Consider the following 57,671-nt stretch of genomic DNA (forward strand, 5'->3'; position numbering starts at 1 on the left):
CAGTAATGCAGATTTTAACCGTTGATCTAGGAACGGACATGTTACCAGCATTGGGATTAGGGAGTGAAGTTGTCGATCCGGATGTAATGAAACAAGCACCGCGAAGTCGAGGTGAACACTTACTCAATAAACGGGTTATTGAAAAAGCATTCTTGTGGTATGGACTAATTTCAAGTGTAATTTCAATTGCAGCTTATTTCTTTGTTAACTATCAAAATGGATGGCCTCATATTCCACTGGCTTCAAGTGGTCAAGTTTATTTACGAGCCACAACAATGGTGTTAGGAGCAATTATTTTCACTCAAATTGCTAATGTTTTAAACTGCAGGACTAATAAGATTTCAATCTTTAAGAAAGGGGTATTTAGTAATCCAAGTATTTGGTTTGGTATAGGATTTGAAATTTTCTTATTCTTTATTTTAACTATGACCCCAGTATTACAGCAATTGTTTAATACTACTAGCCTTATGCCAATAGACTGGATTTTTCTATTCTGTCTTCCAATTCCGTTAGTTCTGCTAGATGAACTAAAGAAATTGCTTTTGTATCATCATAAGTAAAGAACTGTTAATAAAACCGCTTATTATTTAGTTAAGCGGTTTTTGTTATGTTAAAATTAAATGTTAAGGAGTATATAAGACAATGAAATGGATTGCAACAATTAATAAAATAGGTAGACAAGCAATTGAGCCGGAAAATGAAATGGTTCTTTTGTTTGGTGATAATGTATCGCCTGATTTAGTTGAAGTATCAGTAATTCAGAAGTTTGATCAACAAATTCCACTTGACAATTTTGTTTTTAACACTGGTGATACAATCACGATTGGTGGTAAAACTTATGTGGCCAATTATGTCGGAGCAATGGTTGAAAATAACATTAAGACATTGGGACATGTTACGTTTTTTTTCACTGCTTTAAATTCCAAGAAACCATTGGCAAACGCAATTTATTTAACTTCAAGTGCGTCTCAGAGACTACCGGTTTTTAAAGTTGATGATCATATTGTTTATGAACATATTTGATTAGGATGGGGTTAATGGACAATTTAAGAAAACATAAAAAAGAAACTGTTTTTCAAAAATGGTTTTTGAATAACCGTTTTAGTATCGCATTGTTAAATATTTTATTATTCTTTTTGGTAATTTGGTTGTTTAACAAGGTGTCTTTCGTATTGAATCCGGCAAGATTGTTTGTAAGTGCGATATTACCTCCGCTACTTCTTGCACTCATTCAATTTTATATTATGAATCCGTTAGTGGATTTGCTTGAACGTAAATTTAAGATCCCTCGAGTTGTCACTATTATTGGCTTGTTTATGTTAGTTGCATTATTATTGGTCTGGACAGTTAACACCTTATTGCCAATTGTTCAAGGACAGATTAACTCCTTAATCAAGCACTGGCCGTATATTTGGAATGATGCGACTAATGCAATACAGAACACTTTAAATGCACCACAGCTTCATAGTGTTAGAAATAATATTAATGATGCTATTACTAGAGCACAGAATACAATTTTTAAATCAGGACAAACTACGATAAATACTACATTAAACAATATTTCTTCTGCAATTAGTATTGTGACGATTATTTTTATGACGGTCTTAACCGCGCCGTTTATTTTGTTTTTTATGCTTAAAGATGCACATAACTTGCGGCCATATCTGACACAATTTGCTCCCAGTCGTTGGCAAAAAGGCTTTGGTCAATTGTTATATGAAATTAACACTGCTTTGGCAGCATATATTCGAGGCCAGATTACCGTTGCTTTTTGGGTTGGAATCATGTTTGGTATTGGTTATAGTATAGTTGGGTTACAATACGGAATTGCACTTGCGGTTTTGAGTGCAGTTTTGAATTTGATCCCATATTTTGGTACCTTCATAGCTTTTATTCCAGCAATTGCAATAGCGATTATGATGTCGGTGCCGATGGTGATTAAAGTTTTGATTGTATTTATCATCGAGCAGACTATCGAATCTCGAATAATTAGCCCACTTGTTATGGGAAACAAAATGGAGATGCATCCCGTAACAACGATTCTGCTTTTAATCGGTTCAAGTTCAGTTTGGGGGCTATGGGGAGTAGTTTTTGGGATTCCGATCTATGCTGTTTTAAAAATTATTACAATGCGGGTATATAACTACTATAGGAAAGTTTCCCAAGTTTTTCGTGAAGATGAAGATAGTTCGCTAGTGACAAAAGATTCTAAGAAAATAAAAAAGTAGTGGAATGTATAGGTATAATCGTTATTATGACTTTTTAAATTGAGGAGATAAAAGATTGACAAATCACGTTGTTTTATTTGAGCCACTAATGCCAGCTAATACTGGTAATATTGCCCGAACTTGTGCTGGATCAAACACGGTGCTTGATCTGATTGAACCACTTGGTTTTCAGATTGATAATAAGAAAATGAAACGGGCTGGATTAGATTATTGGGATAAAGTAGAAGTTCATTTACATGACGATTTGGCGGCTTTCCTTAGTACTTTAGGTTCGCAAGATGAAATGTATTTGATTTCTAAATTTTCGTCAAAAAATTATGCGGAAGTTTCCTATACTGATCCCAATAAAAACTATTATTTTATTTTTGGCAAAGAAACAACTGGCTTACCGGAAACGTTTATGCGAAAATATTATGATCGCAATTTGCGGATCCCAATGTCTGATAATATTCGCTGTTATAATTTGGCTAATTCAGTAGCAATCGTTTTGCTTGAGGCATTGCGCCAACAAGGGTTTCCACTAATGGAAAAAAAGCATCATTATGAAAATGACAAATTAAAAGATAATTATAATCGACCGCAGCGTTATCAGAGAAATTTAGGAGGAGAATAAAATGGATTTTAAAAAAGAGACACCAATTTTAGTTAAGAATTTTCATTATGACATTAATGAAGAACCAAAAACTAAGGACAAGGTAAACTTTGGTTTGAAAAAAGTTGAAAAGCAGAATGAAGATGGAACTACTGATAAGGGTGAGGACGGCAACTACTTTGAGATAACTGTGGTTTTTGATGTTGCCCCCGCACCTGGACAATTTTCTGTCAGTGGAATGATTAGTCAAATTGTTCAGATTAAGGATTATTTTGGTGACGGTAATGACTTGGATAATACTGACTATAAGTTACTTAGCCGGCCACTAGTTGAATATATTGAAACTTTAACTTATGAAGTTACGCAAATTACACTGGAAAAACCAGTTAATTTGAACTTCGAAGCTAACTTTTAATTTTTGATTAGGTGGAAGGTATGCCTAAGAAAAAAAACAAAACGCCTAGAAAAAGTAAGAAGGTGCAAAATACAGGAATCACTTGGGCAATTATCGGTCTTATACAACTTGCTATTGTCTTTTTGGCTTTTGCTAAATTTGGTATATTAGGTAAACAAGTCGCAAATGTTTTTCGGCTGTTTTTTGGTGATTCATATTTATTAGCAGCTGGATTATGTGCAATTTTTGGCTTAGTGATGTTGATCTATAATAAACCGATGCACTTTAACTTTAAACGAAGTATTGGTTTAATGATTGCGATTTTGGGCTTTCTTTTGATTCAAAGTAGCTTATATTTTGAGCGTGAATTAGTTAATAATGCCTTTATGAATGCTTTTTGGTATGAGATGAGTGCTGAATTTAGTCGAGCAGCGATTACAAAGCCGATTGGTGGCGGAGTGATTGGAGCTCTGTGTTACCAGATGTTTTATCCATTACTTGGACATACTGGTTTACGAGTAATTGCGATCTTGTTTATTCCGACTGGTATTTTAATGTTCTTTGACGTTAAATTTGCCGATGTGATTCAAAAGTTTCAGTTGTTTTGTCAACTTTTTATTACAAAGAATCATGAGGCTGGTACTAAGCTCAAAAAAAAGTATGGCATTATGCGAGAAAAACAATCACAAAAAAAAGAACGACAGCAAGCACGTGATTTGTCTGATCCGTTAGATTCAGAATCATCGCTTTTTCCTAATGTTGATGATTTTAAGGTTGAAAATAAAGCAAACCATTCCCAAGAGAAAAAGAACGATTCATCAGAATCGCTTCAGGAAAATTCCAGTTCCATTGAGTCTACTTTAGAGCAAGAACCACAGATTCAATTTTCTGACCAAAATCAAGATGAGTCAATCAAAAATGAGCAACTAGAAAATGAAGAATTACCTAAATCACATTCGTTTGCTGAAGAAGATAAAAAAATACGTCAGGAACTTGAGAATGTAGATCATGATGAACTTAAACAGAACAAAGCGACTAACACGCAATATAAAAAACCACCGTTAAGCTTGCTTGATGCTGTTAAAAGTGCCGATCAAAGTACAGATAAAAATTTGATCATTAAAAATACGCAGACTTTGCAGGCAACATTTAAAAGTTTTGGTGTAAATGTGATTATTAAAAAAGCTATCTTAGGGCCAACGATTACTCGGTATGAAGTTCAACCAGCAGTTGGTGTTAAGGTAAGCCGAATAGTTAACTTAGCTGATGATTTAGCTCTTGCCCTTGCTGCTAAAGATATTAGAATTGAAGCACCAATACCTGGTAAACCTTTTATTGGTATTGAGGTGCCTAATCGTACGACTTCAGTTGTGGCCTTTAAAGATGTGATGCAAAATCAGGATTCAAAGGCTCATAGCGATCCAATGGAAGTTCCCCTTGGAAAGGACGTTAGTGGAAAAACAATTTCAGCTAATTTGGCTAAAATGCCTCATTTGTTAATTGCAGGTTCAACAGGTTCAGGCAAATCAGTTGCAATTAATACAATTTTGACTAGTATTTTAATGAAGGCAAATCCGGATCAGGTTAAGTTGATTTTGATTGATCCTAAAATGGTGGAATTATCTGTTTACAATGGTGTGCCCCACTTATTAATTCCGGTTGTAACAGATTCAAAGTTGGCTGCTAACGCATTAAGCAAGGCAGTGAAAGAAATGGAGCGAAGATATAAACTATTCGCTGCAAGTGGGGCACGGAACATGACTGAATTTAATGAAAAGGTACGGATCAACAATCAGGATAAAACTAAGCCAGTAATGCGTGTTTTACCGTATATTTTGGTTGTTGTTGATGAATTAAGTGATTTGATGATGGTCGGTGGCCATGATGTCGAAGGTGCGATTGTTCGATTAGGGCAGATGGCTCGTGCTGCTGGAATACACATGATTTTAGCAACACAACGCCCTAGCGTTGACGTTATCACGGGATTAATTAAAGCTAATGTGCCTTCAAGAATTTCATTTGCGGTTTCTAGTGGTGTCGATTCAAGGACCATTTTGGATCAAACAGGTGCTGAAAAATTACTTGGACGTGGTGATTTGTTATATATGCCGGTCGGAGCTTCTAAACCAGAAAGAATCCAAGGTGCATATGTTTCTTCCCATGAAGTTGAGAAAGTTATTTCATGGGTAAAAGAACAACAAAAGCCAGACTATGATGAAGGGATGATTCCGCAAAAAAATGATGAGTCAGCAAATTCTACGGATGATGAACCAGAAGATGAATTTTATAATCAAGCCGTTGATCTAGTTAGAAGACAACAAAGTGCAAGTGTGTCCATGTTACAGAGACGCTTTCGAATTGGCTACAATCGAGCAGCACGAATAGTCGATGAAATGGAAAATAGGGGAGTTATTGGACCATCAGAAGGTTCAAAGCCGCGTCAAGTTTTATTACCGCCAAAAAAGGATGAGACAAATAACTAATTTTTAAGAAAGTTTATCATGTCGAAATTTAGCACAATTTCACTTGGAAATAATGTTAGAATTAGTTAAATGTGGGCTTAGATGAAATGGTAGTAATGTTTGAGTGATTACTATATAAGTTATATTTACATTTATGGTTCATAAATAATAAAAAGGAATGTTGTATTTGCAACGAGCAATTGTATTTGGAGCTACTGGTGGGATTGGTCAGGCAATTTGTGTCGAGTTGGCACAGGCTGGTTGGTCTCTTTATATTCATTGCAATCAGAATTGGCAAATAGCCTGTGAAATAAGTCAACGTTTAAGTCATAAATATCCGCGACAAGATTTTATTCCAATTAAGCTTGACTTTTCAGTTGAAAATAGTGATTTAACAGCATTTGTTAATACTTTATTACCAGTTAATGCAGCTGTTTTTGGGCAAGGGATTACAGATTATAACTTTGTCAGTAGTCAAGATTTGAACATAATTGATAGGATCATGCATATTAATTTAACTACTCCAATTAAGCTAACGGGGTTGCTTGAACCACTACTAATTAAAAATGATTTTAGTCGAATAGTTTATTTGGGTTCGGTTTATGGTGGTGATGGCAGTGCAATGGAAGCCGTATACAGTGCCTCTAAGTCTGGAATTTCACGTTTTGCGCAAAGTTACGCACGTGAAGTTGCTTCAGCAAATTTGACTGTAAATGTGCTTGCTCCGGGTGCTGTTGATACTAGTATGAACGCAACGCTTGCTCCTGAAGCTTTGGAAGAAGTAAAAGGAGAAATACCTGTGGGACGAATAGCTGAGGGCGGAGATATCTCCTTTTGGGTTAAAAATTTACTGGATGTTCGTTCAAGCTATTTAACTGGTCAAACAATATATGTTAGTGGTGGATGGCTCATATAATGGTAAAAATAATTAGTAGTATATGTTATACTCAAGATATAAGTTAAAAGAAGTTAAAGAGGTAACTATGGCAGATATCGGAGACAAATTACGTAGTGCCAGAGAGGCGAAAAAACTTTCAATTGAAGATATTGAAAAAGCAACTAAAATTCAAGGTAGATATCTGACAGCAATTGAGCAAAATGATTTTGAAAAACTTCCTGGCGACTTTTATGTGCGGGCTTTCATCAGACAATATGCTCAAGTTGTTGGATTGGATGGTAAGAAGCTTCTTGGTGAGTATCATCAAGAAGTTCCTAAAGCTGAACCAGATGAATACGTTGAAGACTCTATTGATAATAAGAGTGAAGAAGTTCAAAAAACGACTAACAGTAAGAAAAAAATATGGCAAACATACTTGCCACGAATTATTGTTGGTTTAGGAGTTATTGCAATTGTATTGATATGCTACGTAGTTTATGCACATTTTTCATCAACAGGTAATCAAAATAACGATGCTACAAGTGATGTGTCGGTTTCTACGGGTACTAATAAACGTGCTAAACCCAAAAGGGTTATCCAAAATCCGGTAAAAATTAAGGAGCTTGCTGTTAACCAATACCAAGTTACTGGTTTGAAAAATAGGCGTAATTTAGTAGTTAGAGCTGGTGATCAGGCTACAACGGTCACTATTATGATGAATGGTATTAATCAGAGTAGCCAAACTCTAGTAGCTGGTCAAAAACATACGTTGCGGATTCCTGAGACTGTAAAAACATTATCTGTATCGTTTAGCAATGCCCAAGGAACTTCGGTCTCTATTGGAAGGAAAAGGGTACCATATGAGGCTCAAAGTACAACACAAACTCTGACTTTCTATATTGGTAAAAGAAATAGTCTACAATCAAATCAATCCAGAGAAACAAATACTAATCAAAACAATAATACTACAAATAGTAATTCCAATTCGATGCATACTGGCAATCAGCAGTCTCACTCTGAGCAGCAATCCAATGCTACTAATAGCAATGAAACTACTAATAGTCAGCAAAACAATCAAACAAATCAGCAAAGCAACCATAATAACCAAACAAATCATACTGAAAACAATGGCCAAAATGGTGGCTCTAACAATGATGGTAATCAATAATTATCATCCAGGAGGAAAAGTTAAGAATGAATTTACCAAACAAATTAACGGTTTTTAGAATTTTATTAATTCCAGTCTTTATGTTAATCGTCATTTTTGGAGGAGACGCTAGCATTAAAGTTGCCGGAACAACGGTTTACTGGAGATTAGTAATTGCAGCTATCATTTTTGCTGTTGCTTCTGCAACTGATTGGTTTGATGGTCATATTGCAAGATCACGTAACTTGGTTACAAATTTTGGTAAATTTGCTGATCCATTAGCTGATAAAATGTTGACGATGACAGCATTCATTATGTTGGTTTCATTGAAATTAGCTCCAGCATGGATTGTTGCAATTATTGTTTGTCGTGAATTAGCAGTTACGGGGCTACGCTTGATTCTTGCTCAGAATAAAGGTCAAGTAATGGCGGCCGAGATGCCGGGTAAAATTAAAACTACTTGTCAAATGTTGGCAATTATTTTTCTCCTAATTGGCGATTTTTATCGTATTGGGACAATTTTATTGTATCTGGCCTTAATTTTTACTATTTATTCCGGATGGGATTATTTCCACAATTCATGGAGTGTATTTGAAGGTTCAATGTAGTAGTAGCATTTTAAAATACTATAATAATTAAATATAGAATAAAAAAGCGTTGAATATTTTCAACGCTTTTTAACTTTTAAGAACGAAAACATAAAATACTTTAAATTAACAGCATGTAATTCTTTAAAAATTCTCAACTACTGTGTAATAATAGTAAATTTTTGATTAAGTTTTGTTATATTGTTACGATTGAATTATAGGTTTATGAAAAGGGGGATTTTTATGGTCAAGCAATTACCACTGGTTGAGTTTAAAAATGTAACCAAGTTTTACCCTAAAAGTAAAACAGCAGCGGTCGAAGATATAAATTTTAATATAAAAAAAGGTGAATTTTGTTGTATAATCGGCACTTCAGGCTCGGGTAAAACTACCTTGATGAGAATGATTAATCGGATGACTAATATTACTAAAGGTGAGGTTTTGGTCAATGGCAAAAATGTTAAAGCTTTTAATCCGGTTGAATTGCGGCGGCATATTGGATATGTAATTCAAAATAATGGCTTGCTGCCTCATATGACAATTCGTGAAAATTTAATTTTAGTTCCAAAACTATTGAAATGGCCTAAAGAAAAATTGCTAAGCAAGGCAAAAGAATTAATTAAAATGGCGGAGTTGCCAGATAGCTATTTAGATCGTTATCCGACTGAATTGTCTGGTGGTCAACAGCAGAGAGTTGGTGTCATGCGTGCCTTAGCTGCGAATCAAAATCTGATCTTAATGGATGAACCTTTTGGAGCACTTGATCCGATTACACGAGAAAGTTTGCAAAAATTGGTTCAAAACTTACAAAAAAGTTTAGGAAAAACAGTTGTTTTTGTTACTCATGATATGGATGAAGCATTAAAACTTGCAACTAAGATTGTGGTTTTACATAATGGAAAAGTTATTCAAATTGGATCTCCTGATGATATTTTACATAATCCAGTTGATTCATATGTTGAAGCGTTAATTGGTAAAGAACGTCTTGCAGATGCAAAATATGAAACAGTCAAAGTTAAGAATGTTATGTTAACGAATCCCGCTAAAATTAATTTGGGTGCTTCTTTAAACGAAGCTCTTATTATGATGAAAAAGAAACATGTTGATACCTTACTTGTGGTTGATAATTATGATCATTTTAAAGGCTATGTTTCTATTGAAATTCTTCAACGTAATTATCCACAGGTTAATAGTGTAAGCGATATTTTACAAAAACAAGTTTATACTGTAGGACCAGAAGAATATTTACGCGATAATTTCAACCGAATATTGAGCCGAAAGGAGCAATATATTCCTGTAATTGATGCAAATAAAAAATTAGTTGGAATTGTTACTAGATCCAGTTTGGTAAATGTCGTTTATGCTAAAATTTGGGGCAGTACAACCTTAGATAGTTCTGATTCAGTAAAAGAGGCGAAATAAAATGACTTCTTTTTTTGCACAACATGGTTCGGAATTAATTGTTAAAACTTGGCAGCAAATTTATATCTCGGCTAGTGCTTTGATATTAGGAATTATTGTTGCAGTACCGCTCAGTGTAGTTTTATTAAAATTTCCACGTACCGCTAAAGTAGTTATTTCGATTGCAAGTGTTTTGCAGACAATTCCAGCTTTGGCACTTCTCGCAATGATGATTCCCTTTTTAGGAGTTGGACCTATACCTGCAGTTGTTGCATTATTTTTGTATAGTTTGATGCCAATTTTACGCAATACTTATGTTGGGTTAACCAGTGTAAATCAAAACACGATTGATTCTGCACGCGGACTGGGTATGACTAGAATTCAAATTATTACCCAAGTTGATATTCCATTAGCAATGCCAGTTATCATGGCTGGTATTAGATTATCTGCCATATATGTAATCGCTTGGGCAACTTTAGCATCATATATTGGTGCTGGGGGCTTAGGAGACTTTATTTTTAATGGTCTAAGTTTATTTCAGCCGAATTTAATTCTTGGCGGAACTATACCTGTAATTATTTTGGCTTTATTAACTGATTATTTGATTGGCAAGCTTGAACAATTACTTACCCCTAAAGGTATATAGGTGAGCATTATGGGAAAATTTTTAAAGAGATCAATTCTTACAACTATTATTCTTGTAATAATGACTATTGCAAGTGGTTGTGGTTTTCCAGGGTTAGCTGACTCGATGGGGAGTACTAATGTTATTCGTATAACTGCATTAACAACAACAGAATCACAAGTGATGGCTAATATTATTGCAGAATTAATTGAACATGAAACGCCTTATAAAACTACGATTGTTAACAATCTTGGTTCAGCGCCAATGCAGCATCAGGCGTTATACCGGCATGATGCTGATATACAAGCAGTTGCTTATGATGGTGGTGAATTAACTGCTAACTTACTTTTGCCAGCTATTAAAGATTCGAAAAAGGCAAATGATACTGTTCGTCGAGAGGTAAAAAGAAGATGGGATCAAACCTATTTACATACCTATGGCTTTTCAAATAATTACGCCTTTATGGTCGATGGTAAAACTCAAAGAAAGTATAATTTACATCGAATTTCGGATTTAAAAAGGGTGCAAAGCCAACTTTCTTTTGGTGTTTCATCTGAATGGGTTAATGCACCGGGGGTTGGCTATCCTTCGTTTCAAACATCGTATGGTATTACTTTTAGCAAGATGCGGCCAATGAATGCAGGGCTTGTTTATTCTTCTCTAAAAAGTGGCAAGATGAATGTTATTTTGGGTTACTCGACTGATGGTCGAATTGATAGTTATAAACTTCACTTGCTTAAAGATGATAAGCATTTCTTCCCACCATATAATTGCGGTATGTTAATTAATAATTATTTATTGCGTGAACACCCCGAACTTAAGCCAATTCTGGAGCGTTTAGTAGGGCAGATAAGTGTTCATGATATGCGTAAAATGAATTTTCAGGTCGATGATGAATTATTAGAACCTGCAACAGTAGCACATGAATTTTTAGTTAAGCACAACTATTTTAGGGGGCAAGAGTGATGGCAAAGTTATCTTTATGGCAGCAATTTATCTATTATTATCAACATAATGGTGTATATGTACTGCAACAATTCAACCGAACTTTTTTGATATCAATTTATGGGGTTTTACTTGCTGCAATTATTGGAATTCCTATTGGTATTATTATTTCTCGTTATTACTATCTGGGGAATTTTGTACTAGAAATTGCTAATTTTATTCAAACGATTCCTTCACTTGCAATGCTTTCAATTTTAATGATTGGGATGGGTTTGGGAGTGATGACTGTCATTTGCGCAACGACTGTTTATTCTTTGCTACCAATTATTAAAAACACCTACACGGGCATAAAAAATGTCGATAAAAATGTTATTGATTCTGCTCAAGGTATGGGAATGACTAAATTTCAGTTGCTTTATATGGTACGATTACCTTTATCATTATCTGTAATTATTGCTGGATTAAAGAATGCATTGGTAATTGCGATTGGGATAACTTCAATTGGTTCGTTTGTTGGTGCTGGAGGATTAGGTGATATTATTATTCGCGGCACTAACGCAACGAATGGTAGTGCAATTATTTTGGCTGGTGCAGTGCCAACAGCTTTGATGGCAATTTTTTCAGATATTATTTTAAATTTTTTACAAAAATGGTTACAACCTAAAGGATTACAAAAATAATTTTTGAAGAATTTAAGCTATTTAAGCGTATTTAATAATGTAAGCAAATAAACAAAAACATTTGTTCGCTATTTCTTGCAAATAACCATTGATTCAAAGTATAATTAATAAAAATAAATTTGGTCAGTTTAATAAGAGGAGGAAAAGTCTTGCCAAAAGATGAAAAAAAAGCTGCATTAGAAACTGCACTAAAGAAAATCGAAAAAAACTTTGGTAAAGGTGCCGTAATGCGAATGGGCGATAAAGCAGATACAAAGATTTCGACTATTCCATCTGGTTCGCTTGCACTTGATGCAGCACTGGGAGTCGGTGGCTATCCACGTGGTAGAATTGTAGAAGTTTATGGACCAGAATCTTCAGGAAAAACGACTGTTGCTTTGCATGCAGTGGCTGAGGTACAAAAACGTGGTGGTACAGCTGCATATATTGATGCTGAAAATGCAATGGATCCGGCTTATGCAGAAGCCTTAGGAGTTGATGTTGACTCATTAATTTTGTCTCAACCTAATACGGGTGAAGAAGGACTGCAAATTGCAGATACTCTGATTAGTAGTGGAGCGATTGATATTTTGATTGTTGATTCCGTTGCAGCTTTAGTTCCTCAAGCTGAAATTGATGGTGAAATGGGTGACAGTCATGTTGGATTGCAAGCCAGATTAATGAGTCAAGCATTACGTAAACTTTCTGGTAACATTAATAAGACCAAAACCATTGCAATATTTATTAACCAGATTCGTGAAAAAGTTGGGATTATGTTTGGTAATCCGGAAACAACTCCTGGTGGTAGGGCTCTCAAATTTTATGCAACTATTCGTTTAGAAATTAGAAGGGCAGAAAAAATAAAACAGACAGGTGGCGAGATTACTGGTAATCGGGTTAAGATTAAGGTAGTCAAAAACAAAGTTGCTCCACCATTTAAGGTTGCTGAAGTGGACATGATGTATGGTAAAGGTATTTCTCAAAGTGGTGAATTACTTGATATGGCGGCTGAGCATGACATAATTGCTAAAGCAGGTTCTTGGTACTCATATAAGGATGAGCGAATTGGTCAAGGACGTGAAAATGCCAAGAAATATTTAGAAGAGCATCAAGATATTTACGACGAAGTCCAACAGCAGGTGCGCCACGCCTATGGTATTGATGAAGTTTCAATATCAGAAAGAGAAGATCCTGAGAGAGTGAAAAAGGAAAAGGAGGCTTCTGAAGAAAAGGAAGCCGATAGCAAAAGTAGTTAAAATTGAAGAAATCAACCTTGATCTATAAATTTTGATCAAGGTTTTTTTCTAGTTGATTGACATAGGTCACGTGGTTATTTATTATTATCATTGTGTGAATAATCTAAAAAGTAAAAAAGGCGATAGTGATCATGACAAATAATAATTTGATTCCCGTCGCGATTGCTATTATTTCAGTTTTAATTGGCATTGGCATTGGTTATGCAATTAGAAAAAGCATTTGGGAAATGAATACGAAAAATGCTCAAAATGATGCTGACCATATTTTAGCGCAAGCCAATGCTCAAGTGGTTGCTGCAAAAGCTGAGGCCGATGCACAAAAACAAGCAGCAGAAGCTTTTAAGCAAAGTGCTCAAAATACTAAGAAAGAGAAAATTCTTGAAGCTCAAGAAAAAATTCAAGATTACCGGCAAAAGGTTGAGGATGAATTAAATATCAAGCGTGACGCCAATGCGCGTGAAAGTAATCGCTTAAAACAGCGAGAAGATACACTTGATCATAAAAATTCTTTATTAGCTGAAAAGGAAATTGAATTTAACAAAAAAGAAAGTCAACTAGGGAAGCAACAGGATGAATTAAAGCAAAAAATTCAGACTGCAAATGAATTAGTTGATCAAAGTCAACAAAAACTTTATGAAGTTGCTCATTTAGATAAGGAGCAAGCTAAAAAATTAGTTCTAAGTAAATTATCTGATGATCTAGTTAAAGAACGAGCAGAAATGATAAGAAATAGTAATGAAGAAGTTCAAGCTAAGGCTGATCATTATGCACGTAAGGTAATTATTGATGCTATTCAAAGTAGTTCTGCAGATACAGTTGCCGAAACGACGGTATCAGTAGTTGATTTACCAAATGAGGAAATGAAAGGAAGAATTATTGGACGTGAAGGTCGCAATATTCGGTCTTTTGAAGCACTCACGGGAATTGATCTAATAATTGATGATACTCCTAAAGTGGTTACTTTAAGTGGCTTTGATGCTATTAGACGTGAAATTGCTAAACGAGCAATGGAGCGATTAGTAAAAGATGGACGAATTCACCCAGCTAGAATTGAAGAAATAGTTGATAGGGCTCGTAAAGAAGTAAACGACGATATTTATGAGGCAGGTGAAAGTGCGTTAATGGAATTAGGGATTCACCGGATGAATCCTGAACTAGTTAAGATACTTGGTCGCCTAAAATATCGCACATCTTATGGGCAGAATGTTTTAGGACATTCAATTGAAGTTGCTAAATTGGCTGGGACAATGGCAGCTGAGCTTGGTTTAAATGAAAAATTAGCGGTTCGCGCGGGATTATTACACGATATAGGAAAAGCAATCGATCATGATATTGAAGGTTCACATGTTGAAATTGGTGTGGAATTGACAAGAAAATACCATGAATCAGATATAGTAGTTAATGCAATTGCAGCTCATCATGGGGATGTTCCAAAGTTATCATTTATTGCTGAACTAGTTGTTGCAGCAGATACACTTTCTTCGGCACGTCCAGGTGCTAGAAGTGAAAGTTTGGAAAACTATATTCGGCGGTTAACCGAATTAGAGCAAATTGCCAAAAAGTATGATGGTGTTAAACAGGCTTATGCCATTCAGGCTGGACGTGAAGTTCGAGTGATGGTTGAACCAGAAAAAATTTCAGATGATCGGATTACTGTTTTGGCACACGATATCCAGAAACAAGTTGAGAAACAGCTTGATTACCCGGGTAATATTAAAATAACAGTTATTCGTGAAAAACGAGTTGTTGCAGTTGCTAGATAAAGCAGAAGGTTGAATTGGAATTCAACCTTTTTTGTTTGTTCTACAATAAATTTAATGGCGCAATCAGACATAAAATTGCATAAAAAAGCATATTTTCAAAAAAGAAAGGGTATACAATATTAATTAGATAGGGGGACGATGATGAATCAAGCAGTCGTAAAAGATATAAAAGGCTTTTTGCAAGAATTAGGATATCCGTTTGATTCTATTTCAGCTTTGCTAGATTCTGGGATCATTACGCATTATTTTAATTCAAAATGGATTAAAAGTTCGCACTCATTTGCAATATTAGATCAAAAAGCAACTGATAAGCAGTTATTAGCTTGTAGTGATGTAAGCAATTTTTATCAATTTGTTCCTCCTTATTTTGCCGCGCTATCTAGTAAAAACGGGTTGCAGGCAATCAAACGGCTTTCATCATATGAGCAATTAATTGGTCCAATTGAAATTGGCACTTTCAAAGAGGAGGGAAATTTAAGAATTCATATAAGCTATTTGGATAATTCGCGAAAAAATTCCAGGTTTAGTCTATTAGTGGATCAAATATCATTGATTAGTTTGATTAGGACTGGTACAGGTAAGTTAATTAAACCATTATCAATTGGTAGTAAATTTAATTATAGTACAGAAATAACTGAGTATTTGGGAATTAGTGCGCAAAATTGTCGTGATAATTACTTGGTTTTTAGTAAAAATGATCTCTTAACACCATTTTTAACACAAAACGATATTATGTGGAACTTTATGGAACCAGGATTGAAAAAATATATTAATGATTTAAAGGTTGATCCGCCATTCAAGGCAATAGTGCAGGATACCTTGTTTAAATTAATTGCTGGCGGAAATTTTCAATTAAAAGATGTTGCTAATGCGATTGGAATATCATCGCGAACTGTTCAGAGATGGTTAAAAAATGAGGGAACAAATTATAAAGAACAAGTTAATGAAGTCCAAAAAATTTTGGCACTTAATTTGTTGCAGGATACGACACTGAATACAGCTGAAATTAGTTTTTTAGTCGGTTTTAATAATGTGACTACTTTTTACAAAGCATTTAAAAGATGGACGGGAAAGACTGTCCTGAAATACCGACATCAGATGATTATCAATAAAAATAGTATTAATGTCGCTATCTAGGTATATAAAGAAGAGGATACAAAAATGTTTTTGCAAGATAATGATTCATGGAATGCAGTTTATGATGTAGTTGTAGTTGGCTTTGGTGGTGCTGGGGCAACAGCAGCTCGGTTTGCAGCCGATAACGGTGCAAAGGTTCTTTTAATTGATAGTGCACCTGAAGGACATGAAGGTGGCAACACACGTTATTGTGGTCAAATTGTTCAAGCAGGTTATGATTATGATAAATTGAAAAAGTATTACCAACAATTAACTGCCCCTCTTGATTTAGATGAGAAAGTTTTAGATACCTTTATTAAAGGGATGGTTGACTTACCGACTTATTTTAAAAAATATTTGGGTGGAAAGGTCTTTAGCGTTAGGAAAAATCCAGGAAATAAGAATGTAGCGCTTCTGGCGTACATGAGTGCTGAATATCCCGAATTTGAAGGTGCGGAGACTAATGATGATCTTTTAATTCATGACCATATTTTTGATGCTGCTTTATGGAAGAAACTGCGGCAAAATGTACTAGATCGTAGTGATCGGATTTCGGTTTTATATTCAACGCCAGCTAAACACTTAATTCAAAATAAAACTAAAATGATTATCGGTGTTCAAATTAAAAATAATGGTCATTTGTTTAATGTTAAGGCTAAAAATGGTGTAGTACTAGCATTAGGCGGATTTGAAAACAATGATCAGATGATTCAAGATTATTTGGGAGAAACGAAGCTTTTGCCATACGGCACTTTATACAATAAGGGTGACGGAATTAAGATGGCCATAGAAGTTGGTGCTGATTTGTGGCACATGAATAATTATGAACCAGGTGGTACTGTTAACATCGCTGCACCAAAAGGTGAACGTGCCCATAATATCATGGGCTGGGATGCTTTGTTTGAGGGTTCACTAATTTCAGTTGGTGATGATGGTACCCGTTATATTCCTGAGGATGATCCAACTCGTCATGGGCACCGCTATAATCACGGCTTATGGCGAATTCCGCTGGCTCAAATTCATCCGCATTTAATTTTTGATCAAAAGAAATATGATGAATTTTTGTCTGAAGATTTAGATAATTTCCAGCACGAAGTTTTAAATAAAGTGGTAAAGTCTAACACAATTACTGATTTAGCGAATGAAATAGGAGTTAAGGAAAAAACTTTACAAAATACGCTTGAAATATATAATTTTTTTGTTGATCAAGGTGTTGATTATCAATGCGGTAGAAAGCCGGAAACGATGGCTAAACTTTCCTTGTCTGGTCCATTTTATTCTTTGAAGCAGCAGCACACGATGCTTAATACTCAAGGTGGACCTAGACGCAATGAGAAAGCTGAAGTACTCGATACAAATCAGCAGGTATTACCACATTTGTACGCTGCAGGTGAGCTAGGACATATTGGTGCTAACCAATACAATGGTGGCGGAGATATTGCCGATTGTTTAATTTTTGGCAAGATTGCAGGTGAGAATGCTGCAAAAACTAAGGAAAACGACGTTACGACTGGTGCAAGTGCACAAGTAAACGAGCAGGTCGATTCGACCTCTTTTCCAGTTCCTACCACAACTGAAAAAGATTATCCAACTGGTAAAAACCAATACATTGGCAAGTCAAGCAGAGGGATGGGTAATGAAATAGTTGTGCGTGTAACTGTCGATGAGCAGCAAAAACCTTCTAAGATTGAGGTTCTTAAGCAAAGTGAGTCACCTGATTATGGTGGTCAAGCAATTAAGCAACTTCAAAAACAAATGTTAAAAGATAAAACTGCAAGCGTTGATATTGTTTCTGGAGCTACTTCAACTAGTCGAGCATTCAAGGAAGCTGTCAGTGCTGCTTTAAAACAGGCTAAATAAAACTAAAAGAGGCAAAAAATGGCTAATTTAAAAAACGGAATTTATCATGGCAGTGGTTCTGGAAATCGTGGTGAAGTAAAGGTATCTGTAACCGTAAAAGATAATCAGATTAAGGCAGTTCATGTTGATGATCAAAATGAAACTGAAGGTATAAGTACAGCAGCACTTAAAAAGGCGCCGGAATTGATAGTAGCAAAGCAGTCCTACAATATTGATGCTGTAACAGGTGCAACGATTAGTTTTCAAGCTGTCGAAAAAGCGGTTAAGGATGCCTTAATCAAAGCTGGTGATCCTAGTGGCCTTGACCAAAAAGTTGACTTGCGGACTGTTAGAAAAGAAGACAATGTTGATTATCGCTATCTTGATCCGCGCAAGATCCAATTTGAAAAAGAAACAGAAGTTTTAATTATTGGTGCAGGTGCTGCTGGTCTTGCAGCCGCTATTTCTGCACGGCAAAAAGGAAGGGCAGTTATTTGTCTTGAGTATGCGTCAAGCTATATGTTATCGGATATGACCTTATCTGGCGGTTATTATAATGCAGGTGGTGGTACAAGCTTGCAAAAGTCTCAAGGAATTACAGATTCTAAGGAAAATTGGGACAATTACTTAAAGGCAGTTGGTCAAGGATATGAAGATTCCGATATGCGTGAAGTAATCGTTGAACACGGTGCTGAAGATTATGAGTGGTTAGCTAACGATGTGGGAGTTAATTTTCAGGAAGTTCAGCAAATAGGCAATGAGGAAGCAATGAAAAAGTATGCTGTTCCGGTTGCCCGTTCACATTTGACGGTTGAAAAAAGTGGCTACGGGCTCTCCAAGCCTTTGTTCAAGTGCGCTCAAAAATTAGGCACAGAGTTCATTTTTAATATTACAGCAGAAAGTTTAATTACCAATCAAGATAACCAAGTTATTGGCGTGCATACCAATAAGGGCAATTACAGTGCTCAGAGTGTAATTGTTGCCACTGCTGGCTTTTCGCGTAATAAAGAAATGCTCAAAAGTTTTGCCCCAGATTTTGCAGTAGGAGAATCATATGGATCAATTAGGCAAATGGGTGATGGAATTCGGATGGGAGCACAAATAGGTGCTAAGTTAAAAGATATGTGGATGCCGATTGCTAATTCGATAGGAACACAATCTGGCGATAACGTTTGTATTGGACCTTTATGTACGGCTTGGACCAAACCTTATATTTGGGTTGGTACTGATGCTAAAAGACATTTTCGTGAGGATATGTATTTTGAATTTGCTTCTAAAAAAATTGCCAGCATGGATCAAGGTTTTGTGTGGCTACTTTTTGATAAAGGTATGGCAAATGAAATGCCAACAGCCTTTTCGGCACCAGCAGCTTCACCACATTTAAAACGAGAAGTTGAAGATGGTTATTTTAAAAAGGCAGATACAATTGCCGATTTAGCTGAACAGATTGGTTTAGATTCTACCGTTTTGCAGGAAACGATTACTAAATGGAATAATGATGTTCTTAGGGGGAAAGACACCGAATTTGGCCGTGAAAAAGACCTGACAGCCTTTAAACCGCCGTATTATGCTGCTAAATTAGCTCCTTCAACTCCAGATATGGCAGGGGGCTTAAGCATTAATCAGAAAGCTGAAGTCTTGGATAATCAAGATAATCCAATTGCCAACTTATATGCTGCAGGTAGTACCACTGGTGGATGGCGCGGTATGACTTATCCTGGGTGCGGAATGGGAATTACCAACGCAATAGTTTTTGGTCGTATTGCTGGTGCAAGTGCAGCAAATAATGCAACTAAGAATGCTGATTCAAGCTCAGGTGCTTCTCAACATGACTAATAATAAAAGTGGGTTCGTGAAAAAACCCACTTTTAAGTTAATTATTTAGTCGATAAGCTTTTAATCAGCTTTAGTGGGAGTGATTTGTGCATTTTTAGTCAAGCCTGTATAATTAAAGCAACTTATTATGAAAGTAGTCGACTATGTTTAAAATTATTGTTGAATTGTTCTTTTTAGTAATTATTCAAGCAGCAATCACGCCATTTATTAGGCGATTAGCCTTTGTCTTAGGAGCTGTTGATATTCCGAATGCTAGACGCGTTAATAAAAAGCCGATGCCAACACTAGGAGGCTTAGGCATATTTGTTACCTATAATATCGGTACATTTGTTCTTCTCCGAGAACAATTTCCAACACACGAAGCTTTTAGTGTGTTGTTAGCTTCTAGTGTCATTGTTTTGACAGGAATTATAGATGATATTTTAGAACTTAAGCCGCGTCAAAAAATGTTTGGCATTTTAATTGGTGCCTTAATTATTTATTTCTTGGCAGGTATTAAAATGAATGTTCTTAATCTGCCATTTTTGAATAAGCAAATTAATTTAGGTTGGTGGAGTTTACCTATTACCATTTTTTGGATCTTGGCTTTGACTAATGCTGTTGATTTAATTGATGGGCTTGATGGTTTAGCTGACGGAGTTTCATTGATTTCTCTAATAACGATGGGTATCGTTGGATATTTCTTTTTACATACTGATCAACTTTATATTCCAATTTCTTGCTTTATGTTAGCAGCTTGTTTATTAGGATTTTTACCATACAATTTTTATCCTGCTAAAATGTTTCTTGGTGATACAGGGGCATTATATATCGGTTTTATGATTGCGGTTTTCTCACTGAAAGGCTTAAAAAATGTTACTTTTATTTCTCTTTTAGTGCCTGTAACCATACTAGGTGTTCCAATTACGGATACTATTTACGCTATGATAAGACGAAAACTTAATCATCAACCAGTTTCACAAGCAGATAAGCATCATCTTCATCATCAATTAATGAAAATGGGGTTAACACACCGTCAAACTGTTCTTGCAATTTATTCTCTTTCGCTAATCTTTTCATTCATTTCGTTATTATTTTTACTGTCACCAATTTGGGGTATGTGGCTTTTAATCGCAGGATTGGTAGTTGCCTTAGAAATCTTTGTCGAATCAATTGGGCTTTTAGGTGAAAAGTATAAGCCGCTATTATCACTGATTCAAAAAGTAATTAATTCACGTAGTAAGAAAGATCCAACCGTTGAAGTTTGGCATTTAGGTCAAGAAAAACCAGAACAATTAAAAAACAAACATAATCAACATTAAAAAGAATGTTTTCTTGTAATATGAGTCTCGGAAATCAGACAATTTCCGGGACTTATTTTTATAATCAAATTAATTAATAAAGAAAAATTTGGATTTATTAAAGAACTTTAAAACAGCATGACATACCACTAATTCAATGGATAGCTACTTGATAGAGAATTTATTTTGATTGTAAAGTCAGATATATTTTACGGTCAGATTGCTAGCTATCATAATTTTAAAAAATTAAAGTAAGCAGCTGTTTGAGTATATTGGTTATTGCAACAATGACCGAACTAAGAGTAAATTAAAAACCTGATTCCAATCGAATCTTGGAACCAAGCTTTAATTAATTATAAATCTAATAGTTAAACTTTTAAGAGTCATTTTCTCTGGCAAAGAGCCCTTTTTAGTTAAGGCCTCTTTTTTAATGCTCTTTGTTAGTATTGACAGGTATTTCAATATACCGTGTTTTTCCTTTAATAAACTGAACTTGTCCAGCTAATTGATCTGTTAAATTTGTAAGCAGTTCAGCTTGCTCTTTTTCAGAAACAAAAATATGCAAGCACACATCGACGCCATAATCAATTTTAGCAATTGAAATTTTCTTTTTAGATAGATAGTTGTTTATCTTATCAAAATAGGTATAGGCAATGTTAAAGCTAATTTCCTGTTGTTGAATACATTCAACTATTCCAATTTTTTTTGCGGCTTGGGTAACGCTATTTGAATAAGCACGAATTAGGCCACCAGCTCCTAGTTTTATACCGCCAAAGTAACGAGTAACAACAACTATAACATTTTGTAACTTCAATAATTGCAAAGCGTTTAATTCTGGTATTCCTGCAGTCCCAGCTGGTTCACCATTATCGCTGGCTTTTACATGATTATCGACTATATAAGCATAAGTATTGTGTGTAGCATCGCGATATTTTTTGGAAATGGTTGAAATGGCTTTTTCGGCTTCATCGATAGTAGATACACGTACAAATGAAGTAATAAAACGACTCTTTTTAATTATTATTTCATGACTACCGTTTTCTTTAATTGTTAAAAAGTTTTCCTTTTTCATCAAAAAATTTTCCCTCCTTTTAGCGTATTTAATATATGGAGGATGAAAGATGGAGAAGCTCGCATATCTTGCTGGTCGTCAATGGATCAGTCAACAAAAAAATTTTAGCATAACTAAGGGGTTAACAACAATCAAAGCAATTTCGAATCAGCGTTGCAATCGATGTGGGACAACTGTGAAGGAGCGATTGCCTAATGGTAAGACATATTGCCGTGCCTGCATTGGTTTAGGACGCGTTACTGAGGACGACTTTCTTGTGCGTGACGAAAGTGAAGTTTTTTTTCAAAAGAAAAAAGATATTTTAAAGTGGCGAGGACAGTTAACTCCGGCTCAGAAGCAAGTGTCAATAAAGTTAGTAGAAAATTTTAAAAAAAGGCGAGCAACTTTAGTTCATGCAGTTACTGGTGCAGGAAAAACCGAAATGTTATTTGCAGTAATTTCAGAGTGTCTTAGTTTAGGACAACGTTGTTGTATCGCTTCTCCAAGAATTGATGTTATTAATGAACTTTATCCTAGAATTCAAGAAGCATTTCAAGGATTGAAAATTGGAAAGTATCATGGTCGTGAATTCAAAGAACCTGAATTAGAGCAGTTAACTTTATGTACTACGCATCAACTTCTTAAGTTTTACCATGCATTTGATTTGTTAATAATTGATGAAGCAGATTCTTTCCCATATATAGATAATTCTCAGCTTCATTTTGGTGCGAAAAATGCTATTAAAACTAATGGAATTCGTATTTATTTAACTGCGACACCAACACGTGATATTCTTCAAGAAGTTGAGGCTGGTAAAATTAGAGTTCTAAAGTTAAATCGTCGTTTTCATGGGGGCTTGTTGCCGATACCTCGCGAAAAATTATTTTTGCGCCCCTTTTTAAATAAAGGTCATCTGCACCCAAAACTAATAAAAGAAATAATTGGAGTAATAGAATCACAACATCCCTTACTACTATTTGTACCACGAATTGAACAAATTTCGTTGTATTTATCTGCTTTGAAGAAAGTTCCTGAATTACATCAAATTAATATAGAAGGAGTTTATGCTGCAGATAAAAAGCGTTTGAGTAAAGTCCAACAATTTCGTGAGGGTAAAATACAGCTTCTGGTCACAACAACGATCTTAGAACGAGGGGTTACTTTTAAACATGTCTGGGTAATTATTGTCCAGGCAGATGACGCAATATTTACGACCTCAAGTTTAATTCAAATTGCTGGCCGTGTAGGTCGAGCACAAGATGATGTAGGAGGATTAGTTCTTTTTTGTTATCAAAAATATACTCGTAGTATTCAAAGTGCTGTAAAACAAATCAAGGAGCTTAATAAATGAAGTTATGTCTTGTTTGTGGACAACAATTTACGCCACAAATATCATTTTGTCAGATACTTTATTGGAAAAAACAGCCTGAAGAATACCTGTGTAGGTCTTGCAAAGCAAAATTTACTAAATTAAGTCAACCAAGATGTCAGTTTTGTGATCGTGAATTAGATAAAAATATAATTTGCAATGATTGTCAAAAGTGGCGCCACCTTTATGGCGATAACCTAATACATAATCATGCAGTTTATCAGTATAATCAAGCTGCACATGATTTAATGGTAAATTATAAACGTTATGGTGATTTTGTTTTGGCAAAAGTATTGCAGCAATTGTGCTATCTTAACTTGAAAAAAATTCATGCAGATTTTTACGTTCCACTTCCAACTTCACCAGAACATTGTGCTAGTCGTCAGTTTGATACAATAACCAGTATTTTTGATGATTTGGTTTTGTTAACTTCTGTGTTAGATAAACATGGTGGACTGAGCGCACAAGGCGAGAAGAATCGTAGTGAAAGATTGAAAACGCCACAAAGTTTTTTTATAAAGAAAGACTTTAAAGTAAACTTAAACAATAAAAAAATATTACTTTTGGATGATATTTATACTACGGGAAGAACGTTGTATCATGCACGTGATGCAATTATCAAAAGGTATCCGTCTGTTCAAATAAGCAGTTTTACAATTTATAGATAGTTTAATCTTGTTCAGCGCTTTCAAGATTTGTTATAATATAATTAAGTAAAGTTGCATTAACAATTGAAAGGAGAATCTCATATGTTAAAGTATAATATTCGTGGTGAAAATATTGAGGTAACTGATGCTTTGAGAAGTTATGTCGAGAAACGCCTAAAGAAAATGGAGAAATATTTTGATTTGAATCAAGATGTTGTTGCCCACGTTAATCTTAAGGTATATCGTGATCATACGGCTAAAGTTGAAATTACTATCCCACTACCGTACTTAGTATTGAGAGCAGAGGAAACAAGCGATGATATGTATAGAAGCATAGATTTTGTTTCTGAAAAACTGGAACGTCAGATTAGAAAGTACAAGACCAAAATTAATCGAAAAAGTCGGGAAAAGGGAATCAATGATTTCTTAGTTGAAAATTCGGATACAGATACCGGTGACATTGATAATGATGATGGCAGTGGATTCTCTATTGTACGCAATAAACAGATTGGCTTGAAGCCAATGAGTCCTGAAGAAGCAATTTTACAAATGAACATGTTGGAACACGATTTCTTTGTATTCCAAGATGCTGAAACAAATGGAACTAGTATTGTATATCGTAGAAATGATGGTCAATACGGTTTGATTGAAACAAAGTAAAAACAATGCTGTTATCAGCAGAGGACCCCACATTTAATGTGAGGTCTTTGTTTTGTTTATTTTTAATTTTGCACTAATCATGTTAAAATTAATATGTGTTTTTATACTTAACTACATATAAGGATCGATTAAATGGTAAACGTTTTAAAGAAACTATACAATAATGATAAAAGAGAACTAAAAAAATTTGAAAAGCTTGCTAATCAAGTTGAAAATTATGCTGATGAATATGACAAACTTTCAGATGAAGAGTTGAAGGCAAAGACACCTGAATTTCGAGCACGACTAGAAAAGGGCGAGGAATTAGACAAAATATTGCCAGAAGCTTTTGGAGTTGCTCGTGAAGGTGCCAAAAGAGTTTTGGGCTTGTATCCGTTCCATGTTCAAATACTGGGTGGGATTGCTTTGCATTTTGGTAATATTGCCGAAATGATGACTGGTGAAGGAAAGACTTTAACGGCTACAATGCCCGTTTATTTAAATGCATTGACAGGCAAAGGGGTTCACGTTGTGACGGTCAATGAATATCTTTCAAGTCGTGATGCTGAAGAAATGGGTCAATTATATAAGTGGCTTGGGTTAACTGTTGGTTTAAATTTAAATTCAATGTCACCTGATGAAAAGCGTGAAGCATATGATTGTGATGTTACTTATTCAACTAACGCTGAATTAGGCTTTGATTATTTGCGTGATAACATGGTGGTTTATAAAGAACAAATGGTTCAACGCGAATTAAATTACGCTATTATTGATGAAGTCGATTCAATTTTAATTGATGAAGCGAGAACACCGCTCATTATTTCTGGTGAAGCCGAGCAGGCTAATGGCGACTATATCAGAGCTGATCGTTTTGTTAAATCACTTCATGAAGATACTAGTGGAGATGACGCTGATGATGATGAAGACCACGGCGATTATAAAATTGACTGGCCAACTAAATCGATTGCATTGACTAGAACAGGAATTCAAAAAGCTTGTGATCATTTTGGCTTAAAAAATTTGTATGATGTCGAAAATCAAAAATTGGTTCATCACCTAGATCAAGCACTACGTGCCAATTATATTATGCTTAATGATATTGACTATGTGGTTCAAGATGGTGAAGTTCTAATTGTTGATTCATTTACGGGTCGTGTGATGAGTGGTCGGCGTTATTCCGATGGGTTACATCAAGCAATTGAGGCTAAAGAGGGCGTTAAAATTCAGGAAGAATCCAAGACGCAAGCCACAATTACTTACCAAAATTTCTTTAGAATGTATAAAAAATTATCAGGAATGACAGGTACGGCTAAGACAGAAGAAGAAGAATTTCGTGAAATCTATAATATGCAGGTAATCACAATTCCGACGAACCGTCCTAATATTAGGAAAGATCAATCTGATATTTTATATCCAACCCTAAATTCAAAATTTGAGGCTGTTGTAAATGAAATTAAAGAGCGTCATTCAAAAGGACAGCCTGTGTTGGTCGGAACAGTTGCAGTTGAAAGTTCAGAAAGATTAAGCAAGATGCTTAATCAGGCCGGTATTCCGCACGCAGTATTAAACGCTAAGAATCATGCTAAGGAAGCCCAGATTATTATGAATGCAGGTCAACGTGGTGCGGTTACGATAGCTACCAACATGGCTGGTCGTGGGACTGATATTAAATTGGGACCTGGTGTAAAAGAATTGGGTGGTTTAGCTGTGATTGGGACTGAACGCCATGAATCACGCAGAATTGATAATCAGCTTCGTGGTCGTTCTGGTCGCCAGGGAGATCCTGGTGTAACTAGATTTTATCTTTCACTTGAAGATGATCTAATGAAACGCTTTGGTGGTGACCGAGTTAAAGACTTTTTGGATCGGTTATCGGATAATGACGATGATAAGGTAATTGAAAGTCGTTTAATTACAAGACAAGTCGAGTCAGCTCAAAAACGTGTCGAAGGTAATAACTATGATACGCGTAAACAAACATTGCAATATGATGATGTTATGCGAATTCAAAGAGAAATTATCTATGGTGAACGGATGCAAGTTATTGGAGAAGAAACTTCACTTAAAGATGTTTTAATTCCGATGATTCATCGTACAATTAATAGTCAAGTTGATATGTTTACGCAGGGTGATCGTAGCAAGTGGCGACTTGATTCTTTGAGAGATTTCATTAGTTCAAGTTTGACAAATGATGAAGAAGTTGAAAAACTTGACTTTAAGACAATTACAGTTCCTGAATTAAAGCAGAAACTGTATGAATTTGTTGAAGAAAACTATCAACAGAAAAAACAGATTTTGGCCGATCCATCAGATATGTTAGAATTTGAAAAAGTTGTTATTTTACGGGTAGTAGATGACCGTTGGACTGATCATATTGATGCAATGGATCAATTGCGTCAATCAATTAGTTTACGTGGTTATGGTCAGCTTAATCCACTCGTTGAATACCAAGATTCTGGATACAATATGTTTGAAGAAATGATTTCTAATATTGAGTTTGATGTAACTCGTTTATTTATGAAAGCTGAAATCAGACAAAATCTTAGTCGTTAAAAGTTAAGATTGAAGGGAAAGCAGCTGCTTTCCCTTTTTTGGAATTTATTAGGAGTAATTGATCATATGGAAATTAATGAAATTCAAAGTGAATTAGATAGTTTAAGAGCTCGCTTAGATCATTTTAGGGGGTCTCTTTGACTTAGATGCAATTGCTGACAGCATTACAATTAATGAACATAAAATGCAGGATGCAGATTTTTGGAACGACCAAGAACGTGCGCAAAAAATGATCTCGGCAACAAATTTACTAAAAGAAAAGCGAAATTCATTTTTAGATTTACAAGAGAATTATCAAAATGCGTCTACGGCCTTGGAATTACTAATTGAAGAGCCAGATGCAGATCTTCAACAAGAGGTTGAAAATGATTTAAAGCAGCTTCAAGGTAAATTTCATGAATATGAGATGGATTTGCTTTTATCAGGAAAATATGACAATCACAATGCTTTACTGGAAATTCATCCGGGTGCAGGTGGGACCGAAGCTATGGATTGGGCTCAAATGTTGCTAAGAATGTATCAACGTTATTCTGACCAGCGTAATTTTGGATTTGAAATTAATAATTATGAACCAGGTGAAGAGGCAGGTCTTAAGAGTGCTAGTATTAGAGTTACTGGTAAAAATGCTTACGGTTTGCTTAAATCAGAACATGGTGTACATCGCTTAGTTCGAATCTCACCATTTGATTCAGCTAAGCGTCGTCACACTTCGTTTGCCTCAGTTGAAGTTATTCCTGAAATTGACGACAGTATAAAAATTGATATTAATCCCAAAGATTTACGAATTGATGTTTATCGTTCAAGTGGTGCTGGGGGCCAGCATATTAATAAAACTTCCAGTGCTGTGCGAATAACTCATTTGCCAACAGGTTTTGTTACAACGTCACAGGCACAGCGTTCTCAATTGCAAAATCGAGAGACAGCAATGAATGAACTGCGCGCAAAACTTTTTCATTTAGAAGAAGAGAAAAAAAGGCAGCATAAACAAGAACTAAAGGGCGATCAAAAAGAAATCGGTTGGGGTTCACAAATTCGATCATATGTTTTTCATCCTTATAATCTGGTTAAAGATTTGCGGACAGGCTATGAAACTTCCGACACGAGTGGTGTGATGGATGGTAAATTGCAACCATTTGTTTATGCTTATTTACAATGGATACTTAGTCAGGCTAATCCTGAATAGGAAAAAGGTGAAAAAATGAGTTTTTTGGCAATTATTTGTATCGTACTATTAGCAGTAATTATACTAGGTTTTACTTTTGCTGCTTTTCATATTATATTTTTGCTCTTACCTGCAGTTTTAGTAATTGCAGTAATTATTTGGTTAATTAATCATTTTACTAATCATGATAAAACTGATGAAACACCTAACGAAAAAGGAACTTGGCAAAATTGGTCCAATAATGAAAACTCCTATCCCAAACGCAAAAAAGTGCGAGATGCAGAAACTAAAGATGTAGATAAGTAAACTAAGAGGCAATTTAAATGGCAAATGCAGTTAAATTAAAAGATTTGATTCAAGATAATAAAATTGTCCATATTGTCCATGGTAAACAATATATTACCGGTAAAGAGATTGCAGTTTCAGATATATATAGGCCTGGATTGGAATTGACTGGATATTTTGATTTTTATCCTAATCAACGTATTCAACTTCTAGGACGAACGGAAATTTCCTATGCAGCTAGGCTTGATCATGAAAGTTTAGTTTGCGTTTTTAAAAAGCTCTGTACGCCACAAACTCCATGTTTCTTTGTTTCGCGTTCTTTACGTGTTCCACAGGAACTGGTTGTCGCAGCTGAGGCAGCAAAAATACCTATCTTATCAGTTTCTGAATCTACAACGTATATCTCTAGTATTTTGACAGAATATTTACGTGAGCGTTTAGCTGTTCGTGAGACTATTCATGGTGTCATGGTTGAAGTTAAGGGATTAGGAATTTTGCTGACTGGAGATTCTGGAGTTGGTAAGTCGGAAACGGCACTTGGTTTAATTAGGCGCGGGCACCGGTTAATTGCAGATGACCGGGTAGATGCTTATCAACAGGATACTGAAACTGTGATGGGTGAGCCACCCCAAATTTTGAAACATATTATGGAAATTAGAGGTATCGGAATTATTAATGTAATGGAATTATTTGGCGTAGGAGCAGTTAAAAATCGTGGCCCTATCCAATTAGTGATAAAACTTGTTAATTGGGATAATAATGCTAATTATGATCGACTCGGTTTTGAAGAAAGCAGTCGGGATATTTGCAATGTTGAAGTTCCGCAAATTACAATTCCGGTCAAAGTAGGACGTAATATGGAGGATATTATTGAAGTGGCAGCAATGAACTTTCGGGCAAAAAAGATGGGGTATAATGCAACCAAAACATTTGATGATAATTTAACTGCTTTGATTGCTCAAAATTCTAAAAAGGATAAATAGATGTGGTTAACTATTAGCCCAGTTGCATTTGCGCTAGGTAGTTTAAATGTTAAGTGGTATGGTGTCATTATGGCACTGGCAATTATTATGGCGGTCTCAATGGCAATTGTCGAAGGTCAAAAGCGGCAAATCGCAAGCGATGACTTTATAGATCTGTTGCTATGGGCGGTTCCTTTAGGATATATAGGGGCACGGATTTATTATGTTGTGTTTGAATGGAATTATTATGCTCAGCACCCCGATCAAATTATTGCAATATGGAATGGTGGAATCGCAATTTATGGAGGCCTGTTAGCTGGCCTTATAGTGTTGCTTGTGTTTTGTTATAAAAGAATGCTGCTACCATTTTTAATGCTTGATATTATTGCACCAGGAGTAATGGCCGCACAAATATTGGGACGCTGGGGTAACTTTTTTAATCAAGAAGCTCATGGCGGACCGACAACTTTAGAGTTTTTACAGAAGATGCATTTGCCTACATTTGTTATTGCCCAAATGAAGATTAATGGTGTATATTATCAGCCTACATTTTTATATGAATCTGTTTTCAATCTTCTAGGCTTAATTCTAATTTTGCTTTTGCGTCACCGGCAATATTTATTCAAACAAGGCGAAGTCTTCATGCTATACTTAGCTTGGTATTCCGTTGTTCGTTTTTTTGTTGAAGGGTTACGAACAGATAGCTTATATTTAGCCGGGACAATCCGTGTTTCGCAATTGTTAAGTTTAATTCTATTTATTGTGACTATTGGGTTATTTATATATCGGAGAAAAGTAATCAAACCGAAATGGTATTTAGATGGTAGCGGACTTAAGTATCCGTATACAAGAGCTTGAGATAAGCTATATTAATTTATACAGAAAGTCTGGAGAAAAAGATGGCAAAAATTGCAGTTCTAGGTGCTGGTTCATGGGGAACCGTTTTAGGCTCATTACTTGCAGATAACGGTAACGAAGTTATACTGTATGGAAATAATGTACAGGTAAACCAAGAAATTAATGATAATCACACCAATGAACATTATATGAAGAATTGGTATGTGAATGAAACTGTACGAGCAACGGATGATTTGAAACTAGCACTGAATGAGGCAGATATTATTCTCTTCGTTTTACCAACTCAAGCAATTCGCGAAGTTGCTAAAAAAGTAAACCAAGTTTTAACAGCAAGTAAAAGTAAGCCTTTGTTAGTTACTGCAACTAAAGGAATTGAACCAGGCTCCAAGAAATTGATTTCTGAAATTTTAACTGAAGAAATTTATCCTAATGATACTGATAAAATTGTTGCTATTTCTGGACCAAGTCATGCTGAAAGTGTTGCGCAAAAAGATTTAACTGCAATCACATGTGCCTCGGATAATGCTGATAATGCTCAAAAAGTTCAAGAACTTTTTACTAATGGATATTTAAGATTGTATACAAATACCGATTTAATTGGTGTAGAAGTGGCTGGTGCAGTTAAAAACGTAATTGCAATTGCGGCTGGTATCTTGGTAGGTAAGAATTATGGTGATAATGCTAAAGCAGCGTTAATGACTCGTGGACTTGCTGAAATTACCCGCCTAGGAGTTAATTATTTTGGGGCAAAACCAATGACTTTTAGTGGGTTAGCTGGAATTGGTGATCTAATTGTAACTTGTACTTCAGTTAATTCACGTAATTGGCGTTGTGGTAAGCAAATAGGTGAAGGCAAAAGTCTAGACTATGTACTTAAAAATATGGGACAAGTGGTTGAAGGGGCAACAACTGTTAAAGCTGTTCATGAATTGTGCCAAGAAAAGCAAATAGATATGCCGATTAGTGAAGCAATTTATCGTGTTTTGTACCAAAATGCTAATGTTGATAATGAAATTACAAAGATGATGGGTAGGATTCCAAAGCCAGAAATTAGACTTTAAAAGATTTATATTGTAAAATTTACTTACTAAAAATAAGAAAGTTGCTGAGGTAAAAATATGACCCAAAAATATGATGTGATCATTATCGGTGCTGGTCCTGGAGGTTTAACGGCGGCTTTATATGCGTCACGTGCAAATCTTTCTGTTTTAATTCTTGATCGTGGACCTTATGGCGGTCAAATGAATAACACAGATGCGATTGATAATTATCCTGGATTTAGTGAAATAAAAGGTCCCGAATTGGGCGAAAAAATGTACAATTCGGTAATGAAGTTTGGTGCTAAGTTTGAATATGGGGATGTGCAAACAGTTACTGTTGAAAGAAACACTAAACTAGTAAAAACAGATACTGGCGAGTACAGTGCGCCAGTGTTAATCATTGCGACTGGAGCTGATCATCGCCATTTAGATGTACCGGGTGAAGATGAGTATTCTGGAAAAGGTGTTTCGTATTGTGCCGTTTGTGATGCAGCCTTTTTCAAAGATGAAGACTTAGCCGTAATTGGTGGCGGCGATTCCGCAATTGAAGAGGGGATTTACTTGACTCAAAATGCTAAGTCAGTAACCGTAGTTCACCGTCGTGATCAATTGCGAGCTCAACCAACATTACAAAAGCGTGCATTTGCGAATGAAAAAATGCATTTTATTTGGGATGCGGAAACAGAGTCAATCGAAGGCGATGGGAACCGAGTAACCGGAATAACTTATAAAGATAAAAAAACCGCTGAATTGAAACATTTATCAGTACATGGTGTATTTATTTATGTTGGTGTTATTCCTCAAACTACAGCTTTTAAAAACTTGGATATTCTTGATCAAAACGGTTGGATTCCTACGGATGAACATATGAAGACCAAGCACGACGGAGTGTTTGCAATTGGTGATGTACGTGCAAAGGATTTGCGTCAAATTGCTAATGCTGTCGGTGATGGAAGTATTGCAGGCCAAGAAGCCTATAATTATTTGCAAGCTTTAAACGACTAATAAAAAATTGCTTGATACTAAGTCTTGAAAGTAAATTACTTTTAAGGCTTTTTTTATGCGCAAGCTATCGGGAAGACTATGTTATTCTTTAATTTGTTTAAGTAAAAAATTTAAATAGTACCATGAATTCTTTCTTAAGTTTAACAATACTTATGAAAAGAAATGCTAGAATAAGACTATAAAAATTAATTTATTATAGAAAAAGAGGATTAATATTACAATGAATGCGGAAGAGACTTTTAACGCATGGAAAACTTCACCTGTTATGCCCGATTATCTGCAAAAGCAATTAATAGAATTAGGCAAGGATTCTAATTGGATTAATGATGCTTTTGGCCAAGATATTAATTTTGGAACGGCTGGAATGCGTGGCTTGCTTGAACCAGGCACAAATCGAATCAACTTGTTCACAATTGGTCGAGTTACTGAAGGCTTAGCTCGATTAATTGCTGAGAAAGGTGAAATAGCCAAAAAACAGGGTGTAGTAATTTCGTTTGATTCACGATATCATTCCCGTGAATTTGCCGAATATGCAGCTCGGGTTTTAGGTGAACATGGTATTCATGTTTATTTATTTGATGATTTACGTCCGACACCAGAATTATCATATGCAGTGCGGCATTTACATGCTTTTGCTGGAATCAATATAACTGCTTCTCACAATGCCAAACAATATAATGGATATAAGGTCTACGGCGCTGATGGTGCCCAAATGGGGCCCGAAGATGCTAGTCAAGTTTTTCATTATGCACAAAAGGTAGAAAATATTTTTAACGTTAATGCAGCTGATATTAAAAAACTGCGAGCAAAGAATATCCTTGAATTAATTGGAGAGGATTTAGATCAAGCTTATCTTAGAGAACTTAAAAAAATCAATGTTAATACTACATTGATTAAAGAAAATGGTGCTAAATTAACATTAATTTATACACCTCTACATGGAACTGGTAAGATGCTGTATGATCGTGCTTTTCGCCAAAATGGTTTTATGAATGTTATTCCAGTTCCAAGTCAATCAGTAATTGATCCAGAATTTCCGACTACCAAAAAGCCTAATCCCGAATATCGAGATGTATTTGATGAAGGGATTAAGCTGGCTAATAAAAAAAATGCCGATCTAATCATTGCTACTGATCCTGATGCTGATAGGATGGGTGCATGTGTTCGGAAAAAAGACGGGAATTTTCAAGTTTTGACGGGTAATCAAATTGCCACTTTAATGAGTTACTATTTATTAACTAATTTAAAGAATAATGGACAATTGCAAAGCGATTATGAATTAGTTACTTCCATTGTTTCTAGCAATATGCCTTTAAAGATTGCGCAAGATTTTGGCATTAAAACAAAATCAGTACTAACTGGATTTAAGTTTATTGGTGAAGAAATTGATCGAATGAATAAACAACATGACGGTCACTTTTTAATGGGCTTTGAAGAAAGTTATGGTTATCTGTTTCAACCGTTTGCTCGTGATAAAGATGCAATGCAGGGAGCGTTAATGTTTGCAGAAGTAGCTACTTATTATGCCTCACGAAAAATGACTGTTCTTGAAGGCCTTGAAGAAATCTGGCAAAAATATGGTACTTCTTATGAAATTACGCGTGCGATTGAAATGCCAGGGATTAGCGGACAAAAATTAATGAATGAGTTAATGGTAAAATTGCGAAAAGAGCAGTTAAACCAAATTAATGGGGTTAAAGTTATTAAAGTACAAGACTTTTTAATGCAAAAGGAAAGTTCTACTGGTAAGGCGCCAGTAAAAATGGCGGATCTACCCAAATCAAATGTTTTAAAATACTTTCTAGCTGATGAAACTTGGCTTGCCCTTCGTCCTTCGGGTACAGAACCAGTGATTAAAGTCTATGTTGGGGTTAATCAGCCTAATATCAGCTTGGCTCAGAAGGTGGCCGAAAATTATCAAACAGCTTTAGCAGCTTTATTAAAATAAGCAAAAAGCGTGCGAAAATATGTTCGGAAGCGTAAAATGGCAAATATAAAGTAAAAGTTGGGCTTATTGTGTCCAACTTTTTTACAAGGAGTCTTTCTATGATTAAACGACAAGAAAAACGTCAATTTGAACTTGTATCGAAGTTTAAGCCGGCTGGTGATCAAGGGCAAGCAATTACTAAACTGACAACTGGTTTTAAAAAGGGATATAAAGAACAGATTCTTGAAGGCGCAACGGGAACAGGGAAAACTTTTACCATGGCGAATATCATTGCGCAATTAAATAAGCCAACATTAGTTATTTCACATAATAAGACTTTAGTTGGGCAACTTTATGGTGAATTTAAGGAATTTTTCCCGCATAATGCAGTTGACTACTTCGTTTCTTATTATGATTATTATCAACCAGAAGCATATGTACCTCAGTCTGATACATACATTGAGAAAGATTCGGCAATTAACGATGAAATCGATCAACTGCGCCATCAAGCCACAAGTGATTTAATGGAACGAAATGATGTCATTGTGGTAGCTTCTGTTTCATGTATTTACGGCTTGGGAGATCCGCATGAATATGCTGCAAGTGTAATTACCGTTCATGAGGGAGATGATTACGGTAGAAATACCTTGTTGCGTGATTTAGTTAATATTCAGTATGACCGTAACGATATTGATTTTCAGCGTGGTCGCTTTCGAGTACGTGGGGATGTTGTTGAAGTTTTCCCTGCTGGCAACTCAAACCATGCATATCGAATTGAATTTTTTGGTGATGAAATTGATCGTATTGTCGAAATTGACTCGTTAACGGGTGAAATTATTGGTGAGCGAAAAAGCATTTCACTGTTTCCTGCTACACATTTTATGACAAATGAAGAGCAGCTAAAACGAGCACTTCAAGCAATTTCACAAGAAATGGACTTACAAGTAAAAGATTTTGAAGGACAAGGCAAACTGCTTGAAGCACAACGAATTAAACAACGTACGACTTATGATATCGAAATGATGGGCGAAGTTGGATATACTAATGGAATTGAAAATTATTCTCGCCATATGGAGGGACGTAAAGAGGGAGAACCCCCGTATACCTTGCTAGACTTTTTTCCAGATGATTTTTTGATTTTAATTGATGAATCTCATGCGACAATGCCTGAAATCAGGGCAATGTATAATGGAGATCGCAATCGAAAGAAGACTTTAATCGACTATGGTTTTCGTTTACCATCTGCTCTTGATAATCGGCCATTAAAATTAGCCGAATTTGAAAAACACGTTAATCAAATTCTCTATGTGTCAGCTACTCCCGGCGACTACGAACTTGAACGTACCGATCATAAAGTTGAGCAAATTATACGGCCAACTGGTCTACTAGATCCTAAGATTGAAGTTAAGCCAGTTGAGGGACAGATCGATGACTTAGTTGCTGAAATAAATAAGCGAATCGAGCATAATGAACGCGTTTTTGTTACAACCTTAACCAAAAAAATGGCAGAAGATTTAACAGATTACTTAAAAGATTTAGGGATTAAAGTTCAGTATTTACACTCTGATGTTAAAACATTGGAAAGAATGCAAATTTTGCGAGATCTGCGCTTAGGCAAGTATGACGTGTTGATTGGAATTAACTTATTACGTGAAGGTATTGATGTACCTGAAGTATCACTAGTTGCTATTCTTGATGCCGATAAAGAAGGCTTTTTGCGAGCTTATCGCCCCTTAGTACAGACCATGGGACGGGCGTCGAGAAATTCTAACGGTGAAGTTATTATGTATGCTGATACGATCACGGATTCTATGCGTCAGGCTATTGAAGCTACTCAAAGAAGGCGGAAACTTCAAATTGAGTTTAATCAAGAGCATCAGATGGTTCCAAAAACAATTGTTAAGCCAATCCGAGAAGTGATTTCAGCAACTAAGCCTACCGAAGAGACAACCAAAAGTGATAGTTTTGCTGATCTGAACTTCAATGAATTGACTACTAAACAAAAGCAGACAATGATTAAGGATCTTCGTAAACAAATGCAAGAAGCGGCTAAGAAACTTGATTTTGAGGGTGCGGCTACTTTACGGGATGCGATTATGGAACTGGAAAGTTCAACTAGAAAACCAATTACAAAAAAGGGAAAAGCAATAAATGGCAAATAATCAAATTGTAATTCGAGGTGCACGTGAGCACAATTTAAAAGATATTAACCTCGCAATTCCAAAAGATAAGCTTGTAGTTATTACCGGCTTATCAGGTTCGGGTAAAAGTTCGTTAGCGTTCGATACATTATACGCCGAGGGACGTAGACGTTATGTTCAATCCCTTTCAAGCTATGCGCGCCAGTTTTTGGGACAAATGGATAAGCCTGACATTGATTCAATTGATGGGTTAAATCCGGCAATTTCGATTGATCAAAAAACAACTTCGCATAATCCACGATCAACTGTTGGAACAGTGACGGAAATCAATGATTATTTACGTTTATTATGGGCACGTGTGGGTCATCCAGTTTGTCCTAATGACGGTACATTGATTGAACGACAGTCTGTTGAACAAATGGTTGATCGGATATTGACATTGCCGCAAAAAAGTCGCATTCAGCTCTTAGCTCCTGTTATTAGGGCAAAAAGAGGAGCCCATAGGGAAGTATTCAAGAGAGTACAGCGTGCAGGATATGTGCGTGTGATTGTTGATGGTGAGATGCATGAAATTGATGAGGATTTTGACTTAGCCAAGAATGCTCGTCATACAATTGATATTGTGGTGGATCGACTGGTGGTTAAGGACGGAATTCGTTCTCGGCTATTTGATTCTGTTGAAGCAGCGTTACGCCTTTCTGATGGGTATATGAACGTAGATGTTATTGGTGGAGAAACACTTAATTTTTCGGAGTATTATGCATGCCCAATTTGTGGCTTCACAGTAGGAGAAATGGAGCCGCGACTCTTTTCGTTTAATGCACCATTTGGAGCTTGTCCCGAATGTGACGGTTTAGGTGTCAAATTATCAGTAGATAAAGACTTGGTTATTCCTGATCCGGATAAAACACTAGCAGAAGGTGCCATTGCACCGTGGAAAAATTCTAAGTATTACTCACAAATGTTAGAGCAAGCTTGTTCTGCATTAAAAATCCCGTTGGATAAACCATATAAAAAGTTAACTAAAAAACAGCAAGAAACAATTCTTCATGGTTCGAAAAGAAAGATCAAGTTTCATGTAACAGGTGATTTTGGTCTTAATGACACAACTGCTGCGTTTGAAGGAGTGATGGAAAACGTTGAACGTCGCTATCGTCACCCAATGTCAAAATTTATGCGTGATGTAATGGCAAAATATATGACAGAATTAACTTGTGCAACGTGTCACGGTAAGCGCCTCAATCAAAAGGCACTAGCAGTTAAAGTCATGGGAAAGGATATTGCACAAGCGTCAGAATTGGCAATTAATAAGGCACTTGACTTTTTCAATGAAATTAAATTAGATAAGCAAGAGGCAGTTATTGCAAAGCCAATCTTAAAAGAGGTGCGAGATCGGCTAACCTTCTTAAACAGTGTGGGTCTAGACTACTTAACTTTGTCTAGATCGGCAAATACCCTTTCTGGTGGTGAAGCACAAAGAATACGTTTGGCAACACAGATAGGATCTAATTTATCTGGAGTAATGTATGTTCTCGATGAACCTTCAATCGGCTTGCATCAACGAGATAATGACCGCTTAATCGCTGCGTTAAAACGAATGCGAGATTTGGGTAACTCATTAATCGTAGTTGAGCATGATGAAGAAACTATGCGGCAGGCAGATTATTTAATTGATATGGGACCGGGTGCAGGAAGCTTTGGTGGCGAAGTAATGGCAGCAGGTACACCAGTAGAAGTAGAAAATAATCCTAATTCTCTTACTGGACAGTACTTAACTGGTAAAAAATTTGTTCCCGTGCCATTAAAGCGTCGCCATGGTACAGGTAAAAAGATTACAATTACTGGTGCGCAGGAAAATAACCTCAAGAACTTAAAAGTTGAATTTCCATTGGGCAAATTTGTTGTGGTAACTGGTGTTTCGGGTTCGGGTAAGTCAACATTAGTTAATATGATTTTGAAACGAGCATTAGCGCAAAAATTAAATCGAAATCAAACAAAACCAGGAAAATACCAGAAAATTACAGGCTATCAGAATATTGAAAAAATTATTGATATTGATCAAAGCCCAATAGGACGAACACCTAGAAGCAATCCTGCAACTTATACTAGTGTTTTTGATGATATAAGAACTTTATTTGCACAAACAAATGAGGCTAAACTTCGTGGCTACACAAAAGCAAGGTTTTCGTTTAACGTTAAGGGCGGGCGCTGTGAGGCTTGTCATGGTGATGGAATCATCAAAATTGAGATGAACTTTTTGCCAGATGTTTATGTTCCCTGTGAAGTTTGTCATGGTAATCGATACAATTCGGAAACACTTGAGGTAACCTATCGCAAGAAAAATATTGCACAAGTTCTTGATATGACAATAAGCGATGCGTGCGACTTTTTTAAAAATATTCCTAAAATTGCCCGTAAGTTGCAAACAATTGTTGATGTTGGATTGGGTTATGTTAAATTAGGACAATCGGCAACAACATTGTCCGGCGGTGAAGCTCAAAGAATGAAATTGGCAGCTGAATTACAAAAACTTTCTACTGGCAAAAATTTCTATATTTTAGATGAGCCAACAACAGGTCTTCATACGGATGATATCAAACGATTGCTTGATGTTTTACAAAGGCTTGTTGATCAAGGGAATACAGTTTTAATCATTGAACACAATCTTGATGTGATTAAATGCGCTGATTGGCTAATTGATTTAGGACCTGAAGGTGGAGAAGGCGGTGGCCAGGTTGTCGCGACTGGGACACCGGAAAAATTAGCGGGAATAAAGAAAAGCTATACCGGACAATACCTAAAGCCGGTTCTGGAACGTGATACAATGCTAACTAAAAAAGCAAATAAATAGTATTTGTTAGTATTTACTTTAGATAAAGTGTAAAATAGCCGAAAGGAGGTAAGAAGATGGATAATTTTTCTAGTTATAGGGGAAATCGTGGTTTTAATTGGGCAGCTTGTATAGCTGGCATCTTAATGATTGTGGCTGGTGTCTTCTTGATCGCTCATCCTGGAAAGGCTTTACATGCCTTTGTTTTATTATTTGCGATTTTGTCAATTGTGCAAGGACTTGTTTGGTTAGCTGTATATAATCGCTTGCACTATTTTATTTCTTTCAGCTGGTTGGCAATTATTTCCGGAATTTTAGATATCGCAATCGGACTTTTATTCTTGTATTCTTATGATGCAGCGGGGTTAACTATTGCATACTTGTTTGCTTTTTGGTTTTTGTTTGATTCTATTTCTGGCATTATTCTGTCATGGAATATGCGAGCAGCATCTGGATTCTATTTTTGGATTAACTTTATTTTAAATATTTTTGGATTATTAATTGCGATAGGATTGATGTTTAATCCTGCATTATCAGCTCTAACATTAATTTGGTTAGTTTCATTTTGGTTATTTATATTTGGAATTGGCGAAATTATTGCAGCTTTTGCCAATAGATAATAATTAAGTTCGTTAAGAACTTTTTTTTTGCACTAAAAAATTAAGAAACAACTGGTATGATATAATTTGATATAGGAGGCTAGCAAAATGGTTGCAAGTAAAAAACAATTGTTGATTTTAACTGGCATGAGTGGAGCTGGCAAAACCGTTGCGGCACATGCATTAGAAGATATGAATTATTTTGTTGTTGATAATTTGCCACCAACACTATTACCAAGTTTTTGGGAATTAATTGTCGACTCGGATACCTTTACTAAAGTTGCTGTTGTCGTTGATTTACGTATTAAAAATTTTTATAAAGATTTAATTAATGAAGTTAATTCACTTGAAGACAACGGCCAAGCACTGACAACCATTGTGTTTTTGGAAGCATCTAATGATGAATTGGTTGCCCGTTACAAAGAAACAAGACGATTGCCACCTTTAGCGAGAAATGGTCGACTGCTTGATAGTATAATTGAAGAACGACGAATTTTAAGTGAGATAAAGAATCAGGCAAATTATATAATTAATACTAGTGATTTGACTCCTAAAGAGTTAAAACAAAAATTAACTACTAAGTTTGGTGAAAATCAGCAACAGTCATTTTCAATTGAGATAATGTCATTTGGTTTTAAATACAAAATGCCAGTTGATGCCGATATTGTAATGGATGTCCGTTTTTTGCCTAATCCATATTATATTCAAGAGCTCAGACCATTTACCGGACTTGACAAGAGAGTCTTTGATTATGTGATGAATAAATCCGAAACGCAAAACTTTTATCATAAATTTCTGGATTTAATTCAGAGCACTTTGCCAGGCTATCTAAAAGAAGGTAAGAGCCGCTTAACAATAGCGATTGGTTGTACTGGTGGTCAGCATCGCAGTGTAGCAATTGCGCAGCAGCTTGCTCATGATTTGGCTAAAAATTACACTGTTGATATTACACATCGTGAAATTAGTCGCTACACTAGAAAAAGGTGAGAAAATGGCGTATGAAGGTTCAAAAATTATACGAGTAACTAAAAGTCGTAGACCTAAAATTGTTGTGATTGGTGGTGGAACAGGGTTACCGGTTGTTTTAAATGCATTAAAAGATCAAGATGCCGAAATTACGGCAATTGTGACCGTCTCAGATGATGGAGGATCATCGGGGTCAATTCGAAATTTTATCAATGTTGTGCCACCTGGCGATATTCGAAATGTTCTTGTGTCTTTGAGTGAACTATCACAGGAAGAAAAAAATATTTTCCAATATCGGTTTGATTCGTCTGATTCTTTCTTCTCCGGTCATGCGATTGGTAATTTAATAATTGCCGCCTTAAATGAAATGTATGGTAATATTTTTGATGCGGTTCAATCATTATCTCGAATGATGCGAGTAGACGGGCACGTTTTTCCAGCTTCTAATGAACCCTTGACGCTAAATGCCGAATTTGTTGATGGTTCAATTCAAGCTGGCGAAAAAGAAATTACTAACATGGATAAGCGGATTAAACGAGTTTGGGTAACGAATTCAAATTCGAAAGAAGAACCAGAAGCAGTTGAGCCTGTTTTAAATTCAATTGCGCAAGCTGATGCTGTTGTCTTGGGACCAGGTAGCTTATTTACTTCAATTTTACCTAATTTGATGATTCCTAATTTAGGTCAAGCTGTGCGTCAAACAAAGGCCGAGGTTATTTATATTTGCAATATTATGACGCAATTAGGTGAAACGGATCACTTCTCAGATTGTGACCATGTAGCTGTAATTAACAATCATTTAGGGGGGCATTATATTGACACTACTTTAGTTAATGGTGCTGAAATTGATATGTCGAAATTTGATCCCAATGATTATGATGCTTATATTGAACCTGTTAAAAATGATTTTACTGGCTTACGTTTGCAAGGATGTCGGGTAATAACTGATGACTTTATTGATCAGCATAGTGGTTTAGTTTTTCATGATGGTCAAAAAGTAGCTAAGGAAATTATTAATCGAGCGTTTGCGGCAATGTCACGCAGAAAGGAATAGATGATTAATGTCAAGTTATGCAAGCCAAGTAAAAAAAGAATTGACTTCGCTAACAATTCATCCTGAACATGCCAAAGCTGAGTTGGCAGCTTTTTTGCGTATGAATGGTGTTTTGAATTTTCATGATCATCAGTTTAGTCTTGATATAACAACTGAAAATCCAGCGATTGCTAGACGGATTTTTTTGTTAATTAAGACGGCCTATCATGTAGAACCGTTGTTAATTGTATCTCGCCGAATGAAACTGAAGAAAAATAATCAATATTTAGTTAGATTACAAAATCATGTTAAGGAAATTTTGACTAATTTAGAAATTTTAACTTCTAATAATGGTTTGATTACGCGGATTCCAAAACGTATTTGTTCTTCGCGAGAAGGGGCAATGTCTTATTTGCGTGGAGCATTTTTGGCTAGTGGCAGCGTCAATAATCCAGAAACGAGTCGCTATCATTTAGAAATTTATTCTGCTTATCAGGATCATAATAATGATTTGTTGGATTTAATGAATCGGTATTTTCAATTAAATGCTAAAACTACTAAGAGACGCCGTGGCTATATTGTGTATTTGAAAGAAGCACAAAAAATCGGTGATTTTCTTCATATTATTGGGGCGTTTAATGCTATGTTGGCATTTGAAGATTTGCGAATTATGCGTGATATGCGTAATTCGGTTAATCGATTGGTTAACTGTGATACTGCCAACTTGAAAAAAACTGCAACAGCTGCGGCTAAACAGGTTGAAGATATAGAATTTCTGGAACGCAAAGTTGGCTTAGAAAGTATTCCCGAAAAATTACAGGGAATTGCACGATTAAGGCTTGCCAATCCGGAATTGTCTTTAAAGGAAATAGCTGCGCAAGTTCCAGATGGACCTATTTCTAAATCTGGTGCCAATCACCGATTTAAAAAGTTACATGAGTTGGCACAAAATTTAAATGAATAAAATAAAGAGCTAGCAACCCTCGTTTTACAAACGAAGCTGTTAGCTCTTTTACTGTGTTGTAAAAAGTCCCCACACAAATTTTGCATTGTGTTAATAAGTCTTTCATTTAGTTAGTGTAACTATTTCTTTTGATTGGCCATAATTTCATCAATTAAGCCATAATCCTTTGCTTCTTCAGCTGTTAAGTAATTGTCACGTTCAGTGTCTTTTTGAATCTTTTCAAGTGGCTGTCCAGTGGTTTCGTGTAAAATCTTATTGATCTTTTCACGACTCTTCAAGATTTCATTGGCAGCAATTTGAATATCAGTTTGCTGACCTTGAGCACCACCTAAAGGTTGATGAATTAAAACAGTAGAATTTGGTAATGCAAACCGTTTGCCCTTAGTGCCACTGGTTAAAAGAATTGAGGCCATTGATGCAGCCATTCCGATTGCAATTGTAGAAACATCCGATTTAATAAAGTTCATTGTATCCATGATTGCTAAACCAGAAGTAATGACACCACCAGGAGAATTAATGTAAAGGGAGATATCCTTGGTGTTATCTTGAGCATCAAGAAATAATAATTGCGCAATAATTGAATTAGCCAAGTCATCGTTGATTTCACCGCTGAGCATGATAATTCGATCTTTCAACAAACGTGAGTAAATGTCGTATGAACGTTCACCGCGAGCAGTTTGTTCAATAACTGTAGGTACGAGCATTTTTTAACCTCCTAAATTTAAGTTCAAATTTTTAGCACTCTAAAAAGTACAGTGCTAATTAAATCACTTACATTGATTGCTGTCAATGAAAGTGTATCAAATTTGTATTATATATCACGACACTATTGTTATATACTTAGAGAATGAATTTAATTTTTGGAGGAAATATTTTGAAGCTTTCTAATAAAATAGCAACATTCTCGATGATGTTACTTGGTAGTTTAGCGCTTACAGCTCATGTATCCGCTAATCCGGTTCTAGCTGATACGACAAATTCGCAGCCAAAATCATCACAGCAATCGCAAACACCAAATGATGCAAATAGTTCTGCTAAAGAACCAATGGATGATGATGCGGGCGATATCGATAATAATGCTGGTACAACCAGTAATGCAGGCAATAAAAACACTAAGAAAGAAAAGCAGCCTAAGCAAACCATTACGGGTTATTCAATGATGACTAAGGTCGCTGGTAATAAAAACTATAAAGTTTGGAAAGAAATCTCTGATGGTAAAGTCAGTAAAAAGGTCGCTGATGGAATTAATTTTCGGTATAGTCATATTCAATCTGACCAACTGATTGAAACTAAAAAAAATCGGTACTGGAGAATCTATGTTAATGGTCGTGAAGTTGGTTATGTTAATGAAAAGTTTTTTGCAAGAAACCAAATTGCCGTGCCTAAGACAGTTAGTTTGGTTAGGAATGAGCTTTATAGTTTCTTCCCCAAGGATGCAATTTCGTATGTAACTAATAAATGGGGAACAGTAATTGATAATGATCAGGTTCAAGTATCTCGTGATAGCATCACTTGTTCTAAACCCAAAACTTATAAAGTTAAGTATACTTACGGTAATACAACCGCTATTGTTAAAGTTACCATTAGAAAAAGTACCACTGAGGGAATTGCCGATCCTAATGAAGTAAATTCGTTCCCTGCTCAAAAAGGAACTAGCGATTATCAGGCTTGGAAGACGCACTACGGTTCTTCTATTAACTACATTAATCCAAATGAATATAGCCCAGAAACCACCCCACATGAATTTAAGAGTGGTGACTTAACTTTGAGAACGCGGTTTTATCAACCAGTTTTATTAAGCGTTAAAGACCCAACGGATGACAATATTAACCGTGTTGGTCATATACCTGAAGGAGTGACTGTTTCGCAAGGTTGGGCATACACTAGTTTATTAAGTCATACCAATTTAACTTCAGGTCACATTGTTGGTTATGATTTAAATAATTTGAAAGATCCATATAACGCACAACACCTGCTGGATATGTCTCAAAAAGACTTTAATAACTATGTAAAACATATCAAGGTTAGTCCATATGTTCCAATTGGTCATGGACAGGCTATGGGCTCAAGTGATAAGTACATTTATGTTTTAAACAATGATAATACTTTACGTGAAAGTACTGACTCAGAAGAATTAATCCAAATTCGTAAAAGTGATTTACAAATTAATAAAATTTGGACTATTAAAACTTGGGTAGGTGATGAAAATACTCCAAGATACTTCCATAATGGGGTAATTGTTTCGGATAATGAGATGTACACGGTATATCGTGATACCAAGAATAATCGCTACGAATTCTGGGAACTAACCCGTAAAGGTGACAACTGGTATCCAAAATTAGTTGGTAAAACTGATGGTAGCTTTGTAAGTAATAATTCTCCTTGCCAAGGCTTAACTTATGATACCAAGAATCAGAACTTCTACTTAGCATTTAATGATTTGATCTTTAAGATTGCGCGTAATGGGGAATTAAAACAAACCTATACCTTTGATACTGGTCGCGAAATTGAAGGAATGTCTGTTAGTGGTGATAAACTTTATGTTAATTTAGCACAAAGAGCAGAACTACTAGTAAGCATGAACATTAATTAAACTAAATATTACTAAGGGCTTAATGCCGATGTCTAATCGGTATTAAGCTTTTTGTTTATGAATAAATTAAATAAATGAAAGTTGGTTATCATGAAATTTGCCTCTTAGTAATAATTGAGTAACTTCAATTATTTAATTTTAATTCTGGAAAGAAATTGTGACTAGCTTAAAAAATAAGCGTCAAAGAATTTATAAAAGACAAAATTTATAACAATCATTTATTAATTGTTAAATTATAAAAAGTAGAAAAATCGTTAAACTATTAACATGAACCAAATTTAAATTATCTCAAATCTTATAAAATATAATTCTTAAGATTATCTCTTTAATGTAATATATTGCTTTTTTTTTTTTTTTTTATTTTACTATATATTGTCTTTAAATACTCAACGAATAGTCATAACATAAAGATAACGCTTTACACTGTACTTTTAAGCTTACATATTAGCAATTAGTACAAATTGATTTTGATATTACGGTTAAATTCTTATTTGGTGTTAATTAATCGAGATCAAAATTAAAAGGCGTGGGAATGCTGTGTATTCACTGCTACTGGTCATTTGTCTAAGAATAACAGTGCTTGAAAAACTAAGGTGGTAAAAGGCAATAGGAGAAATTTTGAGTTTGATGAGACCCATTAGTTAAGATAATAATAATTATTATACAAGCTATTAGTTTTGGGTGATTTAGTTGTAGATTGGTTCGAATTTTAATTGAAAGGTTTGAAAAGATGAGTAAAAGTAATTTCAATAAGAAAATGATTGTTTCAGTCGCTGGAGCGGCATTATTGTCAATTGGCTTTGCTGGAGTAAGCGGCCAAGAAAATGCAATGAGTGCAACAACTGTTAGCGCTAAGGCAGCTAAGAATAAAGTGGTTGGTGTAAATTCTGCTGTTTACAAGAAAGTTGGCAAGAAAGCTGTTAAGACAAGCGCAATCGTTAGAGCCGGCAGTAGAGTTACTATTTATGGTAAAAAGACCATTAAGGGGGTAACTTACTATGAAATTGGCAAAGGTCAATATATTAAGGCAGCTAACGTTGATGGTAAAGTACGCAAATTAGCTAAGAGTGCTTCTCTTTATACCAGAAATGGTAAAGCTATTAAGGGTAGCAAGATGATTAAGGGCAAGAAGGTTAGAATTTTTGGTAAAGCCATTACCATTCATGGTAAGAAGTTCTACGCTACAAAGCGCGGATACATTCCTGCTAAAGCCTTTGCTGTAAAGCAGGCACCAGTTGATGATATTACCCCAACTAATCCAGCAACTCCAATAACTCCACCAGCAAGCAATGGCAATGGTACCAATAACGGCGGCGGTACAAGTAATGGTACTGGTACCAATAACGGCAGCGGTACAAGTAATGGCAATGGTACTAATAATGGTGGCGGTAGTAACATTAACCCACCAGCAAATGGAAAAGATGCAACAGCTACAAAGGCTGAATCATATAAAGATATTGAAAATGCAGTAATGGAAGCACGGAATGGGTTTGCCAATGCCGTAGCACCTATAGATGCAGATGAAGCAATCGATGCAGTACAGCAAGCTGCAAGTGATGCTGAAAAAGAGATTGATAATGCGAAGACAAGCTCTGAAATGGTTTCAATCAAAGATAAAGCTCTTGCCAAAATAAAAGGTATTGTGAGTGATTTTGCCCAAAAGGATGCAGTAGCTACAAAGGCTGAATCATATAAAGATATTGAAAATGCAGTAATGGAAGCACGGAATGATTTTGGTAATGCCGAGGCACCTATAAATGCAGATGAAGCAATCCATGCAGTACAGCAAGCTGCAAGTGAAGCTGAAAAAGAGATTGATAATGCGAAGACAAGCTCTGAAATGGTTTCAATCAAAGACAAGGCACTTGCCAAAATAAATAGTATTGTAAATGATTTTAATAATAAAGCAAAATAAACTATAATTTTAATCAAATAATTTGATTATTGCTGCAGAATAATATTAATTTAAATTAAACTAAAAGGACATAAGCTAATTTTATCAAGCTTATGTCCTTTTTTTTGTATCAAGATACCGTTGAATAACTATCATTCAACGGTATTTTGATATATTGACTTTCTGACAAGCGGGACAAATTCCATAAATTTCTAAATGACTAGCCGAAGGTATAAAGCCGGTTTGCTTTTTGGCTTCTTGGCGCATTTTATTTTCAATTTTTTTCGAATTTGAATAAAAAACATCAGCGATTTTACCACATTTGGTACAAATAATGTGAAAGTGTGGTCTTATAAAATAGTCGTAGTGAATTGCTTCGTCACCGTTCCTGATTTCGATTACAATTCCGGCAGTAACCAGTTTATTTAAAGTATTATAGACTGTTGCTCGGTGAGTAGGCTGCCTGTTACTGAGGGCGTCATAAATCATGGCGGCTGTTGGATGATCATGATGGGTCATCAGATAGTGTAAAATCTTTATTCTTGGTTTAGTTGCTTTTAAGTGATGACGATGTAATAAATTGGTTGCCTCTTTCAAAGAACTTTCCACCATTTTCATCTCCTGCCTTTTTAGAATTAGTTTAGCATTAATTGCAAGAAAAAAACCGCCTTTAGGCGGTTTAATTATTTGGTGTTTGATTTAACCATTAGCTTTAGCTTCTTGGTGATTCCGGATAGCCGGTAAAATTAAACCAAGTAGGAATAAAACAATTGGCGTGGCGATATTCAAGCCGAGTGTTAAGGGGTCAGTAGAGTAGACACCGAGTAAACAACAAATTAGGTTGATTGCAAAAGCCCAACCTCCAGCTGCAAAGGCTAACCATTGGTGCTTAGTCATTTGATAGTTGCCCGGAGTATGGAACTTATCAACTTGTTTACGCAAAGCAATGTAAGCAACAAATACCCAAAGATAACGCATTGGCATCACGATTGAATTAAGTTTAATTAATTGGGCCATAACTGCTTGAGCATTAGGTAATAGTGCTTGGAAAACAATTAACCCGCCTGACAGGATGACAATCATCCAAATACCGTTGATATAAGCACCATTTTTGTTAACTTTAAGTAGCTTCTTCGGGATATAGTCTTTAGCTTCCTTACTACCTAATAACATTCTTAGTGGTGCATCAATACTAAGAACTAAGGTTGAGAATTGGCCGATCACATTACACCAAGAATAGATGTACATGAACAAGCCACCTACACCGTAGTATTGTCCCAATTTATCAAATGCCATGTAAGGGCCGTTTGATATGTATTCGTTAAGGTTTTGGTTAACAACTTTTGGATCAAACATCATTGCCATTGCAAGTGTCCCTAAAATTGCACACACCATAACCATAACAGCTAAAGCAATCATTGCCTTAGGAAAGTTTCTGGATGGGTCTTTTAACTTATTAACATAAGGTGAAATTTTCTCACAACCACCAACAGCAAATACTAAAATAGACAGAGATGTAAAATATTTAACATTAAAGTCTGGAACAAAATTCTTCCAATTCCAGCCAATGCTCATATATCCAGCATGAGGATTAATTGCTGGTGCAGCAAACATCATAATAATAAATAGAATTGACATGATAAACATTGATGATCCGGCGATTGTCGATAAGGTTTTAATTACCGGAACACCGCGACTTGCAACCCAGCAGAAAAATAGAAAGACAACTAAAGTAGCCAGCTGCGTCCACGCAGTTGGTAAGCTATCATACCAATGTGTATTTCCAAAAATCCCCCAGGCCATGGCTCTCAAACCACCAGTTCCCTTACTTGAAATGTATACAACGTGAACAGCCCAAAAAGTCCAACCAGTGTAATAAGCCCATTTTGGACCCATCGTGGCATTGATCCATGAGGAAACACCACCTTCGGAATCTTTAAATACAGCTCCCAGTTCTCCAACCATTAATGAATATGGTACGAAGAACATTAGAAAGATAAGAATCCAACTGAAGATTACTTTTGTTCCATCAAAATAAATGAAACCATTAACCACATTACCAAAGCCCCACACAGTGGAGAAGGCCATGATAGCAAGAGTAGTCCACATCATCTTTTTAGAATTATTTTCTGATTCAATCATAAACTAATACTCCTAATGAAATTTATAACAACTTTTTATTTTAAACTAAAAGTTGTTATAATGCTATCGTTTTATTATGATGCTAATTTTTTTGTAATAGTTTATATTGCTTGTACTCAGAAATTGTGTAAAATTATATATTGAATTATGAAAGGTAGGAGAATAATGAAAAAAGTTTCTAAAGGGAAAATCTCCATTGCACTTATGACAGTAGCAATGGGCTTATTTGTTAGTGGCAACAATTCGTATATAAATGCTAAGAGTTATCATAAAGCTGTGACTAAAATTCCTGGTACGGGAAATTTTGCTATATATCATCATGCTTTTAAGAGTGGTCCAGCCGGTAAATTTACTTCAACCAAACATTTTAAGCTTGCTCAAATTCAATCCAAGCAATCAGTAAATACCAAAAAGGGAACTTTTTGGAAGATTATTGTAGATGGGCGCACTGTCGGTTGGGTTAATCAGAATTTCTTTGCCCGTAATCAGATTTCTGTTGCTCAAAATGTTAGTTTGGTTCAAAACAGTAACTACACTTTTAATACTCGCGATGCCGTCAATTATGTAACTGATCGGACCGGAACCGCCGTTAATCCAGCTAAAATTAATATTTCGCAGCAAACGATTAATTCGGCAACACCAGGAAAAACAACGGTAAATTATAGCTATGGTCAAGCTAAAGCTAGTGTAGATGTTACCGTGCGCTCTGATAAAAATGAAGGAATAGCGCACGCCAATGTAACACCGGTTGCTGGTCCCAAGGAAGTTTCAACTTGGAAGGGCAGTTCAAAGTCCTCTTCGAGAAATTGGAATGCGGCCCATCATTATAGAGCGGAAACTAAATCAAACGTCTTTAAAGCGGGGGAATTAACCTTACGAACAAAATTATTTGAACCACGCTTTGTGAGTCTTAATAATAGTGAAACTGGCGATAAAATGGGCGTTGTTGGTGTAATTCCAGAGGGAATTACTGTTCATGGTTCTGATTTCACTACTGCAATTTTTAATTCAAGTAATGATCAATTTGGCCATCTTGTTTCATATGATCTAGGACATATCAATAAATATCAGGCACAGAATTTGCAGAATTTAAGGTGGTCGACCTTTAAGAACTATGCTTCTAAGATTAAGGTTAGTCCTTACATTAAACTCGGTCATGGTCAAGCCATCGGTTCATCAGCTAACTATCTGTATGTTCTTGCTAATGACAATAAGTCTAAGAATTCAAGTGAATCAGAAGAAATCTTGCAAATTCGTAAATCCGATATGAAGATTAACCAAATTTGGAGTTTTAGAATCTGGAGCGGAATGTCACCTCGATATATTCACAATGCAACTTTTGTCGATGACAATACGATGTACTGCTTATTCCATAATGGTGGTAATCATTATTACGAATATTGGAAAGTTACGCGAAACGGTGATACGTGGACTCCAGTTGAAGTTGGTGCTACGAAAGGTAACTTTATTAATAATGGCTCTCCAGTTCAGGGCTTTACTTTTGATCAAAGTCATGATCAATTCTACATTGGCTTTAATGATTATATTTTTAAGGTTGCAAGTAATGGCACTTATAAAAAAACACATCATTTGAATGTAGGACGTGAAATAGAAGGTTTGTCGGTTTCGGGCAACAAGCTATATGTCGAGTTTGCTCAACGCGGAGAATTAACCGTAGGTACAACTAAATAAGCTAAAATAATTTGTTTTGTACAAAATAAAAAGCTAAGAGGTGCAGATGCACCTCTTAGCTTTTTCTCTATGGGTCCCCTGAGAGTCGAACTCAGATTTTAAGAACCGGAATCTTACGTGCGATCCATTACACTAAGGACCCCAAATGACTTTAACCATTATACCAGAAAAATTATTAAAGATAAATTCTTTTTTGTGGGAAAAGTAATTACCAACAAAGTTCTGTTTTACTTGAATTATTTAAATGAGGTTGCTATACTAAAGTTGTCGATTGAGGGATGTAAGATTTAGAACTTATAAATCTATGTTTCTCTTATATTTTTAGACAAAGCGGGACAAATAATGACAAATACAGGGTCATAATTGTCCCAGAGAAGGAGAGGTTAATGAACGCAGAGATTCCTGTGCTTGAGGCCCTCGTTCCTGATATGTTGAAAGTTTTTCGGCAACGATATCTTGTTTTAGAACAGATAGAGCTTCATGCACCTATTGGGCGAAGAAGTGTTGCTCAATCTTTAGGACTTTCTGAAAGAAATGTGCGAACAGAAACGGAGTATCTTCGTGATCTTGGTTTAATTGAAATCAAGAGTTTCGGCATGTTTATGACAGAAAAGGGTAAGAAGATGTTGCAAGATGCAGCACCGCTTGTTGATCGGTTGTTCAATGCTCGACAAACTGAAATTGATTTGGCGCGTAAGCTTGGTATTGAAAGAACAATTATTGTTCCCGGTGATAGCGATTTGCAGCAACTTGTTTACGAAAGAATGGGTGAAGAGCTTAGCTCAGCGCTAGATTTGCTTTTACCATTGGGACATTCAATTATTACTGTTCTTGGTGGTGAAGCACTTGCAAAATCAGCGGGCAATTTGTCTAAAAGTTTAGGTAGAAATCGACAATTATTGTTTGTGCCAGGTCGTGGCGCCTTGGGGGAGAATGTTGCTATTCAAAGCAACACTATCGTTCAGTTAATGGCAGCTAAGACAGGTGGTAAATACAAAACATTGTATTTACCAGAACAAGTTTCAAGAGAAGCTTATAAATCGTTAATTAGAGAATCAACATTTGCGGATGTTCTTGAAGATATTTCGAAAACAGATGTTGTAATTCACGGGATTGGTTTAGCTCACGATATGGCACGGCGTAGGGGATACGATTCAATTCGGTTATCTGAACTACGCGAGAAAAAAGTAGTTACCGAATGTTTTGGGTGTTTTTTCGATAACGAAGGAAAGATTGTCGACCGCGTGCAACAGGTTGGCTTGCAGTTTGAGAATCTAAATAAAATACCCCACATATTTGCTTTTGCTTGTGGTAGCCGAAAGGCCAAAGCAATCAAGGCTTATATGCCTAATGCTCCTCATCAAACCTGGTTAATTACTGATGAGGGTGCTTCAAAGAAGATTTTAAAGGAGAAATAATTCTCATTTAAAATAAATGTTGTTTACATTTCTTACATAGTTCTTAAGGAGGACTTTAGAATATGACAGTTAAAATTGGTATTAACGGCTTCGGTCGTATTGGTCGTTTAGCATTCCGTCGGATTATGGACTTGGGCGAAAAGACAAAGGATATTGAAGTTGTTGCAATTAACGACTTAACTACCCCTGCACTTTTAGCACACTTATTAAAATATGACTCAACTCATGGTACTTTTAACCATGAAGTTTCAGCTACTGAAGATTCAATCGTTGTAGATGGTAAGAAGTACCATGTATACGCTGAACCACAAGCTCAAAACATTCCATGGGTTAAAAACGATGGTGTTGACTTTGTTCTTGAATGTACTGGTTTCTACACAAGCAAGGCTAAGTCACAAGCTCACCTTGACGCTGGCGCCAAGAGAGTTTTGATTTCAGCACCTGCTGGTAATGACTTGAAGACTATCGTTTACGCCGTGAACGATGACACTTTAGATGCTAGTGACACAATTGTTTCAGCTGGTTCATGTACCACTAACTCATTGGCACCAATGGTTGATGCTTTGCAAAAAGAATTTGGTATTAAGGTAGCTACAATGACTACTATCCACGCTTACACTTCAACTCAAATGCTTTTGGATGGACCTGTTCGTGGTGGTAACAAGCGTGCTGCCCGTGCTGCTGCTGTTAACATTATTCCTCACTCAACTGGTGCTGCAAAGGCTATTGGTCTTGTTGTTCCAGAATTGAACGGAAAAGTTAACGGTCACGCACAACGTGTTCCAGTTACTGATGGTTCATTAACTGAATTGGTTTCAATTCTTGACAAGAAAGTAACTGCTGATGAAGTTAACTCAGCAATGAAGAAGTATGAAAGTCCTTCATTTGCTTACAACGATGACGAAGTTGTTTCAAGTGATATTGTTGGTATGACTGCTGGTTCAATCTTTGACCCAACTCAAACTATGGTAACCACTGCTGGTGACAATCAATTAGTTAAGACTGTTGCTTGGTACGACAATGAATACTCATTCACATGCCAAATGGTTCGTACTTTGTTGAAATTTGCTACTCTTTAATCTGTAAATTAATTACTGTTAATTAAGTAGTAAAAGAGAAGGCGGAGGGAAATTCTTCCTTCCGTCTTTTTTCTTAAAATAAAATAATTAAGTTATCGGAGGATATAGATGGCTAAATTAATTGTTTCCGACCTTGATGTAAAAGATAAAAAGGTTTTAGTTCGTGTTGACTTCAATGTACCAATCAAAGATGGCGTGATTGGTGATGACAACAGAATTGTTGCTGCTCTTCCAACTATTAAATACATCATCGAAAATGGTGGTAAGGCTATTTTGCTTAGTCACTTAGGTCGTGTAAAGACTGATGATGATAAAAAAGAACTATCACTTAAGCCAATTGCTGAGCGCTTAAGTGAATTACTCGCAAAGCCTGTAACTTTTGTTTCTGAAAATGAAGGTCAAAAAGTTGAAGATGCAGTTAACAACATGCAAGATGGTGATGTTGTTGTTCTTGAAAATACTCGTTTTCAAGATATTGATAACGACTTTGGCAAGCGTGAAAGTAAGAACGATCCAAAACTTGGCGAATACTGGGCATCATTGGGTGACATGTATGTAAACGATGCCTTTGGTACAGCCCACAGAAGTCATGCTTCCAACGTTGGTATCGCTGAAGCCATGAAGAAATCTGGTAAGCCTGCAGCGGCTGGTTACTTGATGGAAAAGGAAATCAAGTTCTTAGGTGATGCTGTTGCTAACCCAGTTCACCCATTTGTAACTATTTTAGGTGGAGCTAAAGTTTCTGACAAGATTGATGTCATTACCAACTTGATTCCAAAGTCAGACCACATTTTAATCGGTGGGGGAATGGCTTACACATTTTTGGCAGCACAAGGTCATGATATTGGTAAGTCATTGTTTGAACCTGACAAGGTTGACTTGGCTAAGCAATTGTTAAAAGATGCAGCTGGTAAGATTGTATTACCAGTTGATAATGTTGCTGCAACTGAGTTTTCAAATGATGCAGCGCGTGAAGTTGTTGGTGATGATATACCTGACAACATGATGGGACTCGATATTGGTCCTAAGACTGTTGAAAAATTCAAGGAAATCTTGAAAGATGCTAAGACGGTTGTTTGGAATGGACCAATGGGCGCATTTGAAATGTCCAACTTTGCTGAGGGTACTCTTGAAGTTGGTAAGTCATTAGCTGAATTAACAGATGCAACAACCATTATTGGTGGTGGTGATTCAACAGCTGCTGCAAAGCAATTGGGTATTGCTCCTAAGATTACGCATATTTCAACTGGTGGTGGTGCTTCCTTACAGTATCTTGAAGGTAAGGAATTACCAGGAATTGCCTGCATTTCGGACAAATAAACTAGAAGAGAGGTTGATATAAATGCGTACACCTATTATTGCTGGTAACTGGAAGTTAAATATGAATCCTAACCAAGCGGTAGAATTTGTTACTGCAGTTAAGGATAAGTTGCCCCAAGCAAGTAAAGTCGAATCTTTAATTTGTGCACCTGCTGTTGATCTTGATGCTTTACAAAAAGCGGCTCAAGGTTCTGACTTACAGGTCGGTGCAGAAAATGCCTATTTCGAAAATGAAGGTGCCTTTACTGGTGAAACATCACCTAAGGTTCTAAAGGAAATGGGCATTAACTACTGCATTATTGGTCACTCAGAGCGTCGTGACTACTTCCACGAAACTGATGAAGACATTAACAAAAAGGCCAAAGCGTTGTTTGCTAACAACATTACGCCAATTCTTTGTTGTGGTGAATCACTTGAAAAACGTGAAGCTAACAAGCAAGAAGAATGGGTTGTTGGTCAAATTAAAGCTGCTTTGAATGGTTTAACTGCAGCTCAAGTTTCAAGCTTAGTTATTGCTTATGAACCAATCTGGGCAATTGGTACAGGTAAGACTGCTACTTCCGAACAAGCTGAAGAAATGTGTAAAACAATTCGCGACACAGTCAAAGATTTATACGATGACGAAACGGCCGAAAACGTTCGCATTCAATACGGTGGTTCAGTTAACCCAGGAAACGTGAAAGAATTAATGGCTAAACCAGATATTGATGGTGGTTTAGTTGGTGGGGCTAGTTTGAAGCCAGACTCCTACTTAGACTTAGTTAACTACCAAGACTAAATTAAAAAGATTAAAAAAACAGCTATTGTGCTAAGCAATAGCTGTTTTTGTTTATCCAAATACATGACAATAATGAAGTAACTAAATGATGAAAAATGCTTCTTCTCTATTTATTTTTTTAATTTTTTATAATATTGTTGCTTTTAATGTAGAGCCTAAGACTTTATAATGATAAATTATTATTTAATGAAAACGCCATATTGATGATTTACTTGAAGTAAAAACAAGGATTAAATATATGTTACGAAAAACAAAAATTCTTCTATATTCACTGATATCAATTATAGTAATTGTTCTATTTTTTGAATTGATTAGTTCCTCAGATAATAATTCAGTTCCAAACAGTAAAACAGTCATTGATGTCTATGACTCAAAAGTTGTTAAAAATTGGGATAAAAAAAATACTATTAAATGGAATAAAAAGCACAATAAAAAGAACTTTTTTAAGACCTTAAAGCATTTTTCTAAAGATAATCATATATCACTGGTTAAATTACGAACTGATAATTTTAATGGTCATCAAACTAAAATTGTTTATGATTTGGGAACAAAGACTAATAATTTTTCTCTTTATCAAAATAAATCCGTTAAAAAACTGACGAATAAGGATTTTGAACTAGAAGAAATATATGGGTTATATTGTACTAATGCTAATCCAACAGTATTAAAGCAACTTTTATCACAATTGCATACATTGGGAATGAAAGTGCACATAATTGATAACCCCTTATCAATCAAGTCTTTTCTGTTATCAATTTTAGCTGATCTTTCTACTACCAATTTACTTATTACTGCAAATATCATTGGCATTCTATTTATTGTCATGGTACTAGAAAAAGTTTATCGTTTTAAAGCTTATGCAGTTATGAAGATTAATGGTTTAAGTACTAATCAAATCATTATTACGGATTTAAAAGATGAAGCTGTAAGTCTTGTTTTGGCCTTCAGCTTAATTATTGGTGGAATACTTATTTGGAGTTTCTGCACTTTAACCCGTAGTAGCTTTAGTTTTTTCATACCGCGTTTGTGTGGGATTTTAGTGATATTATTTCTTGCCTTTTTTATTTTAAATCTTTTGTCTTATGTGGTTTTGGCCTTAATCAACCCATCTGCAGCAATAAAAGGAGCTGAACATACACGACCTTTTTTATTGATTGGTTATATCTTAAAAGCCGTACTTTTAATTTTGATTATAATTAATACGATTTCGTTATACAACAGCAATAAAACTTACACGAACGATGTTAAAATTATTGAAAAGTGGCGTGTAAAAAAGAATACATATTCTCCAATGCTCGTATGGCATATTAAAAACCACTCTGAAGATAGAAAAGTAGCTCGAATGGTTCATAGATTGGTAGTCCAGTCCTCAAGCGTGATTTTGGCTCACAATTCGCAAATTTATCAGCCTGCCCAACGGTCTACGAGCACTGATAATGGCAATGTTATTATTGCCAATCAAAATTTTATTAATCAAAGTGAATTCCATTTACAACCTCGCAAATCTAGCGACAAGCAAATTTTATTGTTAGTCCCTCGCAATCGCTTAGACCAGGTTAAACAAGCTAAAAAGCAGTTAAAAAGCTTTATTAAATTTCAAAATACTTTACCGAATTATTATCAAAAAAATTATTCACCCGTAATTCAGGTTATTCCGATTGCTAGTGATCAACAAATTTTTAATTATACTATTGGATATGAAATTTCATCATCAATA

Annotated in this window: 48 protein-coding genes (2 of these 48 running past the window's edge); 44 read left to right on the forward strand and 4 right to left on the reverse strand. The window is 35.7% G+C overall.

What is annotated here, in order from left to right:
* The 19 genes from F5ESL0228_RS02770 to F5ESL0228_RS02860 form a co-directional block, all read left to right on the forward strand.
* Positions 1 to 560, forward strand: the final stretch of a protein-coding gene (locus F5ESL0228_RS02770; protein ID WP_122022779.1) for a cation-transporting P-type ATPase. 2,197 nt of this gene lie to the left of the window's left edge; the window shows 560 of its 2,757 coding nt (coding positions 2,198–2,757); its start codon lies off the left edge, out of view; the stop codon is at positions 558 to 560.
* Positions 561 to 642: 82 nt separating this feature from the next.
* Positions 643 to 1,023 (forward strand): PTS glucitol/sorbitol transporter subunit IIA, encoded by a 381-nt coding sequence (locus tag F5ESL0228_RS02775; protein WP_122022780.1) that lies wholly within the window; start codon positions 643 to 645, stop codon positions 1,021 to 1,023.
* Between the two features lie 14 nt (positions 1,024 to 1,037).
* The gene (locus tag F5ESL0228_RS02780; RefSeq protein WP_122017956.1) at positions 1,038 to 2,228 is read left to right on the forward strand and encodes an AI-2E family transporter; all 1,191 of its coding nucleotides are present in this window, start codon (positions 1,038 to 1,040) and stop codon (positions 2,226 to 2,228) included.
* Between the two features lie 55 nt (positions 2,229 to 2,283).
* Positions 2,284 to 2,841, forward strand: coding sequence for a tRNA (cytidine(34)-2'-O)-methyltransferase (locus tag F5ESL0228_RS02785; protein WP_122017957.1), 558 nt, complete (start codon positions 2,284 to 2,286; stop codon positions 2,839 to 2,841).
* Between the two features lies 1 nt (position 2,842).
* Complete coding sequence (locus tag F5ESL0228_RS02790; protein WP_122017958.1) at positions 2,843 to 3,235, forward strand: DUF1149 family protein; 393 nt, start codon at positions 2,843 to 2,845, stop codon at positions 3,233 to 3,235.
* Positions 3,236 to 3,255: 20 nt separating this feature from the next.
* Entirely contained in the window at positions 3,256 to 5,697 is a 2,442-nt protein-coding gene (locus tag F5ESL0228_RS02795; protein ID WP_122022781.1) for a DNA translocase FtsK, read from the forward strand.
* A gap of 166 nt (positions 5,698 to 5,863) precedes the next feature.
* On the forward strand, positions 5,864 to 6,592 hold the full coding sequence (locus tag F5ESL0228_RS02800) for an SDR family NAD(P)-dependent oxidoreductase (protein ID WP_122022782.1): 729 nt from the start codon (positions 5,864 to 5,866) through the stop codon (positions 6,590 to 6,592).
* Between the two features lie 67 nt (positions 6,593 to 6,659).
* Complete coding sequence (locus tag F5ESL0228_RS02805; RefSeq protein ID WP_122022783.1) at positions 6,660 to 7,721, forward strand: RodZ family helix-turn-helix domain-containing protein; 1,062 nt, start codon at positions 6,660 to 6,662, stop codon at positions 7,719 to 7,721.
* A 26-nt stretch (positions 7,722 to 7,747) separates the two neighbouring features.
* Entirely contained in the window at positions 7,748 to 8,308 is a 561-nt protein-coding gene (gene pgsA, locus F5ESL0228_RS02810) for a CDP-diacylglycerol--glycerol-3-phosphate 3-phosphatidyltransferase (protein WP_122017962.1), read from the forward strand.
* A 222-nt stretch (positions 8,309 to 8,530) separates the two neighbouring features.
* Entirely contained in the window at positions 8,531 to 9,709 is a 1,179-nt protein-coding gene (locus F5ESL0228_RS02815) for an ABC transporter ATP-binding protein (protein ID WP_305017870.1), read from the forward strand.
* Between the two features lies 1 nt (position 9,710).
* On the forward strand, positions 9,711 to 10,334 hold the full coding sequence (locus tag F5ESL0228_RS02820) for an ABC transporter permease (RefSeq protein WP_122022784.1): 624 nt from the start codon (positions 9,711 to 9,713) through the stop codon (positions 10,332 to 10,334).
* 9 nt (positions 10,335 to 10,343) lie between these two features.
* Positions 10,344 to 11,279 (forward strand): glycine betaine ABC transporter substrate-binding protein, encoded by a 936-nt coding sequence (locus tag F5ESL0228_RS02825; RefSeq protein ID WP_122022858.1) that lies wholly within the window; start codon positions 10,344 to 10,346, stop codon positions 11,277 to 11,279.
* Entirely contained in the window at positions 11,279 to 11,938 is a 660-nt protein-coding gene (locus F5ESL0228_RS02830; RefSeq protein WP_122017964.1) for an ABC transporter permease, read from the forward strand. Before F5ESL0228_RS02825 ends, F5ESL0228_RS02830 begins: the two co-directional genes overlap by 1 nt.
* 149 nt (positions 11,939 to 12,087) lie before the next feature.
* Entirely contained in the window at positions 12,088 to 13,173 is a 1,086-nt protein-coding gene (gene recA / locus F5ESL0228_RS02835; RefSeq protein WP_122017965.1) for a recombinase RecA, read from the forward strand.
* 131 nt (positions 13,174 to 13,304) lie between these two features.
* Complete coding sequence (gene rny / locus F5ESL0228_RS02840) at positions 13,305 to 14,936, forward strand: ribonuclease Y (protein ID WP_122017966.1); 1,632 nt, start codon at positions 13,305 to 13,307, stop codon at positions 14,934 to 14,936.
* A gap of 141 nt (positions 14,937 to 15,077) precedes the next feature.
* Complete coding sequence (locus F5ESL0228_RS02845; protein WP_158592475.1) at positions 15,078 to 16,073, forward strand: helix-turn-helix transcriptional regulator; 996 nt, start codon at positions 15,078 to 15,080, stop codon at positions 16,071 to 16,073.
* 24 nt (positions 16,074 to 16,097) lie between these two features.
* Complete coding sequence (locus F5ESL0228_RS02850) at positions 16,098 to 17,912, forward strand: FAD-dependent oxidoreductase (protein WP_122022786.1); 1,815 nt, start codon at positions 16,098 to 16,100, stop codon at positions 17,910 to 17,912.
* Positions 17,913 to 17,930: 18 nt separating this feature from the next.
* Complete coding sequence (locus F5ESL0228_RS02855) at positions 17,931 to 19,727, forward strand: FAD-dependent oxidoreductase (protein ID WP_122022787.1); 1,797 nt, start codon at positions 17,931 to 17,933, stop codon at positions 19,725 to 19,727.
* A gap of 143 nt (positions 19,728 to 19,870) precedes the next feature.
* Positions 19,871 to 21,028 (forward strand): glycosyltransferase family 4 protein, encoded by a 1,158-nt coding sequence (locus F5ESL0228_RS02860; RefSeq protein WP_122022788.1) that lies wholly within the window; start codon positions 19,871 to 19,873, stop codon positions 21,026 to 21,028.
* 406 nt (positions 21,029 to 21,434) lie between these two features.
* Here the strand turns inward: F5ESL0228_RS02860 and F5ESL0228_RS02865 are convergent, their stop codons facing one another.
* Positions 21,435 to 22,082 carry a YigZ family protein gene (locus F5ESL0228_RS02865; protein WP_122022789.1) on the reverse strand — a complete coding sequence of 216 codons (648 nt, stop codon included), beginning with the start codon at positions 22,080 to 22,082 and terminating at the stop codon, positions 21,435 to 21,437.
* Positions 22,083 to 22,128: 46 nt separating this feature from the next.
* On the opposite strand from F5ESL0228_RS02865, the gene F5ESL0228_RS02870 reads away from it, so the two are divergent.
* The 17 genes from F5ESL0228_RS02870 (at position 22,129) to whiA (ending at position 43,038) form a co-directional block, all read left to right on the forward strand.
* Complete coding sequence (locus tag F5ESL0228_RS02870) at positions 22,129 to 23,409, forward strand: helicase-related protein (protein ID WP_122022790.1); 1,281 nt, start codon at positions 22,129 to 22,131, stop codon at positions 23,407 to 23,409.
* Positions 23,406 to 24,095, forward strand: coding sequence for a ComF family protein (locus F5ESL0228_RS02875; RefSeq protein ID WP_122022791.1), 690 nt, complete (start codon positions 23,406 to 23,408; stop codon positions 24,093 to 24,095). Before F5ESL0228_RS02870 ends, F5ESL0228_RS02875 begins: the two co-directional genes overlap by 4 nt.
* A gap of 81 nt (positions 24,096 to 24,176) precedes the next feature.
* Complete coding sequence (gene hpf / locus F5ESL0228_RS02880) at positions 24,177 to 24,734, forward strand: ribosome hibernation-promoting factor, HPF/YfiA family (protein WP_122017971.1); 558 nt, start codon at positions 24,177 to 24,179, stop codon at positions 24,732 to 24,734.
* A gap of 132 nt (positions 24,735 to 24,866) precedes the next feature.
* Positions 24,867 to 27,266: a preprotein translocase subunit SecA gene (gene secA / locus F5ESL0228_RS02885; RefSeq protein ID WP_122017972.1), complete on the forward strand. Its 2,400-nt coding sequence runs from the start codon at positions 24,867 to 24,869 to the stop codon at positions 27,264 to 27,266.
* A gap of 66 nt (positions 27,267 to 27,332) precedes the next feature.
* Positions 27,333 to 28,449 (forward strand): peptide chain release factor 2 gene (prfB, locus tag F5ESL0228_RS02890; RefSeq protein WP_199713306.1). Its coding sequence is split into 2 segments (ribosomal slippage): positions 27,333 to 27,404 and positions 27,406 to 28,449, totalling 1,116 coding nucleotides; the frame shifts between segments, so codons are not numbered across the junction.
* 15 nt (positions 28,450 to 28,464) lie between these two features.
* On the forward strand, positions 28,465 to 28,734 hold the full coding sequence (locus F5ESL0228_RS02895; protein ID WP_122022793.1) for a hypothetical protein: 270 nt from the start codon (positions 28,465 to 28,467) through the stop codon (positions 28,732 to 28,734).
* Between the two features lie 17 nt (positions 28,735 to 28,751).
* Entirely contained in the window at positions 28,752 to 29,696 is a 945-nt protein-coding gene (gene hprK, locus F5ESL0228_RS02900; RefSeq protein ID WP_122022794.1) for an HPr(Ser) kinase/phosphatase, read from the forward strand.
* Positions 29,697 to 30,533: a prolipoprotein diacylglyceryl transferase gene (gene lgt, locus F5ESL0228_RS02905; RefSeq protein ID WP_122022795.1), complete on the forward strand. Its 837-nt coding sequence runs from the start codon at positions 29,697 to 29,699 to the stop codon at positions 30,531 to 30,533.
* 41 nt (positions 30,534 to 30,574) lie between these two features.
* Positions 30,575 to 31,594, forward strand: a complete 1,020-nt coding sequence (locus F5ESL0228_RS02910; protein ID WP_122022796.1) for an NAD(P)H-dependent glycerol-3-phosphate dehydrogenase — start codon at positions 30,575 to 30,577, stop codon at positions 31,592 to 31,594.
* 57 nt (positions 31,595 to 31,651) lie between these two features.
* Entirely contained in the window at positions 31,652 to 32,578 is a 927-nt protein-coding gene (gene trxB / locus F5ESL0228_RS02915) for a thioredoxin-disulfide reductase (RefSeq protein WP_122022797.1), read from the forward strand.
* A 220-nt stretch (positions 32,579 to 32,798) separates the two neighbouring features.
* Positions 32,799 to 34,526, forward strand: a complete 1,728-nt coding sequence (locus tag F5ESL0228_RS02920; RefSeq protein WP_122022798.1) for a phospho-sugar mutase — start codon at positions 32,799 to 32,801, stop codon at positions 34,524 to 34,526.
* Between the two features lie 98 nt (positions 34,527 to 34,624).
* The gene (gene uvrB / locus F5ESL0228_RS02925; RefSeq protein ID WP_122017980.1) at positions 34,625 to 36,667 is read left to right on the forward strand and encodes an excinuclease ABC subunit UvrB; all 2,043 of its coding nucleotides are present in this window, start codon (positions 34,625 to 34,627) and stop codon (positions 36,665 to 36,667) included.
* Positions 36,657 to 39,497, forward strand: a complete 2,841-nt coding sequence (gene uvrA / locus F5ESL0228_RS02930) for an excinuclease ABC subunit UvrA (protein WP_122022799.1) — start codon at positions 36,657 to 36,659, stop codon at positions 39,495 to 39,497. Before uvrB ends, uvrA begins: the two co-directional genes overlap by 11 nt.
* A gap of 56 nt (positions 39,498 to 39,553) precedes the next feature.
* A complete protein-coding gene (locus F5ESL0228_RS02935; RefSeq protein WP_122017982.1) occupies positions 39,554 to 40,096 on the forward strand; it encodes an HdeD family acid-resistance protein in 543 nt (180 codons plus the stop codon).
* 87 nt (positions 40,097 to 40,183) lie between these two features.
* On the forward strand, positions 40,184 to 41,062 hold the full coding sequence (rapZ, locus tag F5ESL0228_RS02940) for an RNase adapter RapZ (protein ID WP_122017983.1): 879 nt from the start codon (positions 40,184 to 40,186) through the stop codon (positions 41,060 to 41,062).
* Positions 41,063 to 41,066: 4 nt separating this feature from the next.
* Positions 41,067 to 42,095, forward strand: a complete 1,029-nt coding sequence (yvcK, locus tag F5ESL0228_RS02945; RefSeq protein WP_122022800.1) for a gluconeogenesis factor YvcK family protein — start codon at positions 41,067 to 41,069, stop codon at positions 42,093 to 42,095.
* 7 nt (positions 42,096 to 42,102) lie between these two features.
* Entirely contained in the window at positions 42,103 to 43,038 is a 936-nt protein-coding gene (gene whiA / locus F5ESL0228_RS02950) for a DNA-binding protein WhiA (RefSeq protein ID WP_122022801.1), read from the forward strand.
* Positions 43,039 to 43,157: 119 nt separating this feature from the next.
* Here the strand turns inward: whiA and clpP are convergent, their stop codons facing one another.
* Complete coding sequence (gene clpP / locus F5ESL0228_RS02955; RefSeq protein WP_122017986.1) at positions 43,158 to 43,742, reverse strand: ATP-dependent Clp endopeptidase proteolytic subunit ClpP; 585 nt, start codon at positions 43,740 to 43,742, stop codon at positions 43,158 to 43,160.
* 341 nt (positions 43,743 to 44,083) lie between these two features.
* Between clpP and F5ESL0228_RS02960 the strand changes: the two genes are divergently transcribed.
* Complete coding sequence (locus F5ESL0228_RS02960; RefSeq protein WP_233553526.1) at positions 44,084 to 45,631, forward strand: SH3-like domain-containing protein; 1,548 nt, start codon at positions 44,084 to 44,086, stop codon at positions 45,629 to 45,631.
* Positions 45,632 to 46,361: 730 nt separating this feature from the next.
* Complete coding sequence (locus F5ESL0228_RS02965) at positions 46,362 to 47,546, forward strand: SLAP domain-containing protein (protein WP_122022802.1); 1,185 nt, start codon at positions 46,362 to 46,364, stop codon at positions 47,544 to 47,546.
* Between the two features lie 135 nt (positions 47,547 to 47,681).
* On the opposite strand, the gene F5ESL0228_RS02970 is transcribed toward F5ESL0228_RS02965, so the two are convergent.
* Both F5ESL0228_RS02970 and F5ESL0228_RS02975 read right to left on the reverse strand, forming a co-directional pair.
* Positions 47,682 to 48,137 carry a Fur family transcriptional regulator gene (locus F5ESL0228_RS02970; protein WP_122022860.1) on the reverse strand — a complete coding sequence of 152 codons (456 nt, stop codon included), beginning with the start codon at positions 48,135 to 48,137 and terminating at the stop codon, positions 47,682 to 47,684.
* Between the two features lie 87 nt (positions 48,138 to 48,224).
* A complete protein-coding gene (locus F5ESL0228_RS02975; RefSeq protein ID WP_122017988.1) occupies positions 48,225 to 49,667 on the reverse strand; it encodes an APC family permease in 1,443 nt (480 codons plus the stop codon).
* Between the two features lie 165 nt (positions 49,668 to 49,832).
* On the opposite strand from F5ESL0228_RS02975, the gene F5ESL0228_RS02980 reads away from it, so the two are divergent.
* The 6 genes from F5ESL0228_RS02980 to F5ESL0228_RS03005 form a co-directional block, all read left to right on the forward strand.
* On the forward strand, positions 49,833 to 51,359 hold the full coding sequence (locus F5ESL0228_RS02980; protein ID WP_122017989.1) for a GW dipeptide domain-containing protein: 1,527 nt from the start codon (positions 49,833 to 49,835) through the stop codon (positions 51,357 to 51,359).
* A 386-nt stretch (positions 51,360 to 51,745) separates the two neighbouring features.
* Positions 51,746 to 52,777 carry a sugar-binding transcriptional regulator gene (locus F5ESL0228_RS02985; RefSeq protein ID WP_122017990.1) on the forward strand — a complete coding sequence of 344 codons (1,032 nt, stop codon included), beginning with the start codon at positions 51,746 to 51,748 and terminating at the stop codon, positions 52,775 to 52,777.
* A gap of 62 nt (positions 52,778 to 52,839) precedes the next feature.
* A complete protein-coding gene (gene gap, locus F5ESL0228_RS02990; RefSeq protein WP_122017991.1) occupies positions 52,840 to 53,856 on the forward strand; it encodes a type I glyceraldehyde-3-phosphate dehydrogenase in 1,017 nt (338 codons plus the stop codon).
* A gap of 108 nt (positions 53,857 to 53,964) precedes the next feature.
* Complete coding sequence (gene pgk / locus F5ESL0228_RS02995) at positions 53,965 to 55,176, forward strand: phosphoglycerate kinase (protein WP_122017992.1); 1,212 nt, start codon at positions 53,965 to 53,967, stop codon at positions 55,174 to 55,176.
* Positions 55,177 to 55,198: 22 nt separating this feature from the next.
* Positions 55,199 to 55,954 (forward strand): triose-phosphate isomerase, encoded by a 756-nt coding sequence (gene tpiA / locus F5ESL0228_RS03000; protein WP_122017993.1) that lies wholly within the window; start codon positions 55,199 to 55,201, stop codon positions 55,952 to 55,954.
* Between the two features lie 238 nt (positions 55,955 to 56,192).
* Positions 56,193 to 57,671 carry the 5' portion of a hypothetical protein gene (locus F5ESL0228_RS03005; RefSeq protein ID WP_122022803.1) on the forward strand. Its footprint extends 537 nt past the window's final position, so 1,479 of the gene's 2,016 nt are visible here — the first part of the coding sequence; its start codon is at positions 56,193 to 56,195; the stop codon falls past the right edge of the window.

Origin of the sequence: Lactobacillus sp. ESL0228 (genome assembly GCF_003692825.1) — a bacterium.
In the GTDB taxonomy this organism is placed as follows: domain Bacteria; phylum Bacillota; class Bacilli; order Lactobacillales; family Lactobacillaceae; genus Lactobacillus.

What these genes read in the sequence shown, in the direction of transcription:
- F5ESL0228_RS02775 (WP_122022780.1), top strand. Translation starts at nt 643, where the DNA reads ATGAAATGGATTGCAACAATTAATAAAATAGGTAGACAAGCAATTGAG.
- F5ESL0228_RS02780 (WP_122017956.1), top strand. Translation starts at nt 1,038, where the DNA reads ATGGACAATTTAAGAAAACATAAAAAAGAAACTGTTTTTCAAAAATGG.
- F5ESL0228_RS02790 (WP_122017958.1), top strand. Translation starts at nt 2,843, where the DNA reads ATGGATTTTAAAAAAGAGACACCAATTTTAGTTAAGAATTTTCATTAT.
- F5ESL0228_RS02795 (WP_122022781.1), top strand. Translation starts at nt 3,256, where the DNA reads ATGCCTAAGAAAAAAAACAAAACGCCTAGAAAAAGTAAGAAGGTGCAA.
- F5ESL0228_RS02805 (WP_122022783.1), top strand. Translation starts at nt 6,660, where the DNA reads ATGGCAGATATCGGAGACAAATTACGTAGTGCCAGAGAGGCGAAAAAA.
- pgsA (WP_122017962.1), top strand. Translation starts at nt 7,748, where the DNA reads ATGAATTTACCAAACAAATTAACGGTTTTTAGAATTTTATTAATTCCA.
- F5ESL0228_RS02815 (WP_305017870.1), top strand. Translation starts at nt 8,531, where the DNA reads ATGGTCAAGCAATTACCACTGGTTGAGTTTAAAAATGTAACCAAGTTT.
- F5ESL0228_RS02820 (WP_122022784.1), top strand. Translation starts at nt 9,711, where the DNA reads ATGACTTCTTTTTTTGCACAACATGGTTCGGAATTAATTGTTAAAACT.
- F5ESL0228_RS02825 (WP_122022858.1), top strand. Translation starts at nt 10,344, where the DNA reads ATGGGAAAATTTTTAAAGAGATCAATTCTTACAACTATTATTCTTGTA.
- F5ESL0228_RS02830 (WP_122017964.1), top strand. Translation starts at nt 11,279, where the DNA reads ATGGCAAAGTTATCTTTATGGCAGCAATTTATCTATTATTATCAACAT.
- rny (WP_122017966.1), top strand. Translation starts at nt 13,305, where the DNA reads ATGACAAATAATAATTTGATTCCCGTCGCGATTGCTATTATTTCAGTT.
- F5ESL0228_RS02845 (WP_158592475.1), top strand. Translation starts at nt 15,078, where the DNA reads ATGAATCAAGCAGTCGTAAAAGATATAAAAGGCTTTTTGCAAGAATTA.
- F5ESL0228_RS02850 (WP_122022786.1), top strand. Translation starts at nt 16,098, where the DNA reads ATGTTTTTGCAAGATAATGATTCATGGAATGCAGTTTATGATGTAGTT.
- F5ESL0228_RS02855 (WP_122022787.1), top strand. Translation starts at nt 17,931, where the DNA reads ATGGCTAATTTAAAAAACGGAATTTATCATGGCAGTGGTTCTGGAAAT.
- F5ESL0228_RS02860 (WP_122022788.1), top strand. Translation starts at nt 19,871, where the DNA reads ATGTTTAAAATTATTGTTGAATTGTTCTTTTTAGTAATTATTCAAGCA.
- F5ESL0228_RS02870 (WP_122022790.1), top strand. Translation starts at nt 22,129, where the DNA reads ATGGAGAAGCTCGCATATCTTGCTGGTCGTCAATGGATCAGTCAACAA.
- F5ESL0228_RS02875 (WP_122022791.1), top strand. Translation starts at nt 23,406, where the DNA reads ATGAAGTTATGTCTTGTTTGTGGACAACAATTTACGCCACAAATATCA.
- hpf (WP_122017971.1), top strand. Translation starts at nt 24,177, where the DNA reads ATGTTAAAGTATAATATTCGTGGTGAAAATATTGAGGTAACTGATGCT.
- secA (WP_122017972.1), top strand. Translation starts at nt 24,867, where the DNA reads ATGGTAAACGTTTTAAAGAAACTATACAATAATGATAAAAGAGAACTA.
- F5ESL0228_RS02895 (WP_122022793.1), top strand. Translation starts at nt 28,465, where the DNA reads ATGAGTTTTTTGGCAATTATTTGTATCGTACTATTAGCAGTAATTATA.
- hprK (WP_122022794.1), top strand. Translation starts at nt 28,752, where the DNA reads ATGGCAAATGCAGTTAAATTAAAAGATTTGATTCAAGATAATAAAATT.
- lgt (WP_122022795.1), top strand. Translation starts at nt 29,697, where the DNA reads ATGTGGTTAACTATTAGCCCAGTTGCATTTGCGCTAGGTAGTTTAAAT.
- F5ESL0228_RS02910 (WP_122022796.1), top strand. Translation starts at nt 30,575, where the DNA reads ATGGCAAAAATTGCAGTTCTAGGTGCTGGTTCATGGGGAACCGTTTTA.
- trxB (WP_122022797.1), top strand. Translation starts at nt 31,652, where the DNA reads ATGACCCAAAAATATGATGTGATCATTATCGGTGCTGGTCCTGGAGGT.
- F5ESL0228_RS02920 (WP_122022798.1), top strand. Translation starts at nt 32,799, where the DNA reads ATGAATGCGGAAGAGACTTTTAACGCATGGAAAACTTCACCTGTTATG.
- uvrB (WP_122017980.1), top strand. Translation starts at nt 34,625, where the DNA reads ATGATTAAACGACAAGAAAAACGTCAATTTGAACTTGTATCGAAGTTT.
- uvrA (WP_122022799.1), top strand. Translation starts at nt 36,657, where the DNA reads ATGGCAAATAATCAAATTGTAATTCGAGGTGCACGTGAGCACAATTTA.
- F5ESL0228_RS02935 (WP_122017982.1), top strand. Translation starts at nt 39,554, where the DNA reads ATGGATAATTTTTCTAGTTATAGGGGAAATCGTGGTTTTAATTGGGCA.
- rapZ (WP_122017983.1), top strand. Translation starts at nt 40,184, where the DNA reads ATGGTTGCAAGTAAAAAACAATTGTTGATTTTAACTGGCATGAGTGGA.
- yvcK (WP_122022800.1), top strand. Translation starts at nt 41,067, where the DNA reads ATGGCGTATGAAGGTTCAAAAATTATACGAGTAACTAAAAGTCGTAGA.
- whiA (WP_122022801.1), top strand. Translation starts at nt 42,103, where the DNA reads ATGTCAAGTTATGCAAGCCAAGTAAAAAAAGAATTGACTTCGCTAACA.
- clpP (WP_122017986.1), bottom strand. Translation starts at nt 43,742, where the DNA reads ATGCTCGTACCTACAGTTATTGAACAAACTGCTCGCGGTGAACGTTCA.
- F5ESL0228_RS02960 (WP_233553526.1), top strand. Translation starts at nt 44,084, where the DNA reads ATGGATGATGATGCGGGCGATATCGATAATAATGCTGGTACAACCAGT.
- F5ESL0228_RS02965 (WP_122022802.1), top strand. Translation starts at nt 46,362, where the DNA reads ATGAGTAAAAGTAATTTCAATAAGAAAATGATTGTTTCAGTCGCTGGA.
- F5ESL0228_RS02970 (WP_122022860.1), bottom strand. Translation starts at nt 48,137, where the DNA reads ATGGTGGAAAGTTCTTTGAAAGAGGCAACCAATTTATTACATCGTCAT.
- F5ESL0228_RS02975 (WP_122017988.1), bottom strand. Translation starts at nt 49,667, where the DNA reads ATGATTGAATCAGAAAATAATTCTAAAAAGATGATGTGGACTACTCTT.
- F5ESL0228_RS02980 (WP_122017989.1), top strand. Translation starts at nt 49,833, where the DNA reads ATGAAAAAAGTTTCTAAAGGGAAAATCTCCATTGCACTTATGACAGTA.
- F5ESL0228_RS02985 (WP_122017990.1), top strand. Translation starts at nt 51,746, where the DNA reads ATGAACGCAGAGATTCCTGTGCTTGAGGCCCTCGTTCCTGATATGTTG.
- gap (WP_122017991.1), top strand. Translation starts at nt 52,840, where the DNA reads ATGACAGTTAAAATTGGTATTAACGGCTTCGGTCGTATTGGTCGTTTA.
- pgk (WP_122017992.1), top strand. Translation starts at nt 53,965, where the DNA reads ATGGCTAAATTAATTGTTTCCGACCTTGATGTAAAAGATAAAAAGGTT.
- tpiA (WP_122017993.1), top strand. Translation starts at nt 55,199, where the DNA reads ATGCGTACACCTATTATTGCTGGTAACTGGAAGTTAAATATGAATCCT.